The organism is Nonomuraea cavernae, assembly GCF_014646355.1.
Classification (GTDB): domain Bacteria; phylum Actinomycetota; class Actinomycetes; order Streptosporangiales; family Streptosporangiaceae; genus Nonomuraea; species Nonomuraea cavernae.
Window position 1 is genome coordinate 1 of record NZ_BMNH01000002.1, and the last position, 54072, is coordinate 54072.

Genomic DNA, 54072 nt, shown 5'->3' on the forward strand with positions numbered 1-54072 from the left:
GACGGGCTGGGCAGTGAGTCACGCTGCCTGACGCGGACCAAACCGTCGAAACCACCGACGGCCAGGAGCTGCAAGCTCAGTCCCTTCAGGGCTGAGAAGCTGACATTCTTCTGGTGACGCGGATCTTCGACTGCTTGTGGGGCAGCCGCTCCCAGTCGTCCATGAAGACGGCGTCGAGGCCGTGGCGGTCGGCCATGGCCACGAGGGTCTCGGTGCGGTAGTAGAAGTCCTCGCGCAGCACCTGGTGTTCCTTGCCCACGGTGCGGTCGAAGGTGAAGTCGAACCAGCCGCCCGCCCGCATCACCCGCCCGACGTGGGCGAAGCACTCCTCGATGACCTCCGGCGGCGAGTGCGAGAAGACGCTGTGGGCGTGCACGACGTCGAAGTGGGCGTCGGGCAGGAACGCGAAGCGCAGGTCGCGCACCGGGGTCAGGTGCGGCAGTTTGTCGTGCAGGCCGTGCTCGACGATGGTGTCCTGGGCGGCGATCAGGATGTCGGGCGAGATGTCGATGCCGTAGTAGTTGCCGTGGTCGAGATAGTCGATGAACAGCCGGCCGGCCCGCAGGTTGCCGCAGCCGATCTCGAGCATCCGGAACTCCGGCTTGAGCCCATGCTCCCTCAGGTAGTCGAACTGCATCCGCCCGAGCGCCAGCCAGCGTTTGTGGGAGTGGGAGCCCACCGCGCCCTCGGGGCTCCGGGCGGCGTCGGACTTCATGACGGCCCGGTAGTAGGCGACGTGGTCGCGGGTGCGCAGCCGCAGCCACGTGTCACGGGTCAGCCGCCGCAGGTGCGGCACGATCTTGTGCGGATGACGCAGCGCGTAACCGGCCTGGTGGACGAGGCTGGAGCGGGTTCGAGGCATGGCGGGATCACCAGACTTGTGGAGGCGGCGACGTTCCCTCGACCGTAGACACAGGGCCGTGGGCGCTCAATCGCTTTCCGTGAGCGTCCGGTAAAAGAATCTTGACGGAGCCCGGGACGGGTCAGTGGCGCGCGGAGTGGCGGGGGCGTGCCGGGGCGGGATCGAGCTCGGCGACGAGCTCGCAGGCGCTCGTGACGGGGTCGAGCGTGTGGGCCCGGACTGCCAGCTTCCGCAGCAGCTCACGGAACAGGTCGCGCTCGTCCGCCGCCAGCGGCGCGAGCACGTGCTCTTCGGCGTGTTCGAGCCGGGAGCACAGGCTCGTCCAGGTGGCCCTGCCGTCGGCGGTGGCCAGGACGCGCTTGTTGCGCCGGTCGGCGGGGTCGGGGCGGCGCTCGACCAGCCCGGCCTGCTCCAGGTCGTCGATCAGGTAGGTCATGACCGTCTTGTCGATGCCGAGCCGCTGCGCCAGCGCGCCCTGCCCGCCGGGCAGCTCCTGGGCGGCGGCGGCCAGCACCTGGTAGCCCCGAGCGCCGCCGGGCAGCTCGGCGACCAGGGCGTCGGCGATGCGGACGTAGGCGCGGAAGACGACTCCGAGACTCCAGCCGAGGTCGCGGTCCAGCGCGTCGGGCACGGTGTCGGACACCGTGTCGGGCACGGCGTCGGGCACGGCGTCGGGCACGGTGTCGGGCACGGTGTCGGGCTTCGCGGGCGTGGTCTCGGGCACGGCTCTAGCCTACCCGGACAGACAGTTGAACAGATCATCTGTTTGACCATTCGTCTGTTTCACATATCATTTGGCCCACCTCCGGAGGCCGCGATCGCCCCTCACTCCGGTGACACCCCACACGAAGGGACACGACAGCGATGGCGGACCACGGCCACGATCTGATGTTCGGCACATTCCTCACCCCGGCGGCCCAGCAGGCCGAGCGGGTGGTAGAGCTGGGCCAGCTGACCGAGCAGGTCGGCCTGGACCTGGTGACGGCCCAGGACCACCCCTACCAGTCACGCTTCCTCGACACCTGGACGCTGCTCTCGGTGATCGCGGCCCGTACCTCGACGGTGCTGGTCTCGCCCAACGTGGCCAACCTGCCGTTGCGCCCACCCGCGGTGCTCGCCCGCAGCGTCGCCAGCCTCGACCTCCTCAGCGGCGGCCGCGTCGAGCTCGGGCTCGGAGCGGGCGCCTTCTGGGACGCGATCGCCGCCGTCGGCGGCCCGCGCCTCGATGCCCCACGCGGCGTCGACGCGCTGGAGGAGGGCATCCGGGTGATCCGCGCGATGTGGGACACCACGAGCAGCCCGGTGCGCGTCGACGGCGAGCACCACCGGGTCGTGGGCGCGCATCCCGGTCCCGCGCCCGCCCACGACGTCGCCATCTGGCTGGGCGCCTACAAGAAGCGGATGCTGGCGCTGACCGGGCGGGTCGCCGACGGCTGGCTGCCCAGCAGCGCCTACGCCGCCCCCGACACGCTGCCCGCACTGCACCAGATCATCGACGAGGCCGCCGTCGCCGCCGGGCGCCGGCCCGGTGACGTCCGCCGCCTGTACAACATCCAGGGCACCTTCGCCGGGCGGGGCACCGGGTTCCTCAACGGGCCGGCGGGCACCTGGGCCGAGCAGCTCGCCGAGCTCGCCCTCGAACAGGGGATCAGCGTCTTCATCCTGGCCGGCGACGACCCCGACGTGATCCGCCGCTACGCCGCCGAGGTCGCGCCCGCCGTACGGGAACTCGTCGAGCACGAACGGGCGCGCCAGTCCCGGGACGAGAGGTCCCCGGCCGAGCAGGCGCCGGGCGGGCAGGCGGCCACCGGGCGCATCACCGACGACATCATCGGCGAGAGCACCGGTGAGCGGGCGCCGCGGCCGGTGACGGCGGTCGTCAGGACCGGGGCGCTGCGGGTCACGCCGACGCCGGACGACGGCGTCCGGCTCAGCGACGTCCGGGTGTGGGACGAGAGCGCCCGCCCGACCGGGCCGGCCCCCGATCCGGAGCGCCGCTACACGCCGCACGAGCAGGCGGCCGGGCAGCACCTCGTCGACGTGCACGACCACCTGCGCCAGGAGCTGCGGGAGATCCGCCGGCTCGTCGAGAAGGTGACCGCCGGCACGATGGACGTCGGCGCCGCCCGCTCGCACATCAACACGATGACCATGCGCCAGAACAACTGGACGCTCGGCGCCTACTGCGAGTCCTACTGCCGGGTCGTCACCACGCATCACACGATCGAGGACCAGAGTCTGTTCCCGCGCCTGCGCCGCGCGGACCCGGCGCTGGCGCCGGTCGTCGACCGCCTGGAAGCCGAGCATCGCGCCATCCACGACGTCCTCGACGGCGTCGACCGGGCCCTCGTCGCGCTCGTCGGCGAACCCGGCGGGACCCAGGCGCTGCGTGACGCCGTCGACCTGCTCACCGACACGCTGCTGTCGCACCTGTCGTACGAGGAGAGGGAGCTCGTCGAGCCGCTCGCCCGCCTCGGCTAATACCAGGTTTGACTTATATAAGCAGGACCTGAAACACTCGGGACGTGCACGCATTCGACGTCCTCGGCGACCCGATCCGGCGCCGGATCCTGGAGCTCCTCGCCGACGGCGAGCTCAGCTCAGGCGAGGTCACCGCCGTCATCCGGCGCGAGTTCGGCATCTCCCAGCCGGCCGTCTCCCAGCATCTGCGGGTGCTGCGTGACAACGGGTTCGCCACGGTGCGCGCCGAGGGCACCCGGAGGCTGTACGCCGTGGAGCCCGGCCCGCTGCAGGAGGTGGACCTCTGGCTGGAACGGTTCCGCGGCTTCTGGGAGCAGCGCCTGGACGCGCTGGCCACCGAGCTGGCGCGGGGCAAGCGGGAGCGCCGGGCCAAGGACGCCCACTCGAGAAACGAGAATTCATGATCGACATCATCAACGAGCTCAACCGGGCCCGCCGCGAGGTGAGTGACGGCGCCGAGGTCAAGACCATCGTGGTGAGCCGCCGCTACGACGCCGCGGTGGAGGACGTGTGGGACGCCTGCACCGACGCCGAGCGGATCGGCCGCTGGTTCCTGCCCGTCACCGGCGATCTCCGGCTCGGCGGCCACTACCAGCTCAAGGGCAACGCCGGCGGCGAGATCCTGCGGTGCGAGCCGCCCCACCTGCTGAAGGTGTCCTGGGTCATGGGCGAGGCCCCCGGACTGTCGGAGGTCGAGGTGCGGCTGACGGCCGAGGGCGGCGACGCCACGCTCTTCGAGCTGCGCCACACCGCGCAGGTGCCGCCGGAGATGTGGTCGCACTACGGTCCCGGCGCGGTCGGCGTCGGCTGGGACCTCGCGGTGCTCGGCCTGGGCCTGCACCTGGCCGGAGGCTCCATCTCCGATCCGGACGCCTGGCAGCGCACCGACGAGGCCCGCCGGTTCATGACGGCGAGCGGCGAGGCGTGGGGCGAGGCCTTCCAGGCGGCCGGCGCCCCGCCCGAGCAGGTGGCCGGCGCGGTCGCGCGCACCCTCACGTTCTACGTCCCCGAAACTCCCGAACAGGAGTAACACCGATATGTCACAGAAGATCACCACGTTTCTCATGTTCCAGGGCAATGATGCCGAAGAAGCAATGACGTACTACATGTCGCTGTTCGACGACTCCGAGATCCTGTCGATCAGCCGCTACGACGCCGACGGGCCGGGCAAGGAGGGCACGGTGCAGCACGCCCTGTTCACCCTCGCCGGCCAGCCCTACATGGCCATCGACAGCCACGTGAAGCACGACTTCGGCTTCACCCCGTCGATCTCGCTCTACGTGAACTGCGAGTCCGCCGACGAGATCGAGCGCCTCTACGCGGCGCTGCTCGACAAGGGCGGGGCGCTGATGCCGCTCGGCTCCTACGGCTTCAGCACCAAGTTCGGCTGGGTCAACGACCGCTTCGGGGTCTCCTGGCAGCTCAACCTGGCCTGACCGCCCATCCAGATGAGCAGGATCGGCTACCTCCACGCCGGGTGGATGCCTGCAGTTCCACTTCGGCGCCTTCGACGAGTTCCTCCGCGAACTCATCGTCGAGGGCACCCTCGAAGGACTGGCCTCGGCCCGCGCACGCGGTCGCGTCGCCGGGGCCAGCGGCCCTGGACGCCCACGGGGTGGAGGTGGCGCCGACGTGGCCGGCCGCTCTGCGGTACCCGTCGGGGTCGGCGAAGCGCACGACGATGTGGCTGCCGGGGACCATGCGCTTGAACTCCTCAGGAGTGCCCTCGGCCACCAGCCAGCCCTGGCTGGGCAGCGCGATGCGGTCGGCGAGTTCGTCGGCCTCCTCCAGGTATTGGGTGGTCAGGAAGATGGTCACGCCGTCCTGCTGGACGAGGTCCCGGACGATCTGCCACATGGTGCGGCGGCTGCGCGGGTCCAGGCCCGTGGTCGGTTCGTCGAGGAAGATGAGCTTGGGCGTGCCGACCATGGTCATGGCGAGGTCGAGCCGGCGGCGCATGCCGCCCGAGTAGGTGACCGCGGGCTGACGCGCGGCGTCGGTGAGGTCGAAGCGTTCCAGCAGTTCGCGGACGCGCCTGCGGCCCTTGGCGCGGCCGAGGTGGAGCAGGTCGGCCATGAGTCGCAGGTTCTCCTCGCCGGTGAGGAAGCTGTCGACCGCGGAGAACTGGCCGGTGACGCCGATCGCGGCACGCACCTTGTCGGGTTCCTTGGCCAGGTCGTATCCGGCGACCCAGATCTCGCCCGCGTCGGCCTTGATCAGGGTGGACAGGATCTGCACTGCGGTGGTCTTGCCCGCGCCGTTGGGGCCGAGCAGGGAGAAGACGGTGCCCTGCGGGATGGTGAGGTCGATGCCGTCCAGGACACGGTGGGCGCCGTAGGACTTACGCAGCCCCGTCACCGAGACGAAGGTTCGCATCGCGTCCACCCCCGATCCCAGGTGACGGGCAGGCTGTGCACGCCGTATACCTGCGAGAGGTCGGCGCGCAGCGACAGCTCTTCAGCCGGTACGGCGAGCCGCAGCGTCGGGAAGCGGGTGTGCCGGGGTGCGTCCATGCCGGTCAGGTCGCCGACGGGGGCGGGCGGCAGGTGCCCGCCCGCCAGGGGGTGGTAGTGGGAGCTGAAGCGCAGGTCGGCGAGGATCTGGCGGACCGGGTCGTATTTGGTGATCATCCAGACGCCGGGGGTGCCCTCGGGCGCAGCCACGGCCGCAACGGCGGCCCCAGCGACTACCGCCCCGAGCGGGCGCAGCAGGCGACAGCGCGGCGGGCGCGGCGCGGCACCCCGGCACGTTCGGCCGAACCCCAGGACCGCAAGGTCTTCGAGGTGGAAGAGGGAGCCGTCGAGATGGCGATCGGAATGGGCCTGCCGAAAATGGTGGCGCGCGTGCTCATCGGCCTGTGGCTGAGCGAGGACGGCAGGCTCACTGCGGCCGAGCTGTCGCGCGGGCTGAAAGTCAGTCCCGCCTCGATCTCCATGGCGGTGGGCTACCTGACCCAGCAGGGGCTGATCAGGCGCGAACGTGATCCGCAGCGGCGGCACGACGTCTACGTGGTCGACGATGACGCCTGGTACCACTCGACGGTGATCAGCTCGCGGCAGACGCTCGCGGCGGCGGAGATCGCGAAGGCGGCGGGGGAGACGCTCGGGCTCGACACGCCAGTGGGACGCCGCCTGGCCAGGGGCGGTGCGTTCCTGGAGCGGATCAGCCTGGACGCCCTGGCGTCGGCCGAACGCTGGCGCGACCTGCCGCCGTGATCAGACCGCAGGGATTGTGCCCCAGATTTCAAGTGCTGTGGTCCAATCGCCTCCTCAACGCCCACGAGGCCCTGTTCGACCCGCGTAACGAAACTCCCGCACTCAGCGCCACGTCAGCGGCAGCATGTAACGAAACTCCGTGCGAGGCTCCCGAATGCGGGCTGACCGTCAGCCAGCCTGCGACGGGACGTCGCCGCCGCTACTGCTCAACGGCCTCACGGATCTGCCTTCTGGAATGGATCAACAACATGTCTTAACGGCAACCGCCCCTGCTCGCCATGGTGGGACCAGCGTGGGGCACCAGGTGTCGAAAAACGAACGATTCTCAACATGGTCAACAAAGTGCCGTGACCTCAGGAGCGGTCAGGCCAGGTCGGGCGCGCAGGCGGTTTCGGGCGACCGTCCGTCCTCGACTTTCGCGATGGGCTCGCCGACTAGATGTTGCAGCGCGCTCTGCAGCGCGGCCCGCGCTGAGGGGGCGAGGTCGGCCAAGAGCTGGTTCTCGATCGCCTCGATGTCGGCGCGGGCGGCCTTGAGGGCGCGGTCGCCCTCGGGGGTGGCCTCGATGATGCGGGCCCTGCGGTCGGCGGGGTCGGGGCGGCGGCGCACCAGGCCGGCGTCTTCCAGTTCGTCGAGGATGAGGACCAGCTTGCTCTTGTCGACCGATACGGCATGGGCGAGAGCGAGCTGGGTGCGGGCGGGGGCTTCAACGACGGCCACCAGCACCGTGTAACCCCACAAGGTCATGCCGTGCTCGCGCACCGCGGCGGTCTCAGCGGTGGCCAGGCCTTGCTTCAGTCGCGCGAACAGCCAGTGCAGGTCCTGGTGCAGTCCGCTCCCGTGCGGGCCTTCGGATGTGGGGGCGTGCGCCATGGACGTCACGATACCAAGCCAAGATGTTCTTGACTTGAAACCATCTTGGTTTATATTGATTGTGATTCTAAATCATCTTGAATGTGAGGTAATCTTGTGACGTATCTTCTGCATCTGGACGCCAGCGGACGCAGCGAGTCGTTCTCCCGCAAGCTCGGCGAGACCTTCGTGGCCGACTGGCGGGTCGCCCACCCGGACGGCGTCTATACCTACCGGGACCTGGTGGCGGATCCGGTGCCGCCCATCGACGAGGACCGGGTCCGCCTCGCCACCCAGTCATCGGTGAACGGGGTCCGCGACATCGAGACCATGGACCAGCTGGCCGCCGGCGCTCCCGAGCTGACCAGGAGCTGGGCGACCACCCGCCCGTTGGTGGAGCAGCTCCTCGCGGCCGACGTCCTGCTCCTGGGCGTGCCGATGTACAACTTCACGGTGCCCGCCGCGCTCAAGACATGGATCGACCGCGTGACCCTGCCCTGGCTGCCGCTCAAGGGAAAGTCGGCCGTGGTGCTGAGCGCGCGCGGCGGGGGCTACGGGCCCGGCACGCCCCGCGAGCAGTTCGACTTCCAGGAGCCCTATCTGCGCGCCTACTTCTCCGTGCTCGGATTGGACGACGTGGAGTTCGTCCATGCCGAACTCACCCACGCCACGGTCATGCCCTTCCTCGCGCAGTTCCGCGACCAGCACGAGGCCTCCCACGCCGCGGCGCTCGACGCGGTGCGCAGCCTGGCGACCCGGGTGCGTGCCGAGACGCCGTCCTGACCATCATTCCCAAGCCCGTTAGCGAAGCGAAGACAGAAGGACACCCACACTATGAACACCGATCTCAGCGGCCGCGTGGTCCTCATCACCGGCGCGTCGACCGGCATCGGCGCCGCGACCGCCCGCGCCTACGGACGCGAAGGCGCCCGCGTGGCGATCACCTACCGCAGCCACCCCGACAGCGCCGAGAAAGTGGCGGCCGACGTCGAGGCCGCCGGCGGGCAGGCGCACATCGTCCGGCTCGACCTCGAGGACCCGCCCACCATCGACCGCGCCGTCGCGACCGTCATCGAGCGCTGGGGCGGGATCGACGTCCTCGTCGCCAACGCCGTACGCTGGGGCGGCGACGGCCCGCCCGACCCCAGCCTTCGGTTCGAGGACGTGCCACTGCAGGAATGGGACGCCATGATCGGCGCCAACTTGATCGGAACAGCGGCCACGGTCCGCGCCGTCCTGCCCGGCATGCGCGCCAAGGGCTGGGGCCGGGTCGTGCTGATCTCCTCGAGCGTCGCAGAAGAGGGCCTGCCCGGGCCGGGCCCTTACGGCACCGCCAAATCGGGCCTGTACGGCCTCGCCCGCAGCCTGGCTTGGAACGGCGGCCGGGACGGGATCCTGGTCAACGTCGTGGCGCCCGGCTTCACCCTCACCGACAGCCGCCCTGACATCCCGGCGTTCGTCACCGACGCCCTCGCCGCCGCCACCCCCACCCACAGGCTCTCCAACTCCGACGACGTGGCCAATCTCATCGTCTTTCTGGGCTCGGGAGCCAATGGCAACCTCACCGGCGAGGTGATCCGGGACGGCTCCGCCGCCGCCCGAACACCGCACATCGGCGGATAGCGGACCCACCCCGCAACCACATCAATGCGCTCCCCACCCCTGGCGGGTGGGGAGGCGTACCAACTCACCACGGACCGGCGGCTGTCCGGGTACATCCCGAACCCTCGCGGGACCAGCGGTCGCATCCGCTACCAACGACGGTCACGCGCCGAGAGAACTGAAGCCTTGAACCGCCACGCTGTGCCTGGATTCAGGCGCTGGTTGATCCTCTACTGAGGGCCACTCAGGCGCCGCTGAACGAGCCGAGAGTGCCGATGCTCAACCGGGCGCTCAGATCGAGGCGTACCTCGCCGTAGGGGCGGACGTGCAGCCAGAACAGCAGGGTCAGGCCGCGCCGGTCGACCGGGGTGAGCAGGGCGGACCACTCGGGGTCGGCGAGAACGTCTTGAAGCATCAGGACGTTCACCATGACGAGCGAGGCTTGCAAGATTCTCAGACACAGGGCGGTCATCTCCACCTCGTCGCGCCGGTTGGCGTCGGCGACCGAGCAATCCCGGAAGCCGAGATGGTCGCGGATCTCGCCGCGATGACGCTCGATCGTCCGGCCTGACCAGTCGTACAGGCCCAGGCTGCTGGCCGACGTCTTGGTCTGCTTCGCGACGTAGTCGACCACCTCGTCAGGAAACTCCGCCCGTCCGCGCGGGAAACGGCCGTACTGGGTGTAGAACTTCAGCAAGGTCGCGAAGGCAAGGCGCGTGGCGCCGCGCTTGCCACCGATGAGGTCGCGTTCTTCGTCCAGGATCGTTCAGTGCTCGACCAACTCGTCGATGTGCATCGGGGGGCGTCATGTTCGCCCAGCCATGACCAGGCAAGTCACAACAAGATCAACGCCGTTTGGGGCTCATGACACGTTTCTTACCAGAACCCCTCATAGGGTTGGCCCCATGCCCCGGTTCGAGATGCTCACCCACGTTGCCGCCTCCCCGGAGCGGGTGTTCGAAGCGTCCCTGTCGGTGGATGTGCACACGGCCTCGTTCGGCAGGTCGGGGGAGCGGGCTGTGTCGGGGGTCACCTCCGGCCTGCTCACCCTCGGCGACCAGGTCACGTGGGAGGCCCGCCACTTCGGCCTCCGGTGGCGCCTGACCTCGCTGATCAGCGCCTGCGAGGCGCCGTCCTTCTTCGTCGACGAGCAGACGGCGGGGCCCTTCCGGCGTTTTCGCCACGAGCACCGGTTCGCGGCCGACGGCGACGGCACTCTCATGCGGGACGTGGTCGAGTTCGCCTCCCCCTTGGGGGTGCTGGGGGCCGTGGCCGACGCCGTCGTCCTGAGACGCTATCTGGCGCGGCTCATCAGCGTGCGCAACGAGCACCTCAAGGCGTTCACCGAAGCGGGGACGTCCTGACTTCCGCATCGCGTCGCGGCACCCTCGTCGATCAGCCGGGCCGGCTCCACCGGGGCGGTGATCATCGACCAGTGCCCGGAGTCGACGGTCACCAGGTCGTGGCCTGGCGGGCGGGGCGGCTCACCGGGATCCCCCGTGCACGCGGGTGCCGGCCGCCCTTCGGCGAGTTGCGGCCGTGCGCGGAAGGCGGGGTGTCGCTAGTCTGCGGAGCGGAAAATCTGCCGGCGATGGCGCGGATGCTCACCGGCTTGCCCTGGCCGTTCACCGTCAGGAGCCCTCCCGCTCTCGCCGCCGCGCTGGCCGCCCACGTCGCGGCTCTTACCGGCGCCGTCACCCGCTCGCGTCACGCCCTGCGAAGACAAGGAGAACCCCCGATGAAAGATCCCCTGGACGGCGCAGCACCCGGCCCGATGCGCGGGCCGGCGAGCGAGCCCCCGCTGGTAGGCGCCCTCAAGCTCCCCGACGGCTCCTGGATCCGCGGCCGCGGCCTGCGTCGGCCGCCGCCGGAGGGGCCGATGCCCGACTTCGGCCTCTACCTCGGCTCCGGCCGGCTTCGCCGCCGCCACGAGAGCGGGCTACGGTGGCCGCACGCGTGGATCCAGTGGCCCGACTTCCTCCTGCCTCAGGACCATGACCTGGCCATCCGGCAGATCCGCGAGCTGCACGAGCGGGCGCGGGCGGGTGCCGCGGTGGAGGTCGCCTGCGGAGGCGGCATCGGCCGCACCGGCACGGTCATCGCCTGCCTCGCCGTCCTGGCCGGTCTCGACCCGGCCGACGCCGTCGCCTGGACGCGCGAGCACCACCACCATCGAGCCATCGAGACCCCGTGGCAGCGCCGCTGGGTGCTGCGCTTTCCGTAACCTCTTCGCTCCGGGGGAGAACGCGGCCGGTCAGTCCAGCGCGACGGCCTCCTTGAGGAAGACGATGCCGTCGATGGTGTCGAGCTGGGCCGGGTCCAGCGGGAAATAGGCGAAATGGTGGGAGACGCGCGGGGCGGGCTTGGTGACGGTCCCGGCCAGGCGGCGGGCGTCGACGAGGGAGTGGTCCCACGGGAGCGTGGACAGGATGTCCTCGACGGTGTCCGGGGGCGGGGTGTCGCCGTCGATCGTGCCGAAGGCGGAGGCCAGGAAGGCGTACCGGTCGCCGAGGTGCGCTCCGATGATCGCCCCGGCGCTCCACCACTCCAGCACGTGGTCGCCGAACCGCATGAGGCTTCTGGGCCGCTGCAGGTGGAGGTTGTGGGCGAAGACCAGGACCGGGCCGTGCTCGGCGGCCGCGCGCAGGTTGGCCGCCATCATCGCGTCTCGCAGGGCCGACAGCCGGCCGATCCGTGCCGGGGACGGGTCGGCCATCCCGTCGTGGTAGCGGAGCAGGCCGGTGGCGGTGCGCCCGTACAGTGCCGCCCGCTCCCTGTCCGTCGCGTTCATGCGCGGCGTCTGCGTGTCGAGCAGCGCCACCAGGTCGTCGGCGATCAGCCGCAGCCGCTGGGCGTCGGCGGACCGGCCGATCGACTGGGACGGGTCCATGACCGTGGCCTCGTTCGTCCATCGGTCGTCCGGGCCGAGCAGCGTGTCGAGCGTTTCCCTGGTGCAGGGGAGCGGGTCGTCGAGGAGGGCGTGCAGGGAGGTGAGCGCCTGGCGCGGGCTCTCGGCCCAGTACTCCAGCGGGCCGTCGAAGCCGAAGAACCGGAGCTTTTCGTCATGCTCGGCGTTGTACGCGCGCATCCAGCGTACGAGCTCGCGGTTGGCCGGTGAGGCGCCGAAGCTGTGGCTGAAGCCGCGTTCCATCACGTCGTCGAGCGTGCCCGCGCCCGTCATGATGTGGTCGTCCACCACCAGGCCCCTGAGGCAGTCGCTCTCGATGGCGAACGACCGGTAGCCCTCGTGCTCGACCAGATGCCGGAAGATCTCGTTGCGCAGCTCGCCCAGCTCACCCACGAAATGCCTGGCCTCGCCCAGGCCGAGCAGCAGGGGCTTGGCGGGAAGCGACCGCAGGAACGCCGAGACACCCGCGCCGTCGAGCGGCCGGGCCATGTCCTTGATATCCATGCCTTAGACGGTATCGTTGAACACTCAGTGTAAACTTTTCCGGGAAATCCCCCCTTCTGTCGCGGTCAACCTTCAATCGGTGATGCATCCATGAGGCCAGTGGACCTGGCGCGCGAGCACGGCCTGTCCACCCAGGCGATCAGAAACTACGAGGACGCCGGCATCCTGCCCGCCGCCGAACGCACCGTCCACGGCTACCGCACCTACACGCCGCTGCACGCGGGGGCCCTGCGCGCGTTCCTCGCCCTCGTGGCCGGGCACGGCCACCAGACGGCCACGTCGATCATGCGGGCGGTCAACCGGGGCGCCGTCGAGGACGCGCTGCGGCTCATCGACGAGAGCCACGGCCAGCTCCTCGACGACCGCCGCACCCTCCAGGCCGTCGAGGACGCGCTGCGGGATCTGGCGCCCGTGCCGCAGGAGCGCGGCGACACGTTCATCGGCCCGCTGTCCAGGAGGCTCGGCATCCGCCCTGCCACCCTGCGCAAATGGGAGACGGCCGGGCTGGTCCGGCCGCGCCGCGATCCGCTGACGGGCTACCGGGTCTACAGCGCGGCCGACGTACGGGACGTCCGGCTGGCCCACCAGCTCAGGCGGGGCGGCTACCTGCTGGAGCAGATCGCCCCGCTGATCGCTCAGGTCCGTGCCGCCGGAGGCGTCGCTCCGCTGGAATCGACCCTGCGCGACTGGCGGGCCCGCCTGTCGGCCCGGGGCCGCGCCATGCTCAAGGGCGCGGCCGACCTGGACGCGTATCTCCGCGCCGGTTGAGACCACCCGGAACCATGCTCAGGTCTCTTGCGTCAGCAGCTTTCTACCTGTCGGCCTGAAATGCCATGACACTATCGTGAGAATGAGAAGAAACAGCGCCGGAAGCAATTGATACCAGGGGTCACCTGAGGCGATATGCGAGAACATCCCTCCGGTAAGGAGGAAGAAGATGCCCGCATAGGCCCATTCCTTGAGCAGTGGATATTTGGGGACAACGATCGCCACCGCTCCTAAGAGCTTCCACGTGCCCAGCATCGTGAGAATATAGACGGGATAGCCCAGCTCCACGATGCCCCAGGCATACGGTGGCGCCAACGCCCCCACGCCTTCGGCTCTCAACAATTGTTGAGCCCCGGAACCGATCAGCCCCGACGCGAGGCCCAGGGTGGAAAGCCAATAGACGATCTGTCGGCTGCTTGCCATATCGCTTCTGCTCCTTGTCGGCTGACTCTGCTGCTCGCGCTCGGACAGGCCTTGCTTGTCTTGATGCGGCGCGCTCGTCACGTTATTGCGCGTTGATCGGCCGACGCTTCTCGATTCTTGACCGATCCGACCCCGGCCGGCCGGCCGTGGAACGTGATCACGATGGTCTTCACGGGCCGGTCATCAGGACGCCTTCGCTGGGGTGAGGGGTTCGGGATGGGCAGGGGTGTGGGCGCGGCCAGGCAGCAGCGAGGTCGCGGCGAGCACGGCCGCGATGAGCGCGCTGACGAGCCAGAAGACGCCGTGGAAGCCGGTGATCACGTTCGCGGCGGTCTGCATGATGAGGGTGACCAGGGCGATGCCGAGCGCGGCGCCGAGCTGGTTGAGCATGTAGAGGACCGAGCTACCCTGCGCGACCAGCGGTCCGGGCAGGCTCCGGTAGAGCGAGCCCATCGTCGGCGCGCTGAAGCAGCCCATGCCCAGGCCGATGGCCAGCGCCGCCAGTACCGGCCACGCCTGAGCGGTGCCGGCGTCGATCCGGGTGAAGGCCAGGGCGCTGAGCCCGGCCACAAGCGCGCCGACGGCGGCCAGCTTCCGGGCGCCGATCCGGTCGGACAGCCGGCCCGCGAGCGGCATGGCAATGGCGCCGCCCAGGCCCGCCGGCGCCATCAGCAGCCCGGCGGCGAGCACGCCATGGCCGTGTGCCTGCTGGTGGTACAGCGGGAGCGCGAAAAGGGTCGCGAAGTTGGCCAGCCCGCCCAGTCCCATGATGGTGACGCTGGCGGTGAACCCCCGGCTGGCGAACATCCGGACCTCGATCAGCGGTGGCGTGCGGCGGGCACCGAACGCGCGCAGGACATAGCCGGTGATCAGGACGATGCCCGCGGCCAGCGGCAGCAGCGCCTGCCAGACGGTGACCGCTCCGTGCTCGGCCGTCTGCGACAGGGCCAGGACGAGCGCGGCGAACCCCGGCGCGAGCAGGGCCAGTCCCAGGACGTCGAGCCGGACCGCCGGGTGGCGTCCGGCTGGCGGGTCTGCCGGCAGCACGCGTACGGCCAGCAGGTAGGCGATCAGGCCGACGGGCACGCTGAGCAGGAACATCCACCGCCACGACAGGCCGCCCAGCACGGCGCCGCCCGCGACCGGCCCCAGGACCGGGCCGAGCGACAGCACCACGCCCATCAGGCCCATGACGCGCCCGGCGCGCGCCGGTCCGGCCGCGCGGGCCAGCAGGATCAGCACGAGCGGGTCGAGCATCCCGGCGCCGAAGCCCTGCAGGGTGCGGAAGGCGATCAGGCTGGCGGCGTTCCAGGCGAGCCCGGCGGCCAGCGACCCGGCGATGAACACCGCCAGGCCCGCGAGCCACAGCCGCCGTCCGCCGTAGCGGTCGACCGCCCACGTGGTGAAGGGGATGGTGGCGGTGACGGCGAGCAGGAAGCCGGTGGAGGCCCAGCCGATCGTGGCGAGCGAGGCGTCCAGGGCGCTCGCCAGCGTCTTGGTGGCGACCGCGGCCATCGTGCTGTTGAGGATGCCCAGCAAGCCGCCGAGCAGGACGACGCCGATCAACGCCAGCAGTGGCCGGCCTAGACGGCCATCCGAAGAGGTTGAACTCATGGGTTCAAACTAGTTGCCTGATCAATCCAACACAACTCATTCGTTCATCATGCTGAACCAATGAGTACAATCGAGGCATGGTCAGCGCACGCGGACGCATCGACAAACGGCAGGCGATCCTGGACGGCGCCTTCACCGTGTTCGCCCGTCAGGGCTACGCCCAGGCCTGCGTCCAGGAGATCGCCAATGAGGCCGGCGTGGCCAAACCCACGGTGTACAACCACCTCACCGACAAGGCGACCCTCTTCCGGCACGCGATCCAGGCCGCGGCCCAGAGCGTGCTGGACCAGCGGCTGGCCGCGCTGCAACCGCTCACCGAGCCCGGCACCGACCTCCGCGCCACCCTGGAGGAGGTCGGCCACCACCTGGTGCGCCTGCACGCCGACGACCGCTCCTGCGCACTGCGGCGCCTGCTGTACGCGGAGCTCACCCATTTCCCCGACATCCTCGACTTCGCCGTCGAGAGCGGTCCGCACCGTCTCAGCCAGGCACTCGCCGACCGGATGGCACGACTCATCCTCGCCGGCCGTCTCCGCGCCACCGACCCCGACCAGGCCGCCGAACACTTCCTGGCCCTGCTCGTCGGTCCGCTGGAGCCACGCTCCCACATGGGCACCCGCCAGATCGGCGACACCGAACTGCGGAAGATCGCCTGCGCCGCCGCCGACACCTTCCTCCGTGCCTTCGGCGCTGAGAACGCGAACGCGCGGCAGCCCGCCGAGTAGCCTCCTGAGCGAAGGGCGAGCCGGTCGGTGCCGGCGCCCGAATCCGGTCCGATCCTCCAAGCGCCGCCAATTGCATCGGATGCGAACTCGCGACAGGTGGAGAATCTGCCCGGAGAGGGGAGCAATCACGCTGTGGACCTGCGTACTTGAGCAGGATTCTGGCCGCGACGATACCGGTCACGAGGGCCTTGCTGCGACCCGTGCAGGGGGCTGGCCTGGGACTCCGCCGACGACTCGCATAGGATGCGGTTTTCTCGCATCTGATGCGAGTCGCGGAGGGTGGTGAACCGGTGGGGTTCAACGGGTCGATACCGGGGGCGGCCGGGCTGCACCTGGTCGACGGGGTCGCGTTGCTGCGGCCGGAAGAACAGGTCTTCGCGGCGATGCTGATGGGGTTCGCCAACCAGCAGCTCGCGCGGAATCTGGCCCGGACGACCGTGGAGGGCCGAGAGAACACAATCAAGGCGTTCGCGGACTACGTGAACACCTACCCCTGGCACTGGACACCGGCGATGGTCGACGAGTGGCTCGGTGACCTGCGCTCGCTGCGGGACCTGAAGCGCTCCACGATCCGCTCGTACTCCGAGGCCGTGCGGGCGTTCTGCCACTTCATCACCGATCCGCTCTACGAGTGGACGGCGACCTGCGGAGAGCGGTTCGGTACCCACCCGGTGCAGGTCGTGCACGAGTGGAACACCGCCATGCACGTCCAGGACAACGAGGCGGACGCGAAGAAGCGCGCGTTCACCAAGGCCGAGCTGCACGCCTTCTTCGCGCACTGCGACGACGAGGTCGCCCGCATCCGGGCCTTCGGCCGCAAGGGCTGGCTGCCCGCCTTTCGCGACGCGACCCTGTTCAAGACCGCCTACGCTTTCGGACTGCGGCGCAACGAGACGCGGATGTTGCTGGACGCCGCCGACTTCGGCCGCAACCCGCACGGCGGCGAGTTCGGCGTGTACGGCCGGTGCCAGGTCCGGTTCGGCAAGGCCAAGAAGGGCTCGCCGCCCAAGCGCCGCGGGGTGCTGACCGTGTTCGACTGGACTCCGGACGTCCTGGACGAGTGGTTCACCGAGGTCCACCCGCTGTTCGGCACCAACGACAACCCGGCGGCCTGGCCTTCCGAACGGGGCCTGCGGATCGGCTGCCAGCGGCTCAACTCCCGCTTCATCGCCTACCGCAAGGCCCTGGGCCTCGACGAGGGGCTGGACTTCCACTCCTTCCGCAGGTCCTACGTCACCCACCTCATCGAGGACGGCTGGGACCCGCGCTTCGTCCAGGAGCAAGTCGGCCACGAGCACGCCAGCACCACCTCGCTCTACACCTGCGTCTCCTCGGACTTCCGCACCCGCACCCTGCGGCGGCACCTGGATGCCACCATCGCCGCGGCCCTTGGGACCCAGACCGGGAGGCAGGCATGAAACGCAAGGTCGGCTACACGTGGCGGCTGCGTGAGGTCATGGCCCAGCACCAGATTTTCACGGCCACCGAACTGGTGCCGCTGCTGCGCGAACGGGGCATCGACTTGTCCGCCTCCCAGGTCCACCGCCTGGTCTCCGGCACCCCGGAACGCCTGTCGTTGCAGGTCATGGCCGCGCTCTGCGACATCCTGTCCTGCACTCCGGCCGACCTGGTGGACACCACCGCCGAGAACGCCGGGGTCCGCAAGACCGCCACCGACAACCTGCCCGCACCGCCCGCGAACGTCGCGAAGCTGCGGCCCCGCGCGGCCCGCATCCTGCCCGACGCATGACCCGCACCTACGCCACCGGCGAGCAGTACGAACGCCGGTACATGGCCGAGTGCTGCCGCTGCGGCCGCCGCAGGCACAAGGCCGGCACCTGGCCGGATGGATACGTCTGCCGCACCTGTTCGGACCGCGCCGTCCGGACACGGGGTACCTGTCCGGGATGCGGCCAGGACCGGGCCCTGCCTGGGCTCCGCCTCGGTGACGGAGTCCCGATCTGCACCACCTGCGCCGGCTTCTCCCGAACCTTCGACTGCTCACGCTGCGGCTTCGAGGGCAAGCTCCTGGGCGGGCGGCTGTGTGAGCGCTGCACGCTCAGCGACCGCCTCACCGCGCTCCTGGACGACGGCACCGGCCGCATCCGTCCCGCGCTGGTCCCGCTGTTCAACCTGCTGGTGGCGATGGAGAAGCCCGGCAGCGGACTGGCCTGGCTGGCCATGCGCCGCAGCCAACCGGCGAACGCCTCCCGATTGCTGCAACAGCTCGGCCTCGGCCAGATCTCGCTGACCCACGACGCCTTCCACGAGCTCCAGCCCTGGCGAACCGCCGCTCACCTGGAAGAACTCCTGATGACCAGCGGAGTCCTGCCTACGGTCGACAAGTACCTCTGCTCCTTCCAACGCTGGCTTCCCGGGCATCTGGCCAGCATCACCGACTCCGAGCACGTCAAAACGATCAGGCTCTTCGCGACCTGGCGCGTCCTCCCGCGGCTGCGGGCCCGCGCCGAGCGAAGCCACATCACACCCAGCGTCCGGAGGTTCGCCGCCGAACAGATCAAGTACGCGACCGCCTTCCTGCAATGGCTCGGCCAACGCAACAACAGCCTCGCGTCCTGCGGCCAGATCGACATCGACGCCTGGTGGGCCGAGAGCAGCGAACACGGCCGCACCTGCCTGAGGGCCTTTCTCAGCTGGGCCATGCAGACCCGTAACTGCCCACGCTCCCTGTCCATCCCCGCGATGAAGGTCTCCCGGCGGGCCGCACTGAGCGAAGACGAACGCCTCGACGCCCTTGGCCGACTGCTGACCGACACGGAGATTCCGATACGTCTGCGTGTCGCGGGGGTCATCGTGCTCCTCTATGCGCAGCCCGTGAGCCGCATCGTCCGGCTCAGCGTCGACGACGTGGTCCACGACGGCGACACCCTACTGTTACGGCTCGGTGAACCCGCCTCGCCCGTTCCCGCACCGGTCGCCGCTCTGCTGCTGGAGCACATAGCGAACCGCGACAACATGAACACCGCCACCAACCCCGCCTCCCGATGGCTCTTCCCGGGCCGCCGGGCAGGACAGCCAGCCCGCCCCGACCACCTGTCCGCGCTCCTGAACGAGGCCGGGATCCCGGCCTCCGCAGCACGTGGCGCCGCCATCCGCCAGCAGCTCCTCGAACTGCCCGCTCCCGTCGTTGCCGACGCTCTCGGCTACCACCACAAGACCACCAGCCGCCTCATCAGAGAGACCGGCGGGACATGGAGCCGATACGCCGCTGGCGATCACACAAGGTCACCGACAAGCCGGCCTCCTCGGGGAGCCGGCGACAGTTGACTACGAGAGCCCACAGCAGAAGGCCATTCTCTAGCGGAGACGGGCCAGCAAGTGGGCGTCCAGGAAGCCCCGCTCGGAGGCCGGGTCGTGGAGCAGCCGCGCGAATGTGGCGAACCCAGCCCCGGCCAGCAACTCGGCGAAGCGGTCCGCCGGCCAGCTATAGGCGGGTGTCACCTTGTGGTCGAAGCGGACCGGCTCGGGCGCGTCGGTTCCGAAGAACGAGACCAGGAGAAGGCCCCCCGGCGCCAGGACACGCGCCTGCTCGGCGAGCAGCGCGGGTAGTTCCCCAGGAGGGGTGTGAATCATCGAGTAGTGGGCCAGCACGCCGCCGAGCGCGCCGTCCTCAACTGGGAGTTCCTCCATCCGGGCCTCATCGAACTTCAGCGCCGGATGGGCCCGCCGAGCGTGGTCGACCATGGCCGGAGAGAGGTCGAGCCCGAAGGCATCCAGCCCCAGGTCGTGCAGCATGGCCGTCAGATGTCCGGGCCCGCAGCCGACATCCGCCACCCGCGAATTCCCCGTCCCACGCACCAACTCGGCGAAGGTGCCGATCATGTTCCGCGTGAACGGCTGCGTCTCCAGTCGGTTAGCGAACATCGACGCATATAACTCGACGACCCCGTCGTAGGCCGTCCTGGTCTCGTCCTGGTGCTTCGCCACGGGAAGGAAGTTAGCACCCCCCATTCTCAGCTGTTCTCCGGCCCGGTGCCGAATCCTGCGCCGTCGTATCGGACTCGCTCGGCTACCAGGACAAGGCCATCACCCGGTGGCGCGACAAGCCGCTGGCGACCACAGTCAGTCACCAGCTGACTGGACTCCCCGGGGAACTGGCGACAGTTGATTAGGCGATCACACCAGTACCGGAGGCCGCGTACCTGGCCTAGCTCGACTGCTCGCCGCTGAGCCTCGGCCACGCCCCGCCTCGGCCTGGGTCCTCCCGTCGGCACTCGCGGACGAGCAGCTCGCGCGCCCGCCCGGCGGCCGAGGCGGCGAGCGTCTCCAGGGCGGCCACGTCCACGCCGGGGGCGGGCTCCAGCCCGAGCGGCGCGAACTCCACGTCCGGCGGCGGCGGGTCGGGCAGCGGCGGCACCCCCAGCGCGAACGCCGCCCCGGCGAGCGTGCCCGCCGGGGCGGCGGCGGAGGCTGAGGGGGCGGCGGAGGCGGCGGGCCGCCGCAACGCGCCGACCAGCTCCCGCTCGCCGCGCCCGCGCAGCAGGAGCAGCACGAACGGGTCCGCGTCGAGCAGCCAGGACGCCTGGTAGCAGAGCGCGGCGGCGTGCTGGCAGGGGTGGCCCCAGTCGGGGCAGGAGCACTCCGGTTCCAGGTCGCCGAGGGCGGGCAGCAGCGGCACGGCCGCCTCTTCGGCGGCTGCCACCAGATCGTGCGGCATGTCGCGGTCGAGCAGCGCGGCCAGGTGCCCGGCCTTGGCGGCCACCTGGTCGAGGAACCGCCGCCATTCGTCGTCGGTGAGCCGCTCGACGTGGACGACGGTGTCGTAGTCGTTCTCGGTCAGGGCGGCGATGCGGCCGGGGCTGACCGTGATCGGGCCGACCTGCCCGGTCTTGGCGTAGGCGCGGCCCTTACGCAGCAGGACCTGGTCCAGCGAGGTGTCCTCCAGGGCCTTGATCCAGGCACGGCCCCACCAGCTGGTGGCGAAGCGGGCGCCGGCCCGCTGCGGGGGGAACGCGGGGAATCCTCTGGCGTCGTTCAACGGAGCTCCACGAGTTCGGCGAGTTCGGCGTCGGTCAGTTCGGTGAGCGCGGCCTCGCCGGAGGCGAGCACCGACTCGGCCAGGGAGCGCTTGGCGGCGAGCATGCCGGCGATGCGGTCCTCGATCGTGCCCTCGGTGATCAGCCGGTGCACCTGGACGGGCCGGTTCTGGCCGATGCGGTGGGCACGGTCGGTGGCCTGGTCCTCGACCGCCGGATTCCACCAGCGGTCGTAGTGGATGACATGGTCGGCGCGGGTGAGGTTGAGCCCGGTGCCGGCGGCCTTGAGCGACAGCAGGAAGACGGGCGCGTGGCCCTCCTGGAAGCGCCGGACCATCTCCTCCCGGCGGGCCACCGGTGTGCCGCCGTGCAGGAACTGGGTGGCGACCCCTCTGGCCGTCAGGTGCCGCTCCAGCAACCGGGCCATGGCGACGTACTGGGTGAACACCAGCACCGCGCCGTCCTCGGCCAGGATGGTGTCGATCAGCTCGTCGAGCAGCTCCAGCTTGCCCGAGCGGCCGGCCAGCCTGGGAGCCGTCTCGTGCAGATACTGGGCCGGGTGGTTGCAGATCTGCTTGAGGCCGGTCAGCAGCTTGACGATCAGGCCGCGCCTGGCCATGCCGTCCGCGTCCTCGATCCGCGCCATGATCTCGCGTACGACGGCCTCGTAGAGCCCCGCCTGCTCGGTGGTGAGCGCCACCGGCCGGTCGGTCTCGGTCTTGGGCGGCAGCTCGGGCGCGACGCCCGGGTCGGACTTGCGGCGGCGCAGCAGGAACGGCCCCACCAGCCGGGCCAGCCGCTCGGCCGCCGCGGAGTCGCCCGACTCGACCGGCTTGGCCCACCGTGACCTGAACCGGCCCAGCGGCCCGAGCAGCCCGGGGGTGGTCCAGTCGAGGATGGCCCACAGCTCCGACAGGTTGTTCTCGACCGGGGTGCCGGTCAGCGCGACGCGGGCGCCGGCGGGGATCTCGCGCAGCGCCTTGGCGGTGCTCGACGCGGGATTCTTGACGTGCTGGGCCTCGTCGGCCACCAGCAGGCCCCACGGGTGCGCGGCCAGCTGCTCGGCGTCCAGCCGCATGGTGCCGTACGTGGTCAGGACGAACCCGTCGTCGACCAGCGCGCGGGCGGCGCCGTGGTAGCGGCGGACCGGCACGCCGGGCGCGAACCTGGCGATCTCCCGCTCCCAGTTGCCCAGCAGCGAGGCGGGACAGACGACCAGGGTGGGCCCGCTGCCGCGCCGGTGCAGGTGCAGGGCGATCAGCGTGATCGTCTTGCCCAGGCCCATGTCGTCGGCCAGGCAGCCGCCGAGCCCGAGCGAGGTCATCCTGGCCAGCCAGCGCAGCCCTCGCAGCTGGTAGTCGCGCAGGGTCGCGGCCAGCCCGTCGGGCGGGCCGAGGTCCTCCGGCTCGGCGAGGCGGTCGCGCAGGTCGCGCAGCCAGGCGCTGGGCTCCACCGCCACCGGCTCGTCGCCCAGCTCCGCGAGCTGGACGGTGCCGGTCAGCGCGGCGCCGAGCGCGTCGAGGGCAGTCAGCGGCTTGAGGTCACGCTGGCGGGCCTTGCGGGCCAGGTCGGGGTCGATGAGCACCCACTGGTCGCGCAGCCGTACGACCGGGCGGTGCGCCTCGGCCAGCCGGTCCATCTCGGCCGCGGTGAGCGGCTCGCCGCCGAGCGCGAGCTGCCAGTCGAAGCTGGTCAGGTGGTGCCCGCCGAGGAACGACGGCAGGTCGGACGGGGCGGCGTCGCGTCCGCCGACGACGGCGCGGGCGCTGAGACCGCGCACCATGGACCGGGGCCAGTGCACCTCCACCCCGGCGGCGGCCAGCCGCTCGGCCGCCCCGGCCAGCAGCTGCTCGACGTCGCCGTCGGACAGCGTGAGCTCGTCGGGGACGGCGACGTCGAGCAGCCCCGCCAGTGGCGGCCAGACGCGGGCGGCCCGGCGTAGCGCGACGGTGACGTCGATCCGGGCTCGGTCGCCGAACCCGGGATCCCGGCCCTCCCACAGGTCGGCGGCGTCCACCACGAGCGACGGGTCGGCCAGGCTGTGCAGCTGGACGACGGCGCGGAACTCCCCGGCCGGCGGGTCGTCGGCCTCCACGCGCAGCGACAGCCGCACCCCGGAGTCGAGCCCGGCCGCGACCTCGTCGGCCCACCCGCGCAGCCGCGGCACCTTCACCGGTCTGGTGTCGGCGAACGCCGCCGTGCCGGTGGCGCGCACCGCGCCGGGGGAGCGCGGCATCGCGTCGGCCACCGCGTCGAGGAACGCCCGCACCAGCTTCTCCGCGTCCGGCAGCACCGCCTCCTCCGCCGCGCCGGCGGAGGTTTCGACGGGTACGGCACGCGCCGTGGCGGGCATGGCGCCGGCCAGTTCCCTGACGCGCTGGACGTCGGCCGCGTCGAACGGCCCCGCCCGCCAGGAGTCGTGGTCGCCGGCGCTCACCCCGGGCAGGATGCGTCCCCGGGCGACCAGTTGCAGCGCCACCAGCGCGGCGGCGCCCCAGAAGCGGGCGGCGGGGTGCGCCCGCTCGTCGCCGCGCGCTCTGGCCAAGGTGGCCACGGCCTCGGCGACGGGCACCCGGACGGCCGCGGCCTCACGGACGCGCAGAGCGCCGTCGTGCTGCTCGACGACTGTGACCGTCGCGTCGCCGCGGGGGTCGAGGAAGGCCATCCGGCCGGTCCTGGGTGGGTCACCCGGCTCGAAGACGACGGACCGCTGTGCCAGATCGATGGGAGAACTCACAACCGTACAGTGTACGGTATGTGTGGGCCGTCGAGATCGCCACAGGCGCGATCGGCCATCGCCGCTCGCGGTCGTCAGCGGTCCCAGAGCGGCTCGGCGCTCTCGAGCACCCGCCCCTCGGCCGTGAAGATCAGGTAGCGGTCGAAGTCCGCGGCGAACCAGCGGTCGTGGGTGACCGCCAGCACGGTGCCCTCGAAGGCGGCCAGCCCCTGCTGCAACGCCTCCGCGCTGGCCAGGTCGAGGTTGTCGGTGGGCTCGTCAAGCAGCAGCAGGGTCGCGCCGGACAGCTCCAGCAGCAGGATCTGCAGCCGCGCCTGCTGCCCGCCCGACAGCGTCTCGAAGCGCTGGCCTCCGGCGGGGGCGAGCTCGTAGCGGGCCAGCGCGGCCATGGCGTCGTCGCGGGCCAGCCGGTGCTCGGTCATGACGATCTCGGCGACCGTACGGCCGTGCAGGTCGGGGCGGGTATGGGTCTGGGCGAACAGGCCCGCCGAGACCCGGGCGCCCAGCCTGGCCAGCCCGGTGTGCTCGATCGGCTCCCCGGCCAGCAGGCGCAGGAAGTGCGTCTTGCCGGTGCCGTTGAGGCCGAGGACCGCGACCCGCTCGCCGTACCAGATCTCGGTGTCGAAGGCGTCCAGCAGGCCCGTGAGCCGCAGCCGCTCGCACGTGACGGCGCGCTTGCCGGTGCGGCCGCCGCGCAGCCGGATGCGGATGTTCTGCCGGCGGGGGACCCGCTCGGGCGGACCGGCCCGCTCAAACCTGTCGAGCCGGGTGAGCGCCGCCTGGTAGGCCGTGGCCAGCGCGTCGTTGCCCTTGGCGCGCTGGCGCAGCACGTGCACGAGGTCGCGCAGCCTGGCGTGCTCGTCGTCCCAGCGGCGGCGCAGCTCCTCCAGCCGGCGCACCCGGTCCTGCCGCGCCTGCCCGTAGCCGGCGAAGCCGCCGCCGTGCACCCACACGCCGCGCGACTCGACCGTCACGATCCGGTCGGCCGTCTCGGCGAGCAGCCTTCGGTCGTGGGATACCAGCAGCACGGTCTTGGCGCTGGCCCGCAGCTCGCCTTCCAGCCACTGCTTGGCCGGCACGTCCAGGAAGTTGTCCGGCTCGTCGAGCAGCAGCACCCGGTCGGGCCCGCGCAGCAGCGCGCGCAGCATGAGCCGCTTCTGCTCGCCCCCCGACAGCGTGCCCAGCGGCCGGCTCCTGACCTGCTCGTACGGCAGGCCGAGCGCCTGCGTGGCGCACACGTCCCACACCACCTCCAGCTCGTAGCCGCCGGTGTCGGCGTAGTCGCTGAGGGCCTGGGCGTAGGCGAGCTGGGCCGGCTCGTCGTCACGCTCGCCGATCGCCGCCTCGGCCCGGGCCAGCGCGGCGGCGGCCCGCCTGACCGGGCCCGGCGCGACGGCCAGCAGCAGGTCGGCCACCGTGCCCGGGCCCAGGAACTGCCGCATCACGCCGATCCCGCCGGACACGGCCACCCGCCCCGAGGCGGGCTCCAGCTCTCCGGCGATCAGTCGCAGCAGGGTGGTCTTGCCCGCGCCGTTCGGCCCGACCAGCGCCGCCTTGCCGCCCTCGCCGACCCGGAACGACACCCGGTCCAGCAGCGGCCGCCCGTCAGGCAGCAGGTACGTCAACTCACTGACCTCGATATGGCTCATTGTTCCAGTACTAGACCATCGATCCGGATCTCGTACAACGTTTTTCGGCGGATCGTCGTGATGGCGGCCCGGCACGTTCCGTGATCTTCCGGGGGTCGCGCCAGAACTACCAGATCGGTATAAGTGGGACATCTGACTGGTATCACGATCACCCTGACGCACCACCAGGAGAACCATGTCCACGCGCACCCGGCTGCTCCCGGCCGCCCTCGCCCTGGCGTTACTCACCACCGGCGCCGTCGCCCAACCGGCCTCGGCCGCCGCACCCCTCACCGCCTCCGCGACAACGGCCGACGACGCCCTGCTGGCCAAGCTCACCGCCATCCCCGGCCTGACCGTCGTCTCCGAGACCCAGCCGAGCGGCTTCCGCTTCTTCGTCCTCACCCTCACCCAGCCGGTGGACCACCGCCACCCCGGCAAGGGCACGTACCAGCAGCGCTTCACCCTGCTGCACCGCTCCGACGACGCTCCCGTGGTGCTCTACACCAGCGGCTACGGCCTGCCCGTCAACCCGAGCGCCTCCCAGACCGAGCCGACCCGGCTGCTCGGCGCCAACCAGGTCTCGGTCGAGCACCGGTTCTTCCGCAGCTCACGCCCGGACCCGGCCGACTGGTCCAAGCTCGACATCTGGCAGGAGGCCAGCGACGAGCACCGCATCGTCCAGGCCCTCAAGACCGTCTACCACGGCAAGTGGATCCAGACCGGCGCCAGCAAGGGCGGCATGACCTCGGTCTACCACCGCCGCTTCTACCCCGGCGACGTGGACGGCGTGGTCGCCTACGTCGCGCCGAACGACCGGGTCAACCCCGCCGACCGCGCCTACGACGAGTTCTTCGCGAACGTGGGCGACGCCCCCTGCCGCACCGTGCTGGACAACGTGCAGAAGGAGGCGCTCAAGCGGCGCGACAGGCTGGTGCCCAGGTTCGAGGCCGAGGCCGCGCAGAACGGCTACACCTTCACCAGGTCGCTCGGCACCGCCGACCGGTCGTTCGAGATGACCGTCCTCGACTCGGTGTGGGCCTTCTGGCAGTACTCCAGCGAGAGCGACTGCGCGGACGTGCCGCCCGCCACGGCCACCGACGACGAGATCTACGACTGGATCGACACCGTCGCCGGATTCTCCTTCTACACCGACCAGGGCATGGACTACTACGTCCCCTACTATCGCCAGGCGGCCGCCCAGCTCGGCTGGCCCGAGCTCACGTTCAAGCACCTGCGCGGCCTGACCCGCTACCCCGGGCTCTACCAGCCCAACTCCGTCCTCCCCGCCGCACTGCGCACCTTCCACAACCCGCTCCCGATGCTGAACGTCGACCACTGGGTGAGCAAGCAGTCCAGCCGGATGATGTTCGTCTACGGCCAGAACGACCCGTGGAGCGCGGAGCGGTTCACGCCCAGCCGCAACGACTCCCACCTGTACGTCGCTCCCGGCGCCAACCACGGGGCGAACATCTCCCGCCTGCCCGACGCCGAGCGCCAGGCGGCCACGGACACCCTGCTGCGCTGGGCCGGAGTGAGCGGCGCCCAGGCGAACCAGCGCACCGCGCCCTCCATCCCCGACGACGACATGCTGCCCGACCGTCACACCTTCTGAACCACCTGATCCGCCCGTGTACCGGATCGTCGATCCGGTACACGGCCGTAGGATCGGGCGCATGGCTGGCGAAAGCGTGTGGCTGCGACCGCGAAGACAGGAGCGCCAGACGCTCACCCTCGACCGCATCGTCACCGAGGCCGTGGCCCTGCTCGACACCGAAGGCGAGGCGCGGCTGACGATGCGGCGCCTCGCCGAACGGCTCGACACCGGCTCCACCACCCTCTACTGGCACGTCAAGACCAAGGACGACGTGCTCGACCTGGCACTCGACGCGGTGTTCGGCGAGGTGCCCCTGCCCTCTGGGCCGGCTGGGCCGGACGGCTGGCGGGATCGGGTAAGCGAGCTGGCCGGCGCCTGGCGGGCCGCGATGCTCCGCCACCCGTGGTCCACCGGGCTGCTCGACCGCCCGATGATGGGCCCCAACGCGCTCAGCCGCACCGAGTTCCTCTACGCCACGCTGGCCGGAGCCGGATTCACCGGGCCCGACCTGCCCGCCGCCGCCTTCAGCCTGTCCACGTACGTCACCGGCTCGGCCACGATGCAGACCCGCGAGCGCGACGCCGCCGACGCCGCGATGCGCGACCATCTCCGCGCCCGGCACGCCGACTACCCGACGCTGGCCGCCCACGGTCTCGATCACGACTGGGACGAGACCTTCGCCCGCGGCCTCGGCTACCTGCTCGACGGCATGACCTCCCGGGCCGGCCGATGATCACCCGTCACGCCCTCAACCGGCCCCCCTGGCCCGCCGGCCGCCGCTCCAGCTGATGTCGCGCGCGGACGGCCGTCCCCTGTCACGAGAAGTCCAGCTCGCCGACCCTCAGGACGGGCCGCAGGTCGCGGGGCAGAACGTGACCTCGGGGTAGCGCGAGGACGGCTTGTCCAGGAGGGCCTGCCGCTTGGACTTCAGGTGCTGGTCGAGGAAGGCCGCCACGTAGGAGCGGGTGAGCTCGGCGGCGCGCGCCGCGGGCAGAACGCCGTAGGCGGGCGTGATACCGAGGGGGCCGGCCATCAGCGGGCCGTCGGTGAAGGACTGGTGTTCCGCGCCCGACAGCACGAGCCAGCGCTTCCACCCGGTCAGCAGCTTCCAGTCGCGCTCCCACGACGTGTCACGACCGCCGGGGACGTGCTGCGGCGAACCCAGGAACAGGAACGGCCGGGAGAACCCGCTCTTGGGAATGCGGGCGTAGGTGGTGCCGTCCATGTCGATCCCGGCGCGTATCCGGGGCTCCTTCACCATGGCCGCCAGGGCGGTGGCCCCGCCGAGCGACTGGCCCGCCATCGCGATTCTGGAGCGGTCGATCAGGCTGGAGTCGTCCCACTTCGATGGCAGCTGGTCGAGGACGAAGGAGACGTCGGCCACCCGGCCCTGGACCGTCCCTGTGCCGAAGCCGGGGTCGGTGTCGCTGTCGCAGGCGAGGCATTCCGCGACCCGCCCGTCCGGGAAGGTGGTGGCGTAGCTCTCGTAGGTGTGGTCGATCCCCGCCACGACGTACCCCCGGCTGGCCAGGTCCTCGGCCAGGGACGTCAGTGTGCTCATCGGCTTGGTGAAGCCGGGGGAGACTACCACCAGCGGCAGCTTCTTCCCTGCGGGTTCGGCGTTGAGGATGGCGTTGGTGCGGGTCTTGCTCAGCGTGTCGTACGGCGCGCTCGCGATCCCGGTGCCCTTGAGCAGGAGTTCCGATTCCTTGGGTGTCATGTACGGCGCGTGCTGCCCGTCGCGCTGCTCGGTCGGATACCACAGGGTGACCTTGAGCTCTCTGGCATCGGCGTCGAGATTCCAGGGGTCGGGGCGGGAGATGTCCTTCAGGTACAGGGCTATGGTGCCGACAGGGTGGGGGCCGGTGGGGGCGGGCAGGGTGGCGGGGCCGGCTGGCGTGACCGGCGGGGCGTCGGATCGGGGCGGTGCGGGTGCGGAGCAGGCGGACGCGGCCAGGACGGCCAGTCCCGCGGTGACGGCCAGGATCTGTCTCATGGAGAGGTCCGTTCACTTGTGCAGCAAGGTCAGGGCCTTGGCCAGCGCGGGGTCGCGCCCGGCGGCCGCGTCCTTCGGGGTCAGGGGCACGTAGTGGTCGGGCGGCACGCCGATCCGGTCGATCACCTCGCGGCCGGGCCCCAGGTGGTGCCTGTCAGGGAAAGTCAGGAGGGTGTTGTTGGCGAGCAGGTACGACCGGGCCGGGCCGGAGATCACGCCGGCGGTTCTGGTGCCGACCAGTTGGCCGATGCGCAGGTCTTTGACCGCGGCGCTGGTGTGCTCGCACGCCGAGGCGCAGCCCTGGTCGACGAGCACGACCAGGGGCAGGTGGAGCAGTTGCACGGTGTCGTCGGTCCGGGAGGTCGAGCATTTTCCGTCCACGGCGCACTGGTAGGCGGTGACCTTGCCGTGGACGAACGCGCTCAGCAGCCGGGTCGCCTCCGCGGGGCTGCCGCCGCTGTTGCCGCGCAGGTCCAGCACGACGCCGGACAGGGTCCGGCCGGTGCGCAGCCTGGTGATCGCCTTGAGCACCCTGTTCGCGGAGTCGGGGGCGAATCCGGTCATCCGTACGTAGGCGACGTCGTCGTCCAGCAGCTTCGACCGCACCACCTGCAGCGCGGCCAGATCACGCTCGTAGGGGCCGGGCGTGAGCGTGACCGTCCAGCGGCGGCCGGTGGCCTGCCGAAGGAGCCGCAACTCGACCGGGCGCACCTTTGGATATTCGGGGTAGAGGGCGGCGATCGCCGGGGTGGCCTTCCCGTCGAAGAAGGGCGGCGTCCCGTTGATCGACTCGATGACGTCGCCGGGAAGCAGCCCGGCGGCCTGTGCCGCGCCGCCGAGCACGGTGGTGACGAACAGCGGGGCGAGGGCGACGCGGGGAGTGTCGCCGTCGGCCTGCGAGACGTCCACGTTCGCCTCAAGGCCCAGGCCGTAGCCGTCGCCGTCGTAGTAGTCGAGCGGTCGCTTGACGTCGTGCGTCCAGTTGGCGTGGTTGTCACCGAGGGCGGCCACGATGGCTTCCAAGGTGACGACGGCCAGCTTGTCGCGCAGGTCGGGGACCTGGTCGGTGATCTTCCGGTAGGCGGTCTCGAAGGCGGCCCAGTCGGCTTTCCGGTCACCGGTCAGCGCCGGCATGATCGCATCGGGCACGTCGCGCCCGTCGCGGTTGATCTCCTGCGTCAGGGCGAGGAACCCGACGGTCAGCAGCGATCGGGCGTCCAGCGTGGCGCCGCTGTAGTAGTTGCCGAGGATGCAGAAGTACGCCTGCTCGATGACGTCGATCGTGGTGGCCGTCTCCGGTTCCCGCGGGCCGTGGGGCGGCGTGCAGGCCGTTGCGCCCGCCGTGCCCGCCTGGATGCGCGGCGGCGTCGGCGCCGTGCAGGCCGCCGCCAGGAGGACGGCGAGAACGGCGGCCGCGGTCCTGAGGACGGTCATGACAGGCGCCTTCGGAGCCACCAGAACGAGAACCACGTGAGCCCGAGCGTGAGCAGGGCGTAGATCCCGGTCTCGATCCACTGGAAGGGCCAGAAGCGCTCCAAAGGCTGGTAGGTCGCCTGCTGCCGGTAGCCGAGGCGGTTGATCTCGAGCCAGCACGCGTCCAGATTCGGTGGTCCGCCTGCCGGTGCGCAGGGCCCTGACGTCGCGGATACGGGGATGGGCGCTTCTTCCCCCATGCCGGCGATCGTGCGTCCGGACGGATCGAGGAGGTCGCTGGACAGGACCCAGGCGCCCAGGTGGCCGGGAACGGCCGGCCGCATGGATATGTACACGGATCCGCCTCCCCGCTCCTTTATGTGGGGCCCCATCCCGTTCACGCGGCTGACCTCGAAGGTCGCGGAGACCGGGGGCATCAGGTGGGGCCGGACCAGCAGCGGCATGGCGATCTGGATCGCGGCGAAGGCGGCCAGGGTGAGAGCCATGGCGGGCAGTGTGCGGCGCACCAGTATGCCCACGGTCACGCCCAAGACGAAGGCGAAGGCCGCATACCCCATCGGGGCGATGCCCCGCGCGCCGAACACCAGGGGCGCCATCAAAGCCAGCTCCGGAACGGCTGACTTGTCCAGGGGATCGGACCACCAGGTCACCACGAGGCCGCACACGCAGGCCGCGGCCATGGCCACCAGGCCGACAAGCCCGAGCTTGACCGCCAGCCAGCGGCCGCGGGTGATGCTCTGGTTCCACACCAGCAGGTGCGTGCCCGCCTCCAGCTCACGGGTGATCAGCGGCGCGCCCCAGAAGAACCCGACCAGAGCGGGCAGGGCCAGCACGACGAAGCTGACGGCCACGAAGAGGAGCTCGTATTCGTCGAAGAACCCGTCGAAGAACTGGTCGCAGGTGTCGTCCGGGGTACAGCCGGCGATCCCGGCAGCGTAGCGGGAGGCCAGGTCCGGGCCGGTCAGGGCCAGCACGACGGTGAGGACGACGAGCACGGCCGCCATCATCACGGCCGACCCGCGGAACTGACGCCAGGTCAGCCAGATCATCGCTGCACCTCCACGGCGGCCCGCCGGTTCCCTGCGGTGCGCTTGTCCATGTAGGCCAGGACGAGATCTTCCAGCGTGAGCTGGGTGACCGTCCAGGCGGGGTCGTGGATCGGGGCGTCGGTGCGGATCACGTACGTGCTCTGCCGGTCGGTGTGGCGCGCGGCGACCACGTGCTGGTCGGCGGGGAGCCGGTCGGGATCGCGGCGCGGCCCGGTGAGCCGGTGATGGGTGGCCAGCAGCTTGTCGACCTCCCCGGCCACCTGAACGCGGGAGTCGACGAGCACGATCAGGAAGTCGCACACCCGTTCCAGGTCGGAGACCAGGTGGGAGGAGAGCACCACGCTGAACTGGTGCTCGACCGTGGCCTCCATCAGCCCCTGCAGAAACTCGCGGCGGGCCAGCGGGTCGAGCGAGGCGACCGGCTCGTCCAGGATCAGCAGCTCGGGCCGCTTGGCCAGGCCCAGGGTAAGGGCGAGCTGAGCACGCTGGCCGCCCGACAGCCTGCCTGCCCGCTGGGCGGGATCGAGACCGAGTCGCGCGATCCGGTCCCGCGCCATGGCGGCGTCCCAGCGGGGGTTGAGCCGCGCTCCCAGCCGCAGGTGATCGGCGACGCTCAGCGAGGCGTAGACAGGGGTGTCCTGGGCGACGAACCCGACCCTGGCCAGCTGCGCGGGCGTGTCCCCGGGCCGGCCGCCGAGCACGGTGATGCCGCCCGCCGTCGGCTCCAGCTGGCCGCTGGCCAGCTTCAGCAGCGTCGTCTTGCCGGCTCCGTTGGGCCCCACCAACCCCACGACATGGCCCGCCGGGATGTCGATGGTGAACTCACGCAGCGCCCAGCGCTTGCCGTATCTCCTGCCGAGTCCCTGGGCCTGTAAGGCGGTGTTCACGCTATGTCCTCCTGAGCGGTGGTCCGAAAGGTGGTCATGAAGAGGGCCTCGATGCTCTCGTCGTCGAGGCCGGCCCGGCGGGCCTTGGCCAGCCAGCGCTGTAGTTCCACCCGCAGCGGGCCGTGCGCGGCCAGCGAGGCGTTGGTGAGCGTCGCCGTCACGAACGTCCCCACCCCGGGCCGGGCGGCGACCAGGCCCTCGTGCTCGAGTTCGCGGTAGGCCTTCAGGACGGTGTTGGCGTTGATCGCCAGGTGCGCCACGACCTCCTTGACGGTCGGCATCTGGTCGCCCTCACGCAGCATGCCGAGCCGTAGCGCGTGCCGTACTTGCTGGACCAGCTGCAGGTACGGCGAGACACCCGATCTGCCGTCCAGATGGAACTCGATCACCGGCTTCTCCATTTATCTAGCCTGCTAGCACTTTAGAGTCCCAGATGTTAAAGGATCATAAGGAGCGCTGTACAGGCCTCATCCGGGGCGCCCTAAGCGGGTCCCTCCATGAGCGCGGTCGTCCGCTGGGTTGCCCTTGACGCGCGGGTCAGGAGTTAAGGTCGCGAGGCCCTTTTCCGCCGTACCTCCGAGGAGCGTCAGGTGCCGTCCCTTCCGCGCGTGTCACGCGAAGTCCAGCTCGCCGCCGTACCCGATGGACTGCCCGGGCCCGAGCATTTCGTGCTCGCCGAGGTCCCGCTGCCGACACCGGACGACGGCCAGGTGCTGGTCCGCAATCGCTTCTTCCATGTCTTCGCCGCGCTTCGCACGTTGATCGGCGGGGGCGTGAAAGACGCGCCCGTGCCGCCGCTGCGCCCCGGCGACACACTGGTCGGCCCCGCGATCGGACAGGTCGTGTCGGCCCCCGGCGAGAGCGGGCTGCGCGCGGGCGACCTGGTCTCACATTGGCTGGGCTGGCGCGAGTACGCCCTCGTGCCGGTCGGTCAGGTCGCGCCGCTGGGAGACGCGCTGCCCGACCCCGTCGCGCACCTGAGCCAGGGCGGCTTCGCCTACGCGGCGCTGACCAGGGATGCCGAGGTCAGGCCGGGGGACACGGTGTTCGTGTCGGGCGCGGCCGGCGGGGTCGGATCACTGGCCGGGCAGATCGCCCGGCTGCTCGGCGCCGGCCGGGTGATCGGCAGCACCGGCTCACCGCAGAAGGCCGACCGGCTGGTCCGTGAGCTGGGATACGACGCGACGGTGATCCGCGGCGCGGCACCGATCGAGGAGCAACTGGCGAAGGCCGCCCCCGACGGCATCGACGTCTACGTGGACAACGTCGGCGGCGACCAGCTTCGGGCGGCGGTGACCGCGGCCCGGCCCGGAGCCCGGTTCGTCCTGATCGGCGCGCTGTCTGGGCAGATGTCACCCCACGGGACGGGCGGGGCGGCGCCCGTCGAACTCGACACCTACCAGCTCATCCTGAAGCGGATCTCGATCCGCGCCTTTCAGGGCTTCGACGAACAGGCACGATCCCAGTGGCTCGAACGCTTCGGCGGCTGGTCGCGCACCGGCGACATCACCTTCCCGTACGTCCGGGTCTCGGGCATCGATCACGCGCCGCGCGCGTTGCGGGAGATGATCGAGGGACGGCATTTCGGGACCGTCATCGTCGAGCCGTAAGGGCTCACAGGAGGACTGATGCGCATCGGCGACGCGGCGGCCGCGGCGGGCACCACGCCCCGGGCACTGCGGTTCTACGAGCAGCGCGGGCTGCTGAGTCCGCCCCCGCGCACCGTGACCGGGCAGCGCGAGTACGGGCCGCGTGAGGTGGCCCGGGTGCGTGTCATCCGCGAGCTGCTGTCGCTGGGGCTGACCGTCGAGGACGTCCGTAGTTGCGCCGATCGCCTTGACCTGCTGGACGGCGACACGCTCCCGCCGCGCGGCGGCCCCGGCTGCTCCATGGCCAGCGGCGTGGTGGAGCGCAGGATCGCCGCCCTCGACGCGGAGATCGACCGCCTGTCCCGGCTGCGCGAGCAACTCTCCGCACGGACCCGGATGCAAGAGGACACGAAAACCACCTGAGCGGTCAGGGACGCCGTCCGCTCGGGGCGACGGTGCCCTCAGGGCCCGAGTTCGGCTCGGGGCTCTCCTGACGGCCTTCGCTCCGTGGCCGCGTCTCAGCCCGGCAGACCCTTGACGAACCTGGCCAGCAGCCGGGCGAACTCCGTGCGCTCTTCCTCGCGCCAGGCGGTCATGGCCTCGGCGAACACCGCCTGGCGCGACCGGTGTGCCTGCTCGACGGCGGCCTGCCCGGCCTCGGTGAGCACGAGGACCGAGCGGCGCCCGTCGCCCTGGTCGGCCTGGCGGCACACCCATCCGGTCTCGACCGCGGCGGCCACGAGCTTGCTGGCCCTGGGCTGATCGACGCCGAGCGCCTGGGCCACCGAGGTGACCGTGGCGGGCCCGCCCCCCTCGATCGCGTCGAGGATGTCGAACACCTGCCCCGTCACCCCGCCGAGCCGGGCCAGCGCGCGCCTGCTCTGCCTGCGGCGGATGGCCACCATGGCCTGCTCAACCTGTTCGACGGCATCCATGTCGCCATGATACATGTCTTTATACATATAGTTGTCTAAAGACAAGGAACGCAGGATGATGATCGGATCGCGTCTCAAGCGTCTGGACCAGCTGATCGAGGACACGTTCGAGGCGGTCTTCGCCGAGGCCGGAGTGAGCCGCCGCCAATGGCAGGCGCTCAACGTGATCAGCCGCGGCCCCACCGGCGAGAGCGAGCTCCACCTGGCGCTCAAGCCGTTCTGGGGAAGCGGCGACACGGCCGCCGGCGTACTCACCGAGCTGTCCGCAAGGGGGTGGATCGCCCACGACACCGCCGGCTCCCACACCCTGACTCCCGAGGGACGTACGGAACACCAGGCCATCAGTGACCGCGTCCAGGACATCCGCGCACAGATGACCCACGACATCACACCGAGCGAGTACGACCAGCTCATGAACGTACTGGAGCGGATGACCCGCAATCTGGAAGCCGGGAACGCGCGATAGGACGGCGTGAGCCTGCCGGAGATCGGGCGACTGGAGATCGCCACGATTGTGCAACGAGGAGGTCGCTGTGAACGACTGGCCCACACCATCGGCCGAACCATCGGCCAGACGATGGGCCAGGAGGTGGGCGCCCGATCTCACCGTCGAGCCTGGCCCTCCTCTATAGGGGAGGGCCATCGCTATAGTGGAGAGGTGGGTGACTTTCTGTCCAGCGGAATGTCCATGGCCGAGCTGGGGGCCAGGGTCCGGGCGGAGCGGCGGGCTCGCGGGATGGCTCTGGAGCGGCTCGCCGAGGTGAGCGGGGTGAGCCGGAGCATGGTGTCGGAGGTGGAGCGCGGCACCAAGACGCCGAGTGTGCTGGTGCTCGACCGGCTGGCGACCGCGCTCGGCACCTCGATCGCCCGGTTGCTGGACGAGCCCGTTCGCCCTGAGGTGACGATCCTGCCGCGCGAGCGGCAGCACGTCGTGCGCGACCCCTCCGGCTGGGAGCGGCGCGTCCTTTCTCCCGTCCTTCCGGACGTGGAGTTCGAGTTCATGCGCACCACTCTGGAGCCCGGCGTCGATGCCGGGGCGTTCGCGCCGCATCCGCCGGGGTCACACGAGTACGTGGCGGTGGAGTCAGGGCGGCTACGCCTGACCGTCGGCGGTGTGCCCCACCTGCTGGCGGCCGGGGACAGCGCCTACTTCCCCGGCGACCGGTGGCACGCCTTCGCCAACGACGCGGCCGACGTGTGCGCGTACTACCTGGCGATGGCGCTGGGCCGGGCCGACGGCGCCCATCACCGGCCGAAGGCGAGCCGGACATGAGCGGAGGACACATGGACGAGCTGTGGCGAGCGGGCCGGTCGGCCGCCGACTTGGCGGCCGGCCATCTGGCCGCCGTGCCCGCTGGACCGGTATGGCGGCCGGTGCCCGACGCGGACCGCTCATGGCTCGCCCGGCAACCGCTGCCCGAAACGGGCCGCCCGTTGGAGACGCTGCTCGACGACGTACGTGAGCGGGTGCTGCCCTACCCGATGGGCAACGGGCATCCCCGGTTCTTCGGCTGGGTCAACTCTCCGCCCTCGCCCGCCGGGGTGCTGGTCGCCCCGTTGGCCGCGGCCTTGAACCCGAGCTGCGCCGGTGGCGAGCACGCGGGCGTCCTGCTGGAGCGCACCGCCGTACGGTGGCTGGCGGAGCTGGTGGGCTTCCCGCACCAGCCGGGCGCCGGGTTGCTGACCAGCGGCGCGTCCCTGGCCACCGTCGTCGCGATGGCCACGGCCCGGCAGTGGGCGGCCGGACGGGACGGCTGTGACGTGCGCGAGACGGGCCTGTACACGTCCCGTCCCCTGACGATCTACGTGTCGGGCGAGGGGCACAGCTGCCTGCGCAAGGCGGCCGAGCTGCTGGGCCTGGGCAGCCGCCACCTGCGCGTGGTCCCGGTCGACGACGCCTTCCGCATGGACACCGCCGCGCTGCGCCGGCTGATCACGGCCGACATCCGGGCGGGGCTGCGCCCGTTCTTCGTCGCGGCCAGCGCCGGCACGGTCAACACGGGCGCCGTCGATCCGCTGGACGAGATCGCCGAGATCGCGCGCGAGCACGGCCTGTGGTTCCACGTCGACGGCGCCTACGGCGCGCTCGGCGTCCTCGCCGAGCAGCCCGATCCCGGCTACGCGGGGCTGGCGCGGGCCGACTCTCTCGCGCTGGACCCGCACAAGTGGCTCGGCGTCCCCGTCGACTGCGGTTGCGTCCTGTTCCGCGACCGGTCGGCCCCACGCGGCGCCTTCAGTCTCGTACCGCCCTACCTGCGTGACGACGGCGCCGACGAGCTGGGCTGGTTCTCCGAGTACGGCCCCGAGCAGACCCGTCCCTTCCGCGCGCTGCGCGTGTGGGCCACGATCGCGCACCTCGGGCGTGCGGGAGTCGTCCGGCTGGTGCGGCGCACCACGGGTCTCGCGCGCACGCTCGCGGCCATGGCCGACGCCGCCGGCGACTTCGACCTGCTCGCCCCTCCGGTCACCTCGGTCGTCGCCTTCCGCCACCGAGCGCCGTCCCCGGACAGGGCCGACGTGCTGAACGAGCGGATCCCGTCGGTGGTGCAGCGTCGCGGACGCGCCTTCCTCACCGGCACCCGGCTGTCCGGCAGGGCGGCGCTGCGCGCCTGCGTCCTGCACCCGGACACCACCGAAGCCGACCTCGTCATCCTGCTGGACGAGATCCGGGCCGCGGCGGAAGAGATCACCGGTTGACCGCCCCTGACCGGCACTGCGGCGCCCGGTGAGGGCTTCAGCCACGGCGACCAGGGCAGGAGACCGGAAACGGGCACACCGGCCTCGCCGCGCCGGCGGGCAAGGAAGGACAAGGGCAGATGCGCCACGCCTACGCAGGTGCCGCCGTCCACGTGGACGCCTCCCCGGAGCGGGTGTTCGCGCTGGTCACCGACTGGCCGCGGCACGACGAGTGGATGTTCCTGACCACGGCGAGAGCCACCGGCGAGGACACGGTGGAAGCCTTCACCGGCATCGGAAGGCTCGGTTTCCTGGACACGATGACCATCACCAGGTGGAACCCTCCCAGCGAGATCCGCATGCGGCACACGGGCACGCTGATCCGGGGCACCGGCGTCATCCGCGTCCGGCCCGACGGCGACGGCAGCCGGGTCGTCTGGGCCGAGGAACTGGAGCTGCCGTTCGGCCGGGCGGGACGGGCGCTCTGGCCACTGGCCCGCCCGGTGGTCAACGCGCTGGCCAGACACTCACTCCGCACACTCGCCGCCCTGTTGTCCCAGCCACCCGGAAACGGGGCGCCGGCGAGAAACGTGTCATGAGCCCCGAACGAGCGTTGCTAGGGCGTGCCCGGCCCCGCCGGCGGTTGAACCAGCGTGCGGCCAGGCGAGCGCGGAGCTCCTCGGCCGCGCCGTACCTCCCTCGCCTCGCCAGGAGCGGGGACGCCAGCACCACCACAGAGAGCACCAAAACCCCCAGTAACAACATTTACCTCGCCTAAAGGCTACGGCGTACTCAGATCAGTACTGTCGGAACATGGTCGGCCCGCGTCACGCCTCTCCCCGGAGAGGCGTGACAAGGGCCCCGTCTTCGGGGGGATTTCGACATGGCCTATGAGACACGGCCGCAACCGCAGCCGCAGCCGCGCAACGTCACCGGCTGGGTGGGCTGGGTGTGGTTCGCGGGCATCATCATGATCCTGTCGGGCCTGTTCAACGCCATCACGGGCATGTACGCCGTCATCTACGGCGACATCTACGTCCAGACGGCCAGGCGACTACTGCTGTTCGACCTCACCGGATGGGGCTGGCTGCACCTGGCGTTCGGCATCCTGCTCATCGTCACGGGCGTCGCGCTCACCATGGGGCAGACCTGGGCCCGCATCGCGGCGGTCATCATCGTGATGCTCAACGCGCTGAGCCAGCTCATGTGGATCGCGATCAACCCGTGGTGGTCACTGACCGTCATCGCGGTGGACGTCCTCGTCCTGTACGCGCTCATCGTGCACGGGGGAGAGAGCCGGGAGGCCCGCGTCTGAACCCGCGTCGGCGGCGGCGCGCAGCCGCTCGGACAGGAGGCGCAGCACCGGGACGAGGCCGGGCGGATCGAGCACCTCGAACGCGAAACCCTTGACGGCGACATACAGGGCGAGGTCCTCCAGCGAGTTGGAGCCGGTGTGCAGCACGCAGGCGCGGGGGCCGAGCCGCTCCAGCCGCCCGGCCGCGGGTGAGGTGCGCGGTGCCACGTCCTCCAGCGGGGCGCGGAACAGGATCCGCGCCCGGTAACGGTAGGGCGCCGAGGAGATGGCCTCCGACACGAAGGCGGCGGTGTCGCGTCCGGGCGGGGTGCGGGGGGCGAAGCGGGCGCCCGGCGGCCCGAGCGGGCCCTCGATCCGGTCGACGCGGAAGGTCCGCCAGTCGGCGCGGTCCACATCCCAGGCCACCAGATACCAGCGGCGCGGCGTGTGCACCAGGCGATGCGGCTCGACGGTCCGCGAGGCGAGCCCGTCGCGTCCCGGATACCGCAGCCGCAGCCGGCGGTGGTCGCGGCAGGCTCCGGCGATCGCGGCCAGCAGGTCGGCGGCCACGCCGGAGCCGTCCCCCGCCGGCCCGGTGAGCGCGACCGTGGCGGCCTCGAAGGCGCCGACCCGGTGGCGCAGGCGTGCGGGCAGCATCTGCTGGAGCTTGGTCAGCGCCCGCACCGAGCTCTCCTCCAGCCCGGCCACGCTGCCGGTGGCGGCCGTGCGCAGCCCGATCGCCACCGCCACCGCCTCCTCGTCGTCGAGCAGCAGCGGCGGCAGGGTCGCGCCCACCCCCAGCCGGTAGCCACCCGCCACCCCGGGCGTGGCGTCGACCGGGTAGCCCAGCTCGCGCAGCCGCTCGACGTCGCGCCGCACCGTCCGGAGGCTGACCTCGAGCCGCTCGCACAGTTCGGCGCCGGTCCATTCTCCCCGCGCCTGAAGCAGCGACAGCAGCCGCAGCAGGCGCGCCGAGGTTTCCCACATGCGTCCCATTCTCGCCGCCATTGGTGCCGGAACCTGACACCGATGACTTCTAGGGTCGAGCCATGTCCAACGACACCTCCGTCCGGCCGTACCGGATCGACATTCCCCAGGCCGACCTCGACGACCTGCGCGAGCGGCTGGCCCGCACCCGGTGGACCCCCGACCTGCCCAGCGCCGGCTGGGAGCGCGGGGTGCCGACCTCCTACCTGCGCGAACTGGCCGGCCACTGGGCCGGCGGCTATGACTGGCGGGCGCACGAGGCGGAGCTCAACTCCCACCCGCACTTCACCACCACCATCGACGGCGCGAACGTGCACTTCATGCACGTCCGCTCGGCCGAGCCGGACGCCACCCCGCTGATGCTCGTGCACGGGTGGCCGGGCTCCGTCGTGGAGTTCCTCGACCTGATCGGCCCGCTCACCGACCCGGCGGCGCACGGCGGCGACCCCGCCGACGCCTTCCACCTGGTGATCCCGTCGCTGCCCGGCTACGGCTTCTCCGGCCCGCTGCCCGGCACCGGCTGGACCGACGTCCGCACCGCCTCCGCGCTGACCGAGCTGATGGCCCGGCTCGGCTACCAGCGCTACGGCGTGCAGGGCGGCGACGTCGGCGCGTTCATCGCCCCGCTGATGGGGCAGGCCGCGCCCGAGCGCGTCATCGGCGTGCACGTCAACGCCCTGCTCACGTTCCCCACGGGCGACCCGGCGGAGATGGAGTCACTGAACGAGGCCGAGCGTGAGCGGCTGGCCGGGATGGAGCAGTGGCGGGAGCGCTCCGGCGCGTACATGATGCTCCAGGGCACCCGGCCGCAGACCATCGCCCACGCGCTGCACGACTCCCCGGCGGGACAGCTGGCCTGGATCGTGGAGAAGTTCTACGAGTGGACGGATCCGGCGGCCAAGCTGCCGGAGGACGCGGTCGACCGCGACCGGATCCTCACCGATGTGAGCGTCTACTGGTTCACCGGCACCGCCGGCTCGGCCGCCCACACCTACTTCGAGCGGTTCAACGACCCCGACATGTGGCGGCCCCTGCCGCGCGGCACGGTGCCCACGGCCGCGGCGGTGTTCACCACCGACTTCTCCGTGCGCCCGCTCGCCGAGCGGGCGCACCACGTGGTGCGCTGGACGGAGTTCGACCGCGGCGGCCACTTCGCCGCCCTGGAGGCGCCCGACCTGCTCGTCTCCGACCTGCGCGCCTTCTTCCGCACGCTCACCTGATCGGGCCGGGCGGCGCCTCACCCGTCACCGGGCGAACCTCTTCATCGGGAACCTCCGAGGAGACCCCTGGGCCGGTGTAAGACCTCAACGGGAGTCCTCTGTCGGGCGGGCGACCGGCGGTGAAGCAGGAAGCCGGCCGGCGACGGTCGGAATCCCGGTTCTTCAGGGCCGGGAGGACGTCAAGAAGGCGGGTTCGACGACCGGGTCGTGCACCACGACCCGGTTGATCATGCCGATCCGCCCGGCGTCGCGGGCGCTGAGCGAGCCGGAGGTGAACAGCACCTCCTTGGCCTTGCGGACGCCGAACTCGTAGGGGTGCTTGAAGAACTCGACGCCGTTGACGCCCATCGACACCATGGTGTCGATGCCGGCCGACATCGGTGTTCCGGCCGGCTGAGAGCAACCTCACGTGCCGAGCCGGCAGAGACGCATGTCAATATAGACAGGTAGTTATTTCGATGAATGTCTATACGGAGAGTGCGGATGGAACTGCTGGAGATCCTGGAGTGCAGCCCGCCGCTGACCCGCGAACCGCTGGACGCCGAGCAGGCGGCGGGGGTGGCGCGCGTGTTCAAGGCGCTGGGCGATCCGGTACGGCTGCGCATCCTGTCGATCGTGGCCAGCCGCGCGGGCGGCGAGGTGTGCGTGTGCGACGTCACCGGCGCGTTCGAGCTGTCCCAGCCGACCATCAGCCACCACCTGAAGGTGCTCAAGGAGGTCGGACTGCTGGCCGCCGAGCGCCGCGCGTCATGGGTGTACTACCGGCTGGTGCCCGAAACGTTGGGCGAGCTGTCGGCATTGCTGACCCCGCCCGCCACCGCACCGGCGGTTCCGCAGTGATGGCCGCCGAACCCGCACAGGCCGGCGCGCCGCCCGCCCACGTGTTCGGTGCCCTGTCGAGGCTGGACCGGTTCCTGCCAGTGTGGATCATCGCGGCCATGGGGGTCGGGCTGCTGCTCGGCCGCCTGGTGCCGGGCCTGGACGCCGCGCTGGACGCCGTCAAGATCGGGGAGATCTCGCTGCCGATCGCGCTCGGCCTGTTGCTGATGATGTACCCGGTGCTGGCCAAAGTCCGCTACGACCGCCTCGGCACCGTAACCGGCGACCGCCGCCTGCTGATCGCCTCGCTGGTGCTGAACTGGGCACTCGGCCCGGCCCTCATGTTCGCGCTGGCGTGGCTCCTGCTGCCGGATTTGCCGGAGTACCGCACGGGCCTGATCATCGTCGGGCTGGCCCGGTGCATCGCCATGGTGCTCATCTGGAACGACCTGGCCTGTGGCGACCGCGAGGCCGCCGCTGTCCTGGTCGCGCTCAACTCCGTCTTCCAGGTGATCGCCTTCGGCGCGCTGGGCTGGTTCTATCTGCGGGTGCTGCCCGGCTGGCTTAGCCTGCCGGAGTCCGCGCTCGCCGTCTCGGCCTGGGACATCGCCTTCTACGTGCTCGTCTTCCTCGGAATACCGCTGCTCGCGGGCTACGCCTCTCGCAAGCTGGGCGAGCGCGCCCGCGGCCGCACCTGGTACGAGCAGCGCTTCCTGCCGCGCATCGGCCCGATCGCCCTGTACGGCCTGCTGTTCACCATCGTCATCCTGTTCGCCCTGCAAGGCCACACGATCACCTCCCAGCCCGCGGACGTGGCCCGTATCGCGCTGCCGCTGCTGGCCTACTTCGCCCTCATGTGGGGCGGCGGCTTCCTGACCGGCAAGGCGATCGGCCTGCCCTACGACCGCACCACCACCCTCGCCTTCACCGCCGCCGGCAACAACTTCGAACTGGCCATCGCGGTCGCGGTCGGCGTCTTCGGCGTCACCTCCGGCCAGGCGCTGGCCGGGGTGGTCGGCCCGCTCATCGAGGTCCCCGTCCTGGTCGCCCTCGTCTACGTCAGCCTGGCCGGCCGCCGCCTGTTCATCGCCAAGGAGCCCGCCCGTGCCTGACAAGCCCTCCGTCCTGTTCGTCTGCGTGCACAACGCCGGACGCTCCCAGATGGCCGCCGGCTGGCTCACTCATCTGGCCGGCGACCTGGTCGACGTGCGCTCCGCGGGATCCGCGCCCGCCGACCAGGTCAACCCGGTCGCGGTCGAGGCGATGCGCGAGGTCGGCATCGACATCACCAGCGAGCAGCCCAAGGTCCTCACCGTCGACGCGGTCGAGGCCTCGGATGTGGTCATCACCATGGGCTGCGGCGACGCCTGCCCAATCTTTCCTGGCAAGCGATATGAGGACTGGAAGCTCGACGACCCGGCCGGGCAGGGCATCGAGGCCGTCCGGCCGATCCGCGACGACATCCGATCCCGCACCGAGAAGCTGCTCAGCGAGCTGCTGCCTGGCTGAGATGTCCCCGCCGGCGGCGCTCAGGACTCCCAGCCGGCGACCCCGCCCGGCACGGGCGCGTCCGGATCGTAGGGCGTGCGGGTGAAGATGAACGTGTTGAGGTCGAGATGGTCGGCCGCCAGCCGCAGCGTCTCACCCGCGTAGTAGCCGTCGAGCCCCACCCAGGTGCCGTCCTGGCGCGCCACGAACCGCGAGGCCCGCCCGCCGCCGCCCGCCGGCTCCAGCGACAGCCCCCGCTCCGGCAGCAACCGCAGAACGTACGGCGCCGGCCCCCAGTGCCACACCCCCGTCATGGCCAGCAGATCGGGATCGGCCGCCACGGGCCGCCACTCGGCCGGCAGCCGCGGCTCGTACTCGTCCAGGATGCCCAGCAGATCGGTCGGCAGGGCGCGGCTGACCCCGGAGGTCGTGTTGGCCATGAACAACACGCCCACCCGGTCGGCCGGATCGGCCCACACCATCGACAGGAACCCCGGCATCGACCCGCCGTGCCCGGCCAGCCGCCGCCCCGCGTGCCGGGTCAGCTGCAGCCCGAGGCCGAACCCGCCGGTCCAGGCGTCACCGTCGTCGACCGTGGCGGGCTCGCGCATCTCGGCCACCGTGTCAGGCGACAGCACACCACCGGTGTCACCCGCGACGAACGCCGCCCACCGGGCCAGGTCCTCGGCGGTGGACCACAACTGCCCAGCGGGCGCCATGGCGGCGGCGTCGTGCTCGGGCTCGGGCAGCAGCACGTCCGCGTACGGATGGACGGCGTAACCGGTCGCGTGCGGCGAGCGCGGCCGCGCGGTGGTGGCGTCCATGCCGAGCGGCTCGAGGATCTCCGCCCGCACCGCCCGCAGCCACGACACCCCGCGCAGCCGGGCGACCAGCTCACCGAGCAGCGCGAACCCGACGTTGCTGTAGTGGAAACGGCGGCCCGGCCGGTGCTTGACGTCACCCGGCCCGAGCCGCGCCAGCAGGTCGTCGACCGCGACCCCGGCCGTGCGTTCCCACCAGACCGTGGGCGGCTCGGCGGTCAGCCCGCCGGTGTGCGACAGCAACTGCGCGATCGTCAGCTCACCGGCCGGCACGTCCGGCAGATACTTGCCCACGGGGTCGAGCAGGTCGAGCAGACCCTCGTCGCGCATCCGCATCACGACCGCGGCCACCAGCGGCTTGGTGATCGACCCCAGCCGGTACTGGGTGGCGGGCGTGGGCGCGGCGCCACCGACCCGCCCGCGCGAGCCGAACCACGCCGTGCGGCCGTCACGCACGATGGCCGCGACGATCGACGGCACCCGGCATTCGGCCTGCTCGACGGCCAGCCTGCGCAGCAGCGCCCGCGCCGTCGCCTCTTCCACCTGTCCCGGCCGCTCCACATCCTGACTCATGGTCGCCCAGCCTAATCTCAGATCGGGATCAGATCCGGCCCGATCAGCTCACCCTGGTGCGGCTGCGGGTGGGCCTGGTCGTGGAAGTAGTGGCCGGCGTACCAGACGACGACGTTGGCGCCGTGGATGCTCTCGCCGTTGACGAACCGGTCGAGCGCCGCCCGATCGCGCGGCCCGGGATTGCCGTCGTCGAGCTCGGCCGGATGGTGGCGCAGGAACCACAGGTCGGACACCCCGTAGGCGTCGGCGGTGCCGTCGAACGGCCCGGAGTGGATCTGGTAGCCACGGCCGGACGACCCGTCGCGCACCCGCCAGAACCGGCCCGAGCGTCGCCTGCGCGACGTCTCACGGACGATCGGCACCGGATCGGGACTGATCGGCCCCTCGTCCAGCTGCTCCACCACGTCGCCCGCGGCGCCGCCGATGTCGAAGTCGAACCGCCAGTAGGCGTGGTGGCGATGCACCTGGCAGGTCATCGGGTTGGCGGTGGCGGCGAAGCCGAACCTCGGCTGGACGACGCCGTCATCGCCCAGCCGCCAGTCACTGGCGTAGCGGTACCAGCCGGCCTGCAGCTCGCTGACGATCCGCAGCCGCTCGCCGTCGTGATGGAGGGCGACGCCCTGGAAGTTGCCGGCATCGGTGTGCGGCCGCTCCAGGATCGTGCGGGGCGGGCCGTCGCACAGCCGCCATCCCCAGCCGACCGGGTCGCGGCCGGTGGCCGAGAAACGGGTCTCGGCGCTGACGTCGTCGCGGAAGGTGGTGCCCTCCTCGTACTCGACGTTGAGGATGGGCACGTGCGCCTGCCGCAGCAGCAGCCGCCCGCGATAGCGGACGTCGCGCAGCTCCACACCGCTGCCGACGCCCGGGTTCTGCGGCGCCGACGCGCGCGGCCGCACGACCAGCAGATTCCACAGCTCCGTCTCGCCCCGGACGACCCGCACCCGCACCTGGTCGGGCCCGCCGTGGTCGGCGAGCGCGTCCACCCCGACCGGGACACTGTCCTCGCAGTCGTGGTGCATGCGCACGTTCACGCCGGCCGGCGTCCAGTCGACGCCGCGGCCCATGATGTCGACCGCGACGATCCGGTGCCGCACCCCGGTCGGGTCGCCGGGCGTGTAGACGCCGAGGGTGGGACGGCGCACGGTGGTGCCGTCGGGGTTCTCCAGGTCGGCCAGCGGCGGCATCGGCCGGTAGACCACGATGTCGTCACCGGCCGGGAACCCCGGGTCGGCGCGCAGGATGGCGGCGGCCGCGGTCAGCTCGCCGCTGCCGGGCTGCGGGGTGAAGGCGCTGGGCCGCACCTCGGCCCGTTCGGGCCGGTCCAGCGTGCCGCGCAGCTCGACGGACCGGTTGCCCACCGGGTCGAAGACACACGCGCGGAAGGGCGCGTCGTCGCCCGGGTCGTGCCCGAGAGCCGCGGCGTACGGCACGAGGAGCTCCGCCGGGTCGGCCACGTCGAGCTCGGCCAGCACGCCGGGGTGCTCGGCCACGGCCTGGCGCAGCCGTTCGGCGGTCAGGCCGGCGCGCGGCACGGCCTCCAGGATGATGCGTACGTCGTCGCTCATGGCATGCCGTTCTGTTCAGGGGCCCGAGCCTGTCTTACCGGCCCCCGGTCCCGGCCGGTAGGCCCGAATCCCCGGGGTTCACAGCCAGGCGACGCGGCTCTCCGGCGACGGGCGCCTCGCACGGTGGCATGACGTCTTCGGCAGGGTCGTGTGGCGTCCTCAGCGGGGCGGCGCGGCGTCGAAGGCGTCGAGGATGACGCCGGTGGCGTCCAGCGCGCGGGTGGTGGCGCCCAGCCGGGGCACCTCTCGCGCGCCGGGCCAGGTGTGGCCGCCGTCGCGCACGCTGTAGAGCCGCACCGTCACACCGCCCCGGCACGCCGTCCAGCCGCGCAGCCGTACCCCTCGGGCGGGAGTGCCGTCGGCGCGGCCGGTGCAGCCGAACGCGCGCGCCCAGCCGCCGGCCGCCTGCTCGACGGGCGGCAGCTTGACCAGCGCGCCCAGCTTGCGCAGCTTCTCCGAGGCGAACCGCAGGGGAGGGCCGCCCTCGTAAGGGACGACCCGGTCGGCGACCCCGTGGAAGGCGATGACCGTCGTCGGCCGCGGATCGTCGCAGGGCCGCACGATGTTGACCCCGGCGACCAGCCCGACGCCGGCCAGCCGGCCGTTCAGGGCGCACACCAGCCCGGCCGACATGCCGGCCCCCAGCGACATGCCGGCCGCGAACTCGTGGCGGCGGTCGACGCACAGGCCCTGTTCGAGCCGGTCGAGCAGCGCGCCCAGGAAACCGGTGTCGTCGGGGCCGCCCATGTGCGGCAGGGTCCAGCCGAACCTGCCCTCGGCCGACTGCGGGGTGGCCACGATGTAGCCGCGCCGCGCCCCCACGTCGGGCAACCGGCTGTAGACGGCCTGCTCGACCGCGTTGGACCCCATGCCGTGCAGGTTGAGCAGCACCGGGTGCGGGCCCGGACCGGCGGGCAGCGACAACAGGAACCTGCGCTGCAGCCCGCCGAAGGACATCAGATGCTCGCCACGCGCCAGCACCGGCCCGGCCGCGCACCCCGCCGACCCAGCCGGCGGGCTCGCCGTCACCGCCGGCGAGGCGGAGGAGGCGGAGGAGGCGGAGGAGGCGGGGGAGGGCGTGACAGGGGAGGGCGAAGCCTCACCGCACCGGGCGGCCAGCGCCGCCACGAGCGCCACGCCGATCACGAATCTGACCATCGCGCCTCCGCATAAGATCATACAAAGGACATGTCGACTCTCCCGGCGAGGTGTGGATGACCTTCTCGACGATCCTGGCGGCCGGATCTCTCGCCGCGGTGGCGGTCATCGTCGTCCGGCAAGCCTGGCTCGCCCTCTCACGCAGGCCCGCCACCCGCCGCAGGACGCCCAGCGGGATCGTGATCGAGCCGCACGCGAACCCCATGCCGGGCGCGACCGACTCGTTCGGGTGCGACAGCTCCGGAGGCGGAAACTGACCGTTGCGTCACCGGCCGTGCTCGGCTGAGCGGCCCGCCCACTCCGCCGCCAGCAGCGACCAGACCTCGGTGTCGTGCCGGACTCCCCGGTACGGGAACTGCTCGCGCAGCACCCCGTCCAGCCGCATGCCGAGCCGCTGGGCGACGTTGCGGCTGGCCGTGTTCTCCAGGCGGGTGAGCCACTCGACCCGGCGGATGCCGCGCACGTGCACCGCCCAGTCGATGAGACGTCCCGCGGCCCGGGTGATCAGCCCCCGCCCCTGCCCGGCCGGCTCCAGCCAGCAGCCGATCTCGCAGGTGCCCGCGACGGCGTCGAAGGCCACGAACATGATCCCGCCGACGAGCGTGCCGTCCAGCCAGATGCCGTACAGCCGGCCCGCGTCACGGGCGGCCAGGTCGGCGTAGCGCTGCAGCGAGGCGCGCGCCGAGTCCAGGTCGGTGCTGCGGCTCGCCCACGGGACCCACGGGTCCACCGCGTCACGCGCCCGGTCCAGGTGGGCGAGGAACTCCTCGGCCTGCCACGGCTCCAACGGGCGCAACTCGGCGCCGTCCCCCAAGAAGATCGCGAACATCCGCGTACCGTACCAGCGTGGCGCCCGTGCTCAGACGATCGGGGGACGGCCACCACGAGTCAGCCGCAGCACGGTGCGCCAGGACATCGGCCGGCGCGACCCGTGCCCGCCCCTCATCCCCTCCCGCAGACCGGCGAACCAGACGGCGAGGCCGGCGCGCGACCGGAACCGGGCCACGCTGAGCAGCGTCCAGTTCGCCAGATAGAGCGGGATCAAAAGAGCGGGCAGGCGGCGGTAGGCGAGCCAGACCCGGTTGCGGGCGACGAACCGGTAGAAGTCGGCATGCCCGCGCCCACATTGCGGCCCTGCGGGATGCCCTCGTTGGCGGGCAGGGTCACCGCGCGCACGCCGGCCGGGACATGGTCGGGCTCGACCCCGTTACCGACGACGACCACCCGCAGATCGACACCCCGCTGGGCCAGCAAGGAGGCCATGGCCCGCGGGAACGCGTCAGGCCGGTCGTTCATGGTGAGGACCACCACGTCGACGGTGGTCTTCGGGTCAGGCATCATGTCTCCCGGACGTGAGAAGTCAGTGCCGGGGGAGACGGTAGACGGACACGTGGGAACGCGACCGCGCGGTGAAGCGGAAGCGCGCGCAACTCGGGCACCCACAGCTCGATCACGAACCGGCCGCCCGGCGTGAGATGACGGGCGGCGTTGCGGAAGCAGGCGACCTGCCCGGCCTGAGTGAGCAGGTTGGAGATCGTGTTGAAGACGAGAGAGACGAGCGCGTACTCTCCCGGCGCGACCGCGGTCGCCATGTCGCCGACGACGACCGGGATCGTCGCTTCGTCCAGCCGCATGCCGCCCACCATGCCCGCGAAGGGCAGGCGTTGTCCAACACCGCTGGGACGAGCGCCCGCCAGGCGAGCCGTCAGCCCGGTCGCCTGATGCTCTCGAAGATCCGGGCGAAGCCCTCCTTTCCGTGGCCCGCGTCGATCTGCCGCTGGATGAGGCGCTGGACCATGGCGACCACCTCGGTGCTGACGCCCTGGTCGGAACTGGCGGCCAGGAGGTCGCCGAGGTCGGAGAACTCAAGGCTCTGCTGTCCTTCGACGGTGTAGTCACCGCCGTCGATGACCGCGGCGTACTCCTGGAAGCCGTCGGTCATGGCGGTCAGGAAGGGCGCGGCCATGGCGGCGAACTCGCGCGCCGTCACGCCGGCCGGCGCGACCATGGCGGCGCCGTGCATGAACCCGGCGAACATCACGTACATGCCCGAGAGCAGGGCGAGGTCGTACAGGGACGCCAGTCCGGCGTCGTCACCGAAGTAGGTGCCGCCTCCCCACAGGTCGAGCAGCGGCCTGTGCTGATCGAAGACCTCGGCCGACCCGCTGTAGAGGATCGACGCCCCCGGCCGGCCGATCATGTCCGGTACGGCCATGATCCCGCCGTCCAGATACGCGACCCCGGCCTGAGCCGCCCAGGCGGCCATCTCCCGTGCCTGAGCCGGCCGCGTCGTGGTCACGTTGATCAGGGCCCGGCCGGCCAGCTCCCCGGCGAGCGGATCGAGCACCTCACGGACCGACGCGTGGTCCAGCAGACAGGCGATCACCAGCCGGCCGCCCCGGACCGCGTCACCGGCCGTGGCGGCGAGCCGCGCGCCCCGCGCGACCAGGTCGTCCGCCTTGCCCGGTGAGCGGTTCCAGACCGTCGTCGGATGCCCGGCCCGCACCAGGGCGCCCGCCAGAGCGCTCCCCATCGCCCCCAGCCCGAGAACGCTCACCTGCACGTTGTCATCGCTCGTCATGTTCGGTGCCCCCTTCGGTTCATCGTCGCGACGATCCTTTCGGCTACCGGTAGAGTTGACCAGTACTCACTATTTAGTCAGGTACTTACTTGTGGGTAAGTACGTCTTTGGAGCGGCCGGATGGCGACAGCGGCACGACGGGGCCCCTACTTCTGCGGCGTCGACGCGGCGATGGACGTGGTCGCCGGCAAGTGGAAGTCGCTGATCCTCTGGGAGCTGGACCACCACGGGACCCGCCGGTTCGCCGAGCTGCGGCGCGGCCTGCCGGGCGTCAGCGAGAAGATGCTGATCCAGCATCTGCGGGAGATGGAGGAGGACGGTCTCGTGCACCGTGAGGTGTACCTCCAGGTGCCTCCGAAGGTCGAGTACTCCCTGACGGAGCACGGCGTCTCGCTCAACGCCGCCCTGGCCGGCCTGGGGACATGGGGCACCGAACGCATACGGCGGATCGGAGCCGCGAAGGTTTTCACCGGGGACGAGCATGATCATTCATAACCCCCCATAATCGCGGTTATAGGGTGGTGATCTCCTCGGAACCCCCCGAAGGAGTTCACCCCACCCGAAAGCGAACACCATGGGCGACAACCAGCAGCCGGCCCCCATCCGCCCTCAGCAGATGCGCGTCTCCCACGACGAACGCGAAGCGGTGGTGGAGCGGCTGAACACGGCCGCCGCCGAAGGGCGCCTCGACTTCACCGAACTGGAAGTCCGGCTGGAGCTGGCACTGAACGCCAAGACCTACGCCGAACTGACGCCGCTCACCGCCGACCTGCCCCAGGAGGTCCCCGCGGAGCCGCTGGTCCTCAAAGGAGGCCTGAACGGCGCGGCACGAACGGGACGCTGGCGGGTACCCGCGCAGATCACCGTGTACGGCGGCCTGGGCAGCGCCAAGCTCGACTTCACCCAGACCGAATGCCGGCTGCCCGAGATCGCCATAGAAGCGCACGGCCAGACCGGCGGAGTCACGATCATCATCCCCGACGGGTGGGTGGCGGAGACCTCAGAGATGAACGACGGCCTCGGCGGCTTCAAGGACAAGACCACCTCGGAGCGCCTGCCCGGCACGCCGCGGGTCCGGCTCACCGGCAACGGCGGCACCTCAGGCGTGGTCATCCGCCACCCGAACAGCTGGGAACGCCGCGTGCAGCGCCGCAGCCAGGAGCGTTGAGCGACCACGCCGGCCGGCGCCCCATGCGGCGTCCACCAGCGACACGAACCCTGAAGCCGAGGAACGCCCCGCAGGAGGTCAGCCGATGACGACTCCCGGCGCACGGCTCCACGCCACGGGCACCCCCGCCCCGCGGCAGGCGATCACCGAGATCCCCGCCCCCCGTTCCACCGAGCCGGCGTTGCGTCCGGGCAGCGCCATCGTGTTCCCGCCCGGTCTGCCCGGCCACGTGCGCGACCTGACGAAGGCGTGGCTGCTGTCCTACGACTCCCCGAACACCCGCGACACCTACCGGCGCGAGATCGAGCGATGGTTCGGCTTCTGCGCCGAGACCGGCCTCGACCCGCTGCAGGCGCGCAAGTCCCACGGCGACGTCTACACACGCTGGCTGGAACGACGAGCCGGTAAGCCGATCCCGCCCAAGACGATGAACCTGCGGATCTCGGCCGTGTCGTCCTGGTACGACCACCTGTCCGACGAGGACGTGATCGACGCCAACCGGTTCAAGGGCACCCGGCGGCCGAAGGTGAACCGGCAGCACTGCGAGACCGTGGGCCTCACCCGCGCCCAAGCCCGTGACCTGTTGCACGCCGCCGACCACGACCACGGCCGGGAACGACTCCGCACGGCGGCGCTCATCCGGCTGCTCACGCAGACCGGCGTCCGCGTCACCGAAGCCCTGGCCGCGCAGCTGACCGACCTCGGGCACGAGCGCGGCCACCGCACCCTGCGGATCGCCGGCAAGGCCGACGAGCCGAAGACGCGGAAGGTCCCGCCGGCGGCGGCGCACGCGATCGACGGCTACCTGACCCACCGCGCCGAACGCGCCGGGATCACGGTGGAGCAGCTCACCGGGCCGCTGTTCGTGTCCGCCTCCGGGCGGCGGCTCGACCGTAAGGACGTCTACGAGCTCGTGGAGCGCATCGGCCGTCAGGCCGGGATCGCCGGGCTGCACCCGCACCAGCTCCGGCACACGTTCGCCACCCGGCCGAGGAGGCGGGCGTGAACGTGAAGAAGAACGGCCGCTGCTCTAATCTGGCCCACGACGTGAGGGGGTGAGAGTCCGTGGCACAGGGGCAGGACGGTCCCGGCGCCGTCGCCTTGGACGCCGTCCTTGAACGCATTGTCCGCAAATGAGTAACGTGTGATCGTGCGTATCCCCCAAGGTCAGAGCCTGATCCCCGCGATCGGCTACATCCGGGTCTCGATGATGCTGGAGGAGAAGATCTCCCCGGACATCCAGCGGACCGCGATCAAGGAGCTGGCCCGCCGCCGTGGCTTCCGGATCATCGAGTGGGTCGAAGACCTTGACGTCTCCGGCCGGACCTTCCAACGGAAGATCATGAAGGTCATCTCTGACGTCGAAGAAGGCACGTCCAAGGCGATCCTCGTCTGGAAGTACAGCCGGTTCGGACGCAACCGGACCGGCAATCAGCTCAACCTCGCCCGCGTTGAGAAGGCCGGCGGCGAGCTGGTCTCCGCGACCGAAGAGATCGACGCCCGTACAGCGGTCGGCAAGTTGACGCGCGGCGTGCTGTTCGAGCTGGCCGCGTTCGAGTCCGACCGGGCCGGTGAGCAGTGGGGCGAGGCGTTCCAGAACCGTCTTGCTCGCGGGCTTCCTCCGCTCGGTGCCGCCCAGTTTGGGTACATCAGGCGCGGTCGGGCCCGTCACCCGCTCTACCACGACAGGACCCTTGCTGCTCCGGAGGACGGCCCGGAACGCTACGAGCCGGATCACGCAAGCGGTTTCGCTGGCATCCTCGCGGACAGCTACGACCGATGGATCGCCGATCGGAACTTCTCTCGCCTCGCCGACTGGGCGAACGCTCGCGGCGCACGGACGACAACCGGCGGGAAGTGGAAGCCGGGCGAGATGACGCGGATGATGGACCGGGGTTTCGCAGCTGGCCTGATCTGTGTCCACCATCGCGACTGCCGGTGCTCCAAGCCGTCGTCCTGCCGCACCAAGGAGTACCACCCCGGCGCGCACGACGCTGTGATCAACATGGAGACGTGGGAGACCTACAAGAGGCTCCGAAAGATCACCTCGGCACTGCCGCCGCGCGCCAGGAGAGCCGTCTACCCGATGTCCAAGCTGTGCAAGTGTGGCTACTGCACCAACACCATGTACCCGCTCAAGGTCAACCACAGCGGCCGCATGGGGTGGGTCTGCGGGTCGATCTACCGCAAGCGCTACAACGTTCCCAGATGCGGCACTCGGTTTGTGACGATGGAGGCCGTCGAGGAAGCGGTTCAGCAGGTGCTCGTCGAGTGGCTGCCCGACATCGAGGCCGAGGCCGCTCTGGCGGTGGCCGGCCTCCAGGTCCACGAAGGCGGGGATTCCCAGCCGGAGATGCTTCGCCGTGAGCTGGAGCGGATCGACAAGGCTCTCGAACGGCAAACCGAGTTGCTGATCAACGAGGTGATCCCGCAGTCGGTCTACGAGCCGGTGCGTGACAGGCTGCTCCGCGAACGCGAAGCGGTTTTGGACTCGCTCGCCGAGTTCGAGGACCGACCGGATCCGATCGACCCGATGGACTGCGTGCCGGTGATCGAAGGACTTATCCAGGAGTGGGACAGTCTGCCTGCTGATCGACTACGGGACATCCTTGGCGAGGTGATCAGCCACGTGGACGTGTACCGGGAAGATCGCACGACTGCGTGGATCGTTGTCCACTCGGCGTGGGGGGAGACGAGGCGGCGCGAACTGACCAGCCGTTTCAGCAAATGGCGAAGTCGGGAGACTGCGGGATGATCGGCCGACCTTCACGAAGGAGAACTATCGGCTAAATGAGAAACGGCCCGCAGTGCGGGCCGTCCCTGAAGCAACCAACTTCATCGCGTTGCTATCCCTGCTCGTTTGCTTGGCGGCGATCCCGAGCTGGGTGTGCTTCGCGTTGCCCTCGTGGGGGCCTTTCT

General features: G+C 71.0%; 61 protein-coding genes. 32 read left to right on the plus strand and 29 right to left on the minus strand.

What is annotated here, in order from left to right:
• Positions 1 to 85: 85 nt before the first annotated feature.
• Together IEY82_RS03995 and IEY82_RS04000 are read right to left on the minus strand one after the other, a co-directional pair.
• Positions 86 to 862, minus strand: a complete 777-nt coding sequence (locus tag IEY82_RS03995; protein ID WP_189122606.1) for a class I SAM-dependent DNA methyltransferase — start codon at positions 860 to 862, stop codon at positions 86 to 88.
• Between the two features lie 121 nt (positions 863 to 983).
• Entirely contained in the window at positions 984 to 1586 is a 603-nt protein-coding gene (locus tag IEY82_RS04000; RefSeq protein WP_225262318.1) for a MarR family winged helix-turn-helix transcriptional regulator, read from the minus strand.
• A 140-nt stretch (positions 1587 to 1726) separates the two neighbouring features.
• On the opposite strand from IEY82_RS04000, the gene IEY82_RS04005 reads away from it, so the two are divergent.
• From IEY82_RS04005 to IEY82_RS04020, 4 genes are read left to right on the plus strand one after another with little or no spacing between them, the layout of a single operon-like run.
• The gene (locus IEY82_RS04005) at positions 1727 to 3343 is read left to right on the plus strand and encodes an LLM class flavin-dependent oxidoreductase (protein WP_189122607.1); all 1617 of its coding nucleotides are present in this window, start codon (positions 1727 to 1729) and stop codon (positions 3341 to 3343) included.
• A 44-nt stretch (positions 3344 to 3387) separates the two neighbouring features.
• Positions 3388 to 3747: an ArsR/SmtB family transcription factor gene (locus IEY82_RS04010; protein ID WP_189122608.1), complete on the plus strand. Its 360-nt coding sequence runs from the start codon at positions 3388 to 3390 to the stop codon at positions 3745 to 3747.
• A complete protein-coding gene (locus tag IEY82_RS04015) occupies positions 3744 to 4373 on the plus strand; it encodes an SRPBCC family protein (RefSeq protein WP_189122609.1) in 630 nt (209 codons plus the stop codon). Before IEY82_RS04010 ends, IEY82_RS04015 begins: the two co-directional genes overlap by 4 nt.
• Positions 4374 to 4380: 7 nt before the next feature.
• The gene (locus IEY82_RS04020) at positions 4381 to 4779 is read left to right on the plus strand and encodes a VOC family protein (protein WP_189122610.1); all 399 of its coding nucleotides are present in this window, start codon (positions 4381 to 4383) and stop codon (positions 4777 to 4779) included.
• Here IEY82_RS04020 and IEY82_RS04025 read toward each other — a convergent pair.
• Both IEY82_RS04025 and IEY82_RS04030 read right to left on the minus strand, forming a co-directional pair.
• A complete protein-coding gene (locus tag IEY82_RS04025; RefSeq protein WP_189122611.1) occupies positions 4766 to 5719 on the minus strand; it encodes an ABC transporter ATP-binding protein in 954 nt (317 codons plus the stop codon). The genes IEY82_RS04020 and IEY82_RS04025 overlap by 14 nt on opposite strands.
• Positions 5698 to 6006, minus strand: coding sequence for a hypothetical protein (locus tag IEY82_RS04030; protein WP_189123151.1), 309 nt, complete (start codon positions 6004 to 6006; stop codon positions 5698 to 5700). The genes IEY82_RS04025 and IEY82_RS04030 overlap by 22 nt, the downstream gene beginning before the upstream one ends.
• Before the next feature lie 141 nt (positions 6007 to 6147).
• Between IEY82_RS04030 and IEY82_RS38865 the strand changes: the two genes are divergently transcribed.
• Positions 6148 to 6558 (plus strand): GbsR/MarR family transcriptional regulator, encoded by a 411-nt coding sequence (locus IEY82_RS38865; RefSeq protein WP_225262316.1) that lies wholly within the window; start codon positions 6148 to 6150, stop codon positions 6556 to 6558.
• Between the two features lie 363 nt (positions 6559 to 6921).
• Here the strand turns inward: IEY82_RS38865 and IEY82_RS04040 are convergent, their stop codons facing one another.
• Positions 6922 to 7431: a MarR family winged helix-turn-helix transcriptional regulator gene (locus IEY82_RS04040; protein WP_189123100.1), complete on the minus strand. Its 510-nt coding sequence runs from the start codon at positions 7429 to 7431 to the stop codon at positions 6922 to 6924.
• 96 nt (positions 7432 to 7527) lie between these two features.
• On the opposite strand from IEY82_RS04040, the gene IEY82_RS04045 reads away from it, so the two are divergent.
• Together IEY82_RS04045 and IEY82_RS04050 are read left to right on the plus strand one after the other, a co-directional pair.
• A complete protein-coding gene (locus IEY82_RS04045) occupies positions 7528 to 8193 on the plus strand; it encodes an FMN-dependent NADH-azoreductase (RefSeq protein ID WP_189122612.1) in 666 nt (221 codons plus the stop codon).
• A gap of 51 nt (positions 8194 to 8244) precedes the next feature.
• Positions 8245 to 9033, plus strand: a complete 789-nt coding sequence (locus IEY82_RS04050) for an SDR family NAD(P)-dependent oxidoreductase (protein WP_189122613.1) — start codon at positions 8245 to 8247, stop codon at positions 9031 to 9033.
• Positions 9034 to 9256: 223 nt separating this feature from the next.
• Here the strand turns inward: IEY82_RS04050 and IEY82_RS04055 are convergent, their stop codons facing one another.
• Positions 9257 to 9775, minus strand: coding sequence for a DUF4158 domain-containing protein (locus IEY82_RS04055; RefSeq protein WP_189123101.1), 519 nt, complete (start codon positions 9773 to 9775; stop codon positions 9257 to 9259).
• 142 nt (positions 9776 to 9917) lie between these two features.
• On the opposite strand from IEY82_RS04055, the gene IEY82_RS04060 reads away from it, so the two are divergent.
• On the plus strand, positions 9918 to 10376 hold the full coding sequence (locus IEY82_RS04060; RefSeq protein ID WP_189122614.1) for an SRPBCC family protein: 459 nt from the start codon (positions 9918 to 9920) through the stop codon (positions 10374 to 10376).
• A gap of 374 nt (positions 10377 to 10750) precedes the next feature.
• Positions 10751 to 11236 (plus strand): protein-tyrosine phosphatase family protein, encoded by a 486-nt coding sequence (locus IEY82_RS04065; protein WP_372459687.1) that lies wholly within the window; start codon positions 10751 to 10753, stop codon positions 11234 to 11236.
• A gap of 30 nt (positions 11237 to 11266) precedes the next feature.
• On the opposite strand, the gene IEY82_RS04070 is transcribed toward IEY82_RS04065, so the two are convergent.
• The gene (locus tag IEY82_RS04070) at positions 11267 to 12424 is read right to left on the minus strand and encodes an erythromycin esterase family protein (protein WP_189122615.1); all 1158 of its coding nucleotides are present in this window, start codon (positions 12422 to 12424) and stop codon (positions 11267 to 11269) included.
• A gap of 90 nt (positions 12425 to 12514) precedes the next feature.
• Here IEY82_RS04070 and IEY82_RS04075 point away from each other — a divergent pair, with 90 nt between their 5' ends.
• On the plus strand, positions 12515 to 13192 hold the full coding sequence (locus IEY82_RS04075) for a TioE family transcriptional regulator (protein ID WP_189122616.1): 678 nt from the start codon (positions 12515 to 12517) through the stop codon (positions 13190 to 13192).
• Positions 13193 to 13210: 18 nt separating this feature from the next.
• Here the strand turns inward: IEY82_RS04075 and IEY82_RS04080 are convergent, their stop codons facing one another.
• Positions 13211 to 13696, minus strand: coding sequence for a DoxX family protein (locus tag IEY82_RS04080; protein WP_225262314.1), 486 nt, complete (start codon positions 13694 to 13696; stop codon positions 13211 to 13213).
• A 102-nt stretch (positions 13697 to 13798) separates the two neighbouring features.
• Positions 13799 to 15229, minus strand: a complete 1431-nt coding sequence (locus IEY82_RS04085; RefSeq protein ID WP_189122617.1) for a DHA2 family efflux MFS transporter permease subunit — start codon at positions 15227 to 15229, stop codon at positions 13799 to 13801.
• A 77-nt stretch (positions 15230 to 15306) separates the two neighbouring features.
• Between IEY82_RS04085 and IEY82_RS04090 the strand changes: the two genes are divergently transcribed.
• From IEY82_RS04090 to IEY82_RS04105, 4 genes are all read left to right on the plus strand, one after another.
• Positions 15307 to 15954: a TetR/AcrR family transcriptional regulator gene (locus IEY82_RS04090; protein ID WP_189122618.1), complete on the plus strand. Its 648-nt coding sequence runs from the start codon at positions 15307 to 15309 to the stop codon at positions 15952 to 15954.
• 290 nt (positions 15955 to 16244) lie between these two features.
• Positions 16245 to 17372: a tyrosine-type recombinase/integrase gene (locus IEY82_RS04095; protein ID WP_225262313.1), complete on the plus strand. Its 1128-nt coding sequence runs from the start codon at positions 16245 to 16247 to the stop codon at positions 17370 to 17372.
• The gene (locus IEY82_RS04100; protein WP_093175773.1) at positions 17369 to 17704 is read left to right on the plus strand and encodes a helix-turn-helix domain-containing protein; all 336 of its coding nucleotides are present in this window, start codon (positions 17369 to 17371) and stop codon (positions 17702 to 17704) included. Before IEY82_RS04095 ends, IEY82_RS04100 begins: the two co-directional genes overlap by 4 nt.
• The gene (locus tag IEY82_RS04105) at positions 17701 to 19242 is read left to right on the plus strand and encodes a site-specific integrase (RefSeq protein WP_189122620.1); all 1542 of its coding nucleotides are present in this window, start codon (positions 17701 to 17703) and stop codon (positions 19240 to 19242) included. Before IEY82_RS04100 ends, IEY82_RS04105 begins: the two co-directional genes overlap by 4 nt.
• Positions 19243 to 19272: 30 nt before the next feature.
• Here IEY82_RS04105 and IEY82_RS04110 read toward each other — a convergent pair whose 3' ends face one another.
• From IEY82_RS04110 to IEY82_RS04125, 4 genes are all read right to left on the minus strand, one after another.
• Positions 19273 to 19902: a class I SAM-dependent methyltransferase gene (locus IEY82_RS04110; protein WP_189122621.1), complete on the minus strand. Its 630-nt coding sequence runs from the start codon at positions 19900 to 19902 to the stop codon at positions 19273 to 19275.
• Positions 19903 to 20122: 220 nt separating this feature from the next.
• Positions 20123 to 20953, minus strand: a complete 831-nt coding sequence (locus tag IEY82_RS04115) for an SWIM zinc finger family protein (RefSeq protein WP_189122622.1) — start codon at positions 20951 to 20953, stop codon at positions 20123 to 20125.
• On the minus strand, positions 20950 to 23688 hold the full coding sequence (locus IEY82_RS04120) for an SCO1167/SCO6262 family helicase (protein WP_225262311.1): 2739 nt from the start codon (positions 23686 to 23688) through the stop codon (positions 20950 to 20952). Before IEY82_RS04120 ends, IEY82_RS04115 begins: the two co-directional genes overlap by 4 nt.
• 74 nt (positions 23689 to 23762) lie before the next feature.
• The gene (locus IEY82_RS04125; protein WP_189122623.1) at positions 23763 to 25337 is read right to left on the minus strand and encodes an ABC-F family ATP-binding cassette domain-containing protein; all 1575 of its coding nucleotides are present in this window, start codon (positions 25335 to 25337) and stop codon (positions 23763 to 23765) included.
• 175 nt (positions 25338 to 25512) lie between these two features.
• Between IEY82_RS04125 and IEY82_RS04130 the strand changes: the two genes are divergently transcribed.
• Together IEY82_RS04130 and IEY82_RS04135 are read left to right on the plus strand one after the other, a co-directional pair.
• Entirely contained in the window at positions 25513 to 26931 is a 1419-nt protein-coding gene (locus IEY82_RS04130; RefSeq protein ID WP_189122624.1) for a S28 family serine protease, read from the plus strand.
• Between the two features lie 61 nt (positions 26932 to 26992).
• Entirely contained in the window at positions 26993 to 27646 is a 654-nt protein-coding gene (locus IEY82_RS04135; protein WP_189122625.1) for a TetR/AcrR family transcriptional regulator, read from the plus strand.
• Positions 27647 to 27754: 108 nt separating this feature from the next.
• On the opposite strand, the gene IEY82_RS04140 is transcribed toward IEY82_RS04135, so the two are convergent.
• From IEY82_RS04140 to IEY82_RS04160, 5 genes are read right to left on the minus strand one after another with little or no spacing between them, the layout of a single operon-like run.
• Entirely contained in the window at positions 27755 to 28909 is a 1155-nt protein-coding gene (locus tag IEY82_RS04140; RefSeq protein ID WP_189122626.1) for an alpha/beta hydrolase family protein, read from the minus strand.
• A gap of 12 nt (positions 28910 to 28921) precedes the next feature.
• Positions 28922 to 30343: a S41 family peptidase gene (locus IEY82_RS04145; protein WP_020545853.1), complete on the minus strand. Its 1422-nt coding sequence runs from the start codon at positions 30341 to 30343 to the stop codon at positions 28922 to 28924.
• Positions 30340 to 31392 carry an ABC-2 membrane transporter-related protein gene (locus IEY82_RS04150; RefSeq protein WP_020545854.1) on the minus strand — a complete coding sequence of 351 codons (1053 nt, stop codon included), beginning with the start codon at positions 31390 to 31392 and terminating at the stop codon, positions 30340 to 30342. The genes IEY82_RS04145 and IEY82_RS04150 overlap by 4 nt, the downstream gene beginning before the upstream one ends.
• The gene (locus tag IEY82_RS04155) at positions 31389 to 32279 is read right to left on the minus strand and encodes an ABC transporter ATP-binding protein (RefSeq protein ID WP_189122627.1); all 891 of its coding nucleotides are present in this window, start codon (positions 32277 to 32279) and stop codon (positions 31389 to 31391) included. The genes IEY82_RS04150 and IEY82_RS04155 overlap by 4 nt, the downstream gene beginning before the upstream one ends.
• Positions 32276 to 32680, minus strand: a complete 405-nt coding sequence (locus IEY82_RS04160) for a GntR family transcriptional regulator (RefSeq protein ID WP_189122628.1) — start codon at positions 32678 to 32680, stop codon at positions 32276 to 32278. Before IEY82_RS04160 ends, IEY82_RS04155 begins: the two co-directional genes overlap by 4 nt.
• A gap of 207 nt (positions 32681 to 32887) precedes the next feature.
• Here IEY82_RS04160 and IEY82_RS04165 point away from each other — a divergent pair, with 207 nt between their 5' ends.
• Positions 32888 to 33889: an MDR family NADP-dependent oxidoreductase gene (locus IEY82_RS04165; protein WP_225262310.1), complete on the plus strand. Its 1002-nt coding sequence runs from the start codon at positions 32888 to 32890 to the stop codon at positions 33887 to 33889.
• Positions 33890 to 33907: 18 nt separating this feature from the next.
• Positions 33908 to 34291, plus strand: coding sequence for a MerR family transcriptional regulator (locus IEY82_RS04170; protein WP_189122630.1), 384 nt, complete (start codon positions 33908 to 33910; stop codon positions 34289 to 34291).
• 95 nt (positions 34292 to 34386) lie between these two features.
• Here IEY82_RS04170 and IEY82_RS04175 read toward each other — a convergent pair whose 3' ends face one another.
• Positions 34387 to 34803 carry a MarR family winged helix-turn-helix transcriptional regulator gene (locus IEY82_RS04175; RefSeq protein ID WP_189122631.1) on the minus strand — a complete coding sequence of 139 codons (417 nt, stop codon included), beginning with the start codon at positions 34801 to 34803 and terminating at the stop codon, positions 34387 to 34389.
• A gap of 55 nt (positions 34804 to 34858) precedes the next feature.
• On the opposite strand from IEY82_RS04175, the gene IEY82_RS04180 reads away from it, so the two are divergent.
• The 5 genes from IEY82_RS04180 to IEY82_RS04200 all read left to right on the plus strand — a co-directional run bounded on the left by IEY82_RS04180 (position 34859) and on the right by IEY82_RS04200 (position 38794).
• Complete coding sequence (locus IEY82_RS04180; protein ID WP_189122632.1) at positions 34859 to 35269, plus strand: MarR family winged helix-turn-helix transcriptional regulator; 411 nt, start codon at positions 34859 to 34861, stop codon at positions 35267 to 35269.
• A 192-nt stretch (positions 35270 to 35461) separates the two neighbouring features.
• Entirely contained in the window at positions 35462 to 36076 is a 615-nt protein-coding gene (locus tag IEY82_RS04185; protein WP_225262308.1) for a helix-turn-helix domain-containing protein, read from the plus strand.
• Positions 36073 to 37500: a pyridoxal phosphate-dependent decarboxylase family protein gene (locus tag IEY82_RS04190; protein WP_225262306.1), complete on the plus strand. Its 1428-nt coding sequence runs from the start codon at positions 36073 to 36075 to the stop codon at positions 37498 to 37500. Before IEY82_RS04185 ends, IEY82_RS04190 begins: the two co-directional genes overlap by 4 nt.
• Before the next feature lie 119 nt (positions 37501 to 37619).
• Positions 37620 to 38078 carry an SRPBCC family protein gene (locus IEY82_RS04195; protein ID WP_189122633.1) on the plus strand — a complete coding sequence of 153 codons (459 nt, stop codon included), beginning with the start codon at positions 37620 to 37622 and terminating at the stop codon, positions 38076 to 38078.
• A gap of 284 nt (positions 38079 to 38362) precedes the next feature.
• Positions 38363 to 38794, plus strand: a complete 432-nt coding sequence (locus IEY82_RS04200) for a DUF7144 family membrane protein (RefSeq protein ID WP_189122634.1) — start codon at positions 38363 to 38365, stop codon at positions 38792 to 38794.
• Here the strand turns inward: IEY82_RS04200 and IEY82_RS04205 are convergent.
• A complete protein-coding gene (locus IEY82_RS04205; RefSeq protein WP_189122635.1) occupies positions 38711 to 39760 on the minus strand; it encodes a helix-turn-helix transcriptional regulator in 1050 nt (349 codons plus the stop codon). The two genes, IEY82_RS04200 and IEY82_RS04205, sit on opposite strands and share 84 nt — an antisense overlap.
• A gap of 62 nt (positions 39761 to 39822) precedes the next feature.
• Between IEY82_RS04205 and IEY82_RS04210 the strand changes: the two genes are divergently transcribed.
• Complete coding sequence (locus IEY82_RS04210) at positions 39823 to 40980, plus strand: epoxide hydrolase family protein (RefSeq protein ID WP_189122636.1); 1158 nt, start codon at positions 39823 to 39825, stop codon at positions 40978 to 40980.
• 162 nt (positions 40981 to 41142) lie between these two features.
• Here the strand turns inward: IEY82_RS04210 and IEY82_RS04215 are convergent, their stop codons facing one another.
• Entirely contained in the window at positions 41143 to 41358 is a 216-nt protein-coding gene (locus IEY82_RS04215; RefSeq protein ID WP_189122637.1) for a hypothetical protein, read from the minus strand.
• A 105-nt stretch (positions 41359 to 41463) separates the two neighbouring features.
• On the opposite strand from IEY82_RS04215, the gene IEY82_RS04220 reads away from it, so the two are divergent.
• The 3 genes from IEY82_RS04220 to IEY82_RS04230 are packed head-to-tail and all read left to right on the plus strand — an operon-like array spanning position 41464 to position 43308.
• On the plus strand, positions 41464 to 41820 hold the full coding sequence (locus IEY82_RS04220) for an ArsR/SmtB family transcription factor (RefSeq protein ID WP_189122638.1): 357 nt from the start codon (positions 41464 to 41466) through the stop codon (positions 41818 to 41820).
• The gene (arsB, locus tag IEY82_RS04225) at positions 41820 to 42911 is read left to right on the plus strand and encodes an ACR3 family arsenite efflux transporter (RefSeq protein WP_189122639.1); all 1092 of its coding nucleotides are present in this window, start codon (positions 41820 to 41822) and stop codon (positions 42909 to 42911) included. Before IEY82_RS04220 ends, arsB begins: the two co-directional genes overlap by 1 nt.
• Positions 42904 to 43308 carry an arsenate reductase ArsC gene (locus IEY82_RS04230; protein ID WP_189122640.1) on the plus strand — a complete coding sequence of 135 codons (405 nt, stop codon included), beginning with the start codon at positions 42904 to 42906 and terminating at the stop codon, positions 43306 to 43308. The genes arsB and IEY82_RS04230 overlap by 8 nt, the downstream gene beginning before the upstream one ends.
• A 20-nt stretch (positions 43309 to 43328) precedes the next feature.
• On the opposite strand, the gene IEY82_RS04235 is transcribed toward IEY82_RS04230, so the two are convergent.
• The 3 genes from IEY82_RS04235 to IEY82_RS04245 form a co-directional block, all read right to left on the minus strand.
• Positions 43329 to 44681, minus strand: coding sequence for a serine hydrolase domain-containing protein (locus tag IEY82_RS04235; protein WP_189122641.1), 1353 nt, complete (start codon positions 44679 to 44681; stop codon positions 43329 to 43331).
• Positions 44682 to 44698: 17 nt separating this feature from the next.
• Complete coding sequence (locus tag IEY82_RS04240; protein ID WP_189122642.1) at positions 44699 to 46246, minus strand: hypothetical protein; 1548 nt, start codon at positions 46244 to 46246, stop codon at positions 44699 to 44701.
• Between the two features lie 159 nt (positions 46247 to 46405).
• Positions 46406 to 47404 carry a CE1 family esterase gene (locus IEY82_RS04245; protein ID WP_189122643.1) on the minus strand — a complete coding sequence of 333 codons (999 nt, stop codon included), beginning with the start codon at positions 47402 to 47404 and terminating at the stop codon, positions 46406 to 46408.
• Positions 47405 to 47460: 56 nt separating this feature from the next.
• On the opposite strand from IEY82_RS04245, the gene IEY82_RS04250 reads away from it, so the two are divergent.
• Entirely contained in the window at positions 47461 to 47661 is a 201-nt protein-coding gene (locus IEY82_RS04250) for a hypothetical protein (RefSeq protein WP_189122644.1), read from the plus strand.
• Positions 47662 to 47669: 8 nt separating this feature from the next.
• Here the strand turns inward: IEY82_RS04250 and IEY82_RS04255 are convergent, their stop codons facing one another.
• The 5 genes from IEY82_RS04255 to IEY82_RS04270 form a co-directional block, all read right to left on the minus strand.
• Positions 47670 to 48233, minus strand: a complete 564-nt coding sequence (locus IEY82_RS04255) for a GNAT family N-acetyltransferase (protein WP_189122645.1) — start codon at positions 48231 to 48233, stop codon at positions 47670 to 47672.
• A 30-nt stretch (positions 48234 to 48263) separates the two neighbouring features.
• Positions 48264 to 48449 carry a hypothetical protein gene (locus IEY82_RS40085; RefSeq protein ID WP_308015923.1) on the minus strand — a complete coding sequence of 62 codons (186 nt, stop codon included), beginning with the start codon at positions 48447 to 48449 and terminating at the stop codon, positions 48264 to 48266.
• Positions 48446 to 48745 carry a glycosyltransferase family 2 protein gene (locus IEY82_RS40090; protein ID WP_308015922.1) on the minus strand — a complete coding sequence of 100 codons (300 nt, stop codon included), beginning with the start codon at positions 48743 to 48745 and terminating at the stop codon, positions 48446 to 48448. Before IEY82_RS40090 ends, IEY82_RS40085 begins: the two co-directional genes overlap by 4 nt.
• Entirely contained in the window at positions 48742 to 49038 is a 297-nt protein-coding gene (locus IEY82_RS04265; protein WP_308015921.1) for a class I SAM-dependent methyltransferase, read from the minus strand. The genes IEY82_RS40090 and IEY82_RS04265 overlap by 4 nt, the downstream gene beginning before the upstream one ends.
• A gap of 71 nt (positions 49039 to 49109) precedes the next feature.
• Positions 49110 to 49985, minus strand: a complete 876-nt coding sequence (locus tag IEY82_RS04270; protein WP_189122646.1) for an NAD(P)-dependent oxidoreductase — start codon at positions 49983 to 49985, stop codon at positions 49110 to 49112.
• Positions 49986 to 50105: 120 nt separating this feature from the next.
• Between IEY82_RS04270 and IEY82_RS04275 the strand changes: the two genes are divergently transcribed.
• From IEY82_RS04275 to IEY82_RS04290, 4 genes are all read left to right on the plus strand, one after another.
• Positions 50106 to 50480, plus strand: coding sequence for a winged helix-turn-helix transcriptional regulator (locus tag IEY82_RS04275; RefSeq protein WP_189122647.1), 375 nt, complete (start codon positions 50106 to 50108; stop codon positions 50478 to 50480).
• Positions 50481 to 50559: 79 nt separating this feature from the next.
• Entirely contained in the window at positions 50560 to 51153 is a 594-nt protein-coding gene (locus tag IEY82_RS04280) for a DUF1707 SHOCT-like domain-containing protein (protein ID WP_189122648.1), read from the plus strand.
• Positions 51154 to 51238: 85 nt separating this feature from the next.
• Positions 51239 to 52159, plus strand: a complete 921-nt coding sequence (locus IEY82_RS04285; RefSeq protein ID WP_189122649.1) for a tyrosine-type recombinase/integrase — start codon at positions 51239 to 51241, stop codon at positions 52157 to 52159.
• A gap of 138 nt (positions 52160 to 52297) precedes the next feature.
• Entirely contained in the window at positions 52298 to 53908 is a 1611-nt protein-coding gene (locus IEY82_RS04290) for a recombinase family protein (protein ID WP_189122650.1), read from the plus strand.
• The last annotated feature ends 164 nt before the right edge of the window (positions 53909 to 54072 follow it).

Bases quoted from the DNA above. Each gene is read 5' to 3' on its own strand.
- IEY82_RS04070 (WP_189122615.1), bottom strand. From the start codon at position 12,424: ATGGATATCAAGGACATGGCCCGGCCGCTCGACGGCGCGGGTGTCTCG.
- IEY82_RS04105 (WP_189122620.1), top strand. From the start codon at position 17,701: ATGACCCGCACCTACGCCACCGGCGAGCAGTACGAACGCCGGTACATG.
- IEY82_RS38865 (WP_225262316.1), top strand. From the start codon at position 6,148: ATGGCGATCGGAATGGGCCTGCCGAAAATGGTGGCGCGCGTGCTCATC.
- IEY82_RS04210 (WP_189122636.1), top strand. From the start codon at position 39,823: ATGTCCAACGACACCTCCGTCCGGCCGTACCGGATCGACATTCCCCAG.
- IEY82_RS04250 (WP_189122644.1), top strand. From the start codon at position 47,461: ATGACCTTCTCGACGATCCTGGCGGCCGGATCTCTCGCCGCGGTGGCG.
- IEY82_RS04075 (WP_189122616.1), top strand. From the start codon at position 12,515: ATGAGGCCAGTGGACCTGGCGCGCGAGCACGGCCTGTCCACCCAGGCG.
- IEY82_RS04285 (WP_189122649.1), top strand. From the start codon at position 51,239: ATGACGACTCCCGGCGCACGGCTCCACGCCACGGGCACCCCCGCCCCG.
- IEY82_RS04190 (WP_225262306.1), top strand. From the start codon at position 36,073: ATGAGCGGAGGACACATGGACGAGCTGTGGCGAGCGGGCCGGTCGGCC.
- IEY82_RS04255 (WP_189122645.1), bottom strand. From the start codon at position 48,233: ATGTTCGCGATCTTCTTGGGGGACGGCGCCGAGTTGCGCCCGTTGGAG.
- IEY82_RS04195 (WP_189122633.1), top strand. From the start codon at position 37,620: ATGCGCCACGCCTACGCAGGTGCCGCCGTCCACGTGGACGCCTCCCCG.
- IEY82_RS04085 (WP_189122617.1), bottom strand. From the start codon at position 15,229: ATGAGTTCAACCTCTTCGGATGGCCGTCTAGGCCGGCCACTGCTGGCG.
- IEY82_RS04220 (WP_189122638.1), top strand. From the start codon at position 41,464: ATGGAACTGCTGGAGATCCTGGAGTGCAGCCCGCCGCTGACCCGCGAA.
- IEY82_RS04205 (WP_189122635.1), bottom strand. From the start codon at position 39,760: ATGTGGGAAACCTCGGCGCGCCTGCTGCGGCTGCTGTCGCTGCTTCAG.
- IEY82_RS40090 (WP_308015922.1), bottom strand. From the start codon at position 48,745: ATGATGCCTGACCCGAAGACCACCGTCGACGTGGTGGTCCTCACCATG.
- IEY82_RS04140 (WP_189122626.1), bottom strand. From the start codon at position 28,909: ATGAGACAGATCCTGGCCGTCACCGCGGGACTGGCCGTCCTGGCCGCG.
- IEY82_RS04040 (WP_189123100.1), bottom strand. From the start codon at position 7,431: ATGGCGCACGCCCCCACATCCGAAGGCCCGCACGGGAGCGGACTGCAC.
- IEY82_RS04005 (WP_189122607.1), top strand. From the start codon at position 1,727: ATGGCGGACCACGGCCACGATCTGATGTTCGGCACATTCCTCACCCCG.
- IEY82_RS04125 (WP_189122623.1), bottom strand. From the start codon at position 25,337: ATGAGCCATATCGAGGTCAGTGAGTTGACGTACCTGCTGCCTGACGGG.
- IEY82_RS04130 (WP_189122624.1), top strand. From the start codon at position 25,513: ATGTCCACGCGCACCCGGCTGCTCCCGGCCGCCCTCGCCCTGGCGTTA.
- IEY82_RS04180 (WP_189122632.1), top strand. From the start codon at position 34,859: ATGATGATCGGATCGCGTCTCAAGCGTCTGGACCAGCTGATCGAGGAC.
- IEY82_RS04015 (WP_189122609.1), top strand. From the start codon at position 3,744: ATGATCGACATCATCAACGAGCTCAACCGGGCCCGCCGCGAGGTGAGT.
- IEY82_RS04270 (WP_189122646.1), bottom strand. From the start codon at position 49,985: ATGACGAGCGATGACAACGTGCAGGTGAGCGTTCTCGGGCTGGGGGCG.
- IEY82_RS04240 (WP_189122642.1), bottom strand. From the start codon at position 46,246: ATGAGCGACGACGTACGCATCATCCTGGAGGCCGTGCCGCGCGCCGGC.
- IEY82_RS04235 (WP_189122641.1), bottom strand. From the start codon at position 44,681: ATGAGTCAGGATGTGGAGCGGCCGGGACAGGTGGAAGAGGCGACGGCG.
- IEY82_RS04170 (WP_189122630.1), top strand. From the start codon at position 33,908: ATGCGCATCGGCGACGCGGCGGCCGCGGCGGGCACCACGCCCCGGGCA.
- IEY82_RS04100 (WP_093175773.1), top strand. From the start codon at position 17,369: ATGAAACGCAAGGTCGGCTACACGTGGCGGCTGCGTGAGGTCATGGCC.
- IEY82_RS04050 (WP_189122613.1), top strand. From the start codon at position 8,245: ATGAACACCGATCTCAGCGGCCGCGTGGTCCTCATCACCGGCGCGTCG.
- IEY82_RS04265 (WP_308015921.1), bottom strand. From the start codon at position 49,038: ATGCGGCTGGACGAAGCGACGATCCCGGTCGTCGTCGGCGACATGGCG.
- IEY82_RS04160 (WP_189122628.1), bottom strand. From the start codon at position 32,680: ATGGAGAAGCCGGTGATCGAGTTCCATCTGGACGGCAGATCGGGTGTC.
- IEY82_RS04215 (WP_189122637.1), bottom strand. From the start codon at position 41,358: ATGTCGGCCGGCATCGACACCATGGTGTCGATGGGCGTCAACGGCGTC.
- IEY82_RS04090 (WP_189122618.1), top strand. From the start codon at position 15,307: ATGGTCAGCGCACGCGGACGCATCGACAAACGGCAGGCGATCCTGGAC.
- IEY82_RS04275 (WP_189122647.1), top strand. From the start codon at position 50,106: ATGGCGACAGCGGCACGACGGGGCCCCTACTTCTGCGGCGTCGACGCG.
- IEY82_RS04245 (WP_189122643.1), bottom strand. From the start codon at position 47,404: ATGGTCAGATTCGTGATCGGCGTGGCGCTCGTGGCGGCGCTGGCCGCC.
- IEY82_RS04060 (WP_189122614.1), top strand. From the start codon at position 9,918: ATGCCCCGGTTCGAGATGCTCACCCACGTTGCCGCCTCCCCGGAGCGG.
- IEY82_RS04175 (WP_189122631.1), bottom strand. From the start codon at position 34,803: ATGGATGCCGTCGAACAGGTTGAGCAGGCCATGGTGGCCATCCGCCGC.
- IEY82_RS04020 (WP_189122610.1), top strand. From the start codon at position 4,381: ATGTCACAGAAGATCACCACGTTTCTCATGTTCCAGGGCAATGATGCC.
- IEY82_RS04150 (WP_020545854.1), bottom strand. From the start codon at position 31,392: ATGATCTGGCTGACCTGGCGTCAGTTCCGCGGGTCGGCCGTGATGATG.
- IEY82_RS04025 (WP_189122611.1), bottom strand. From the start codon at position 5,719: ATGCGAACCTTCGTCTCGGTGACGGGGCTGCGTAAGTCCTACGGCGCC.
- IEY82_RS03995 (WP_189122606.1), bottom strand. From the start codon at position 862: ATGCCTCGAACCCGCTCCAGCCTCGTCCACCAGGCCGGTTACGCGCTG.
- IEY82_RS04145 (WP_020545853.1), bottom strand. From the start codon at position 30,343: ATGACCGTCCTCAGGACCGCGGCCGCCGTTCTCGCCGTCCTCCTGGCG.
- IEY82_RS04065 (WP_372459687.1), top strand. From the start codon at position 10,751: ATGAAAGATCCCCTGGACGGCGCAGCACCCGGCCCGATGCGCGGGCCG.
- arsB (WP_189122639.1), top strand. From the start codon at position 41,820: ATGGCCGCCGAACCCGCACAGGCCGGCGCGCCGCCCGCCCACGTGTTC.
- IEY82_RS04200 (WP_189122634.1), top strand. From the start codon at position 38,363: ATGGCCTATGAGACACGGCCGCAACCGCAGCCGCAGCCGCGCAACGTC.
- IEY82_RS04135 (WP_189122625.1), top strand. From the start codon at position 26,993: ATGGCTGGCGAAAGCGTGTGGCTGCGACCGCGAAGACAGGAGCGCCAG.
- IEY82_RS04280 (WP_189122648.1), top strand. From the start codon at position 50,560: ATGGGCGACAACCAGCAGCCGGCCCCCATCCGCCCTCAGCAGATGCGC.